Raw genomic sequence first — 55,027 nt, 5'->3', positions numbered from 1 at the left:
TAGACCCTGCCCTCGCCCGCGTAGTCGCGCTGCATTTCGCTGCCCTGGCCGGTGAAGGCCACCGCCGAGAGCGAGGTGGAGCTGCGGCCGTAGCCCCCGGAAAAGCCGTTCGTCGCGGCCATGTGCAGCGACCGGCGACCATAGGCGGCGGCGGCCTCGACCTGGGTGATGCCCTGCGTCGCAAGCGCCGCGGCCTCGACCGCGCGGGCCTGCGCCTCGAGCGTGGCGGCATCCGGTTCCTCGGCCGGGTCGGCAAGGTCCAGCGCGGCAAGATCCCAGCCCTGCGCCAGCTGATCCGGCTCGGCAAGGCCGGAGGTCGGATCCTCGGGCGCCTCGCGCGCCATCGCCACCGCACGTTCCGCCAGCGCCCGGATCGTCGCCGCCGAAGTGTCCGAGGCCGAGACGCAGGCCTGACGCCGCCCGACCAGCACGCGCAGCCCGATCTCGACCCCTTCCGAGCGTTCGGCCTGTTCCAGCGCGCCCTTGCGGATCTCGATCGAGAGCGCGGCACCCGCGACGGCCAGCGCATCGGCGCTTTCGGCGCCCGCCTTGCGCGCGGCGTCCAGAAGCGAATGGCTGAGGTCGGCAAGGCTGGGGGTCATGGTCGGCTCCCGTTGGGTCTCCCGCCATGAGGTAGCCCTGCCCGCCCCCCGCTGCAAGGCCGGGCTGCCCGCGCGGGGGTCAGAGAAGCTGCATCCCGTTGGCGAAGACGCCGCCATCGCGGAATTCGATCTCGGAAACCAGCTCGTCCGGCCCGGCGGGGCGGGCGAACATCGCCAGCCCCAGCCGGAAGCCCGTCGCCTCGTCCTCGTCCAGCAACCCCAGCGCGATCAGGTTGTCGACCAGCTTGTGAACGCCCCTGATCTTCACGTTGAACTTGCCGTCCGGGCGCGGCATGCCGTCGAAGGTCACCAGGTCGGCGTTGTCGAAGGTGACCGCGCCGGTGGCCGACACCTCGGCCCCCGCGCCCCTGGTCAGAAGCTCGGTCAGCTCCAGGGAATGCACTTCGCCCGGCGGGGTCGGCGCGTCCAGATCGACCGCGGGGTCCATGATGTCCCTGGTCCAGAGGCCGGTGCCCTTTGTGTCCAGCACGAAACTGGCCGGCTCGCGCGAGAGACGGGCGCCGGGATCGAACAGGTCCCAGAGTTCCTCCGAGATGGTGAAATCGACCAGGCGGGTGAGGAAGGCAAAGTCCTGCGGACTGTCGGACTTGCTGACCGGCATCACGAGATTGAACCCGCTTTCCGCAAAGGCAATCTCGACCTGCGGGAAGGGAAGGTCGTGCGACGACAGCGTGAACCTGGCCCCGGAAAGCGAGGTGCCATAGTTCATCCGGATCTTGTCCATCGCCAGCACGAAACTGCCGCCGGTGGCGCTGGCGACCAGCCTGGTGGGGCCGGCCGCCTCGGTCAGGTCGAAATCCAGGCTGGCCGCGCCGAAGGACAGGCTGGTGTCGACGCTGAAGCCGCCGTTCAGCGCCGCGGCAAGGTTCGCCATCAGATCGGCGTTCAGCAGATTGCCCTTCGTCGCGCCGCCGATATCGGCCAGCGTGACCACGACCCTGCCGTCCGAGCCGGTTTCGGGATCCTTGCCCGCGATGTTCAGCCCCAGCCCCTTGGCGGCAAAGCTGGCGTCCAGCGCGGTCCGGTCGCCGTCCCGCGTCACCAGATAATGCCCCGTCGCCGTGGTCAGGACCATCTCGGCCGTCGTGTCCAGCACCTTGCCGGTCTCGTCCGTCACCTCGTCCAGCGTCACCGTGACCCTGGGCGCGGTGAAGTCATAGCTGGTCTCGTGCGCGCTGCCGCCCGCGATGATCGCCATGCCCGGCTGGCTGATCGTCAGCTTGAGCGAGCCCGGCCCGTCCACCTGCTCGGGGAAGGCCATGGCCAGCGGATAGCTGTCCGGCAGGGTCACCGTCACCGTGCCGTCGCCGTTGCCCGCGAACACCAGCCTGTCGAAGGTGGCCGAGGCGGTTCCGGCCAGCGGGTCCTTGTGGGTCAGGACAAGGTCGGTCACCTCCAGCCGGTCGCCGTCCTGCGCCGTGCCGCCGACCGTCAGCTCTTGCCCTGCCGCGGTCGCCATCGCCTGCCAGCTTTCCCAGACCTCGGCCGGCGTCACGTCGGCCAGTGCGGCGGCGGGGGACAGCACGAATGCCAGGGCCGTGGAACGGACAGCGCGGGACATGGGACCGGCCTTTCGGGTTGAAATCGCGTCGTTCAACCTTTCAATCTGATCCCGGAGGCGTCAAGGGATTCCGGGCGCGGGTCGGGAAAGCCGGAGGGGTGGATGATCAGGGTGGAACAGGCGGGCGGGTGCTGCACGATCAGGCTGTGCCGCCCGGAGAAGGCCAATGCCCTGACCGGGGCGATGCTGCGCGACATCGCCCATGCCGCGACCGGGGCAGCGGAGACGGCGCGGGTCCTGATCCTGACCGGCGAGGGCAAGGTCTTTTCCGCCGGAGCGGACCTGGAGGAGATGCAGGCCGGCCTTGGCCTCTCGCCGGCATGGGAGGCGGCGTCGGGGGCCATCGCCCGCTTCCCCGGCCTGAGCATCGCCGCGCTGAACGGCACGCTGGCGGGCGGCGCGACGGGGGTGGCGCTGGCCTGCGACCTGCGGATCGCGGTCCCCTCGGCCCAGTTCTTCTACCCGGTCATGCGGCTTGGCTACCGGCCGCAGCCCTCGGACCCGATCCGGCTGGCGGCGCTGGTCGGCCCGGCCCGCGCCAAGATGATCCTGCTGGCCGGGCAAAGGATCGCGGCCGAGGAGGCGCTGGCCTGGGGATTGATCGACCGCATCGCCCCGCCCGAGTCCCTGACCGACGTGGCAATGTCGCTGGCGGATCATGCACTTGCCGCCGATCCGGGGCATGTTGCCGCCCTGAAACGCATGAGCAACGGGGAACCAGCATGAGCAACGGATACGAAAACGGCCGCCTGAATCTGCCCTTCGTGGGGATCTCGACCTTCGGCAAGAATCCCTACCAGCCCGACTGGTCGAAGATCGACGCCGACTTCGCCATCCTCGGCGCGCCCTTCGATTTCGGCACCCAGTTCCGCGCCGGCGCGCGCTTCGGGCCGCGCTCGATCCGCGAGGCTTCGACCCTGTTCTCCTTCGGCCATGGCGGCGCCTATGACCACGAGGACGACGTGACCTACCTGGAGGGTGTCCGCATCCTTGACATCGGCGATGCCGACATCGTCCACACGGATACCGAAACCAGCCACGCCAACATCGAGACCGGCGTCCGCGCCATCCTGGCGGCCGGGGCCGTGCCGGTGGTGCTGGGCGGTGACCATTCGATCAACATCCCCTGCATCCGCGCCTTCACCGGCCGCCCGCTGCACATCGTCCAGATCGACGCGCATCTGGATTTCGTCGACGTGCGCCACGGCGTCCGCCACGGCCACGGCAACCCGATGCGGCGCGCGGCGGAACAGGACCATGTCAAGGGCATCACCGCGCTTGGCATCCGCAACGTCTCCTCCACCGCCAAGGACGGCTATGACGCGGCGCGGAAGATGGGCGACGACATCCTCTCGGTCCGCCAGATGCGCAAGCTGGGGGTCGAGGCGACCCTCGCCCGCATCCCCAAGGGCGTGGACTATTACCTGACGCTGGACATCGACGGCTTCGACCCTTCGATCGCCCCCGGCACAGGGACGCCCTCGCATGGCGGCTTTCTGTATTACGAGGTGCTGGAGCTGATCGACGGGTTGACCAAACAGGGCAACATCATCGGCATCGACCTGGTGGAAGTGGCGCCCGACTACGACCAATCCGGCATGACCGCGATCCTTGCGGCGCAGATCCTGCTGAACACCATCGGGCGCATCGCCCACAACCGGAAATAGGCCGCGCCGGTGGCCCGGGCCCTGGTCATCGGCGCCGGTCCCGCCGGGTTGATGGCGGCCGAGGAACTGGCCCGCGCCGGGATCGGGGTCCTGGTCTGCGAGGCCAGGCCCTCGATCGGGCGCAAGTTCCTGATGGCCGGGAAGTCGGGGCTGAACGTCACCAAGGACGAGCCCTTCGCGAGCTTCGCCACCCGCTACGACGCCCCGCAACTCCGCCCGATCCTGGCGGAGTTCGGCCCCGGCGAAGTGCAGGACTGGTGCCGCGCCCTGGGGCAGGAGGTGTTCACCGGCTCCTCCGGCCGGGTCTTTCCGGTGGCGATGAAGGGCTCTCCGCTGCTGCGCGCCTGGGTGCAGCGCCTTGCCGCGCAGGGCGTCGAGATCCGCACCCGCTGGCGCTGGACCGGGTTCGAGGGTTCCAGCTTCCGCTTCGAGACACCAGAGGGGGCGCAAACCGTCAGTCCCGGCGTGACGGTGCTGGCCCTGGGCGGGGCAAGCTGGCAGCGCCTTGGTTCGGATGGGGCCTGGGTGCCATGGTTGCGGGAGAAGGGGGTGGAAATCGCGCCGTGGAAGCCTGCGAACATGGGCTTCCGGGTCGACTGGTCGGCGAAGATGGCGCCCTTCTTCGGCCAGCCGGTGAAGGGCGTCACCCTCATGGCCTGCTCGTCGAGCACTTCGTGCACTCCTCGCGACGACCGGCGACGAGTGCACGAAGTGCTCGAGGAGCATCGCGGAGAGTTCGTCCTGTCGGCGCGGGGCGTGGAAGGCGGCGGGATCTATGCGCTCAGCCGGACGCTGCGCGAGGGTGCGACGCTGGCGCTCGACCTCTTGCCGGACCTGCCGGAGGGGGAGATCGCGCGCCGCCTTGCGAAGATGCGGCCCGGCGAAAGCACGATGAACCGCCTGCGCAAGCTGGGCCTCGACCGCACGCAGGCCGCGCTGGTGATGGAATTCTCCCGCGCCGAGCCCTTTGCCCATCTCAAGCAGCTGCCGATCCCGTTGCAGGGCCCCCGGCCGCTGGACGAGGCGATCTCGGTCGCGGGGGGCGTGGAATGGGGTTCGGTGACGCAGGATCTGGAGCTGAAGGCCCTGCCCCGCTGCTTCGTCGCCGGCGAGATGCTGGACTGGGAGGCCCCGACGGGCGGCTATCTGCTGACCGCCTGCTGGGCGACCGGGCGCTGGGCCGGGCGGGCGGCCGCGGCGGCGCTCAGTCGTGCAGGCGGTCCAGCCAGGGCAGCGCCTCGAGGGTGAGGATGTCGATCGTGCGCGACAGATGCGCGGGCTTCTCCAGCACGTCCAGAAAGGCCAGCCGTCCCGGATCCTCGCCGCCGCCGCCGCCGAAACGCTCCATCGTCATCTCGGCCTCGTCCCATTCCGCCGGCGGCTCGCCCTCGGGCGTGACGAAGCGCAGGAGGATCTGCACCTCCCAGCCATAGCGGTTGCGTTGCAGATGGACGGCCGACTTTCCCCGCGGGGAAGATCGGCTCCAGGTGCTGCCCTTCAGCGCATAGCCAAAGGGCCGCAGCGCCCCGTCCAGCGCCGCGACGATGCGGGCATGGGCCTCTTCCCGCCGCCCGGGAAACGCCGGGTCATGCGCGGCGTGGTGCTTGCGGGCGGAAAGGTCCTCGTCCTCCATTCAGGCCGAGAGCCCGCCCGCCAGGTCCGGCACGTCCAGCGCGGAAAAGCCGTAGTGCCGCAGCCAGCGCAGGTCGGCCTCGAAGAAGGCGCGCAGGTCGGGGATGCCGTATTTCAGCATCGCGATCCGGTCGATCCCCATGCCGAAGGCGAAGCCCTGCCATTGGTCGGGATCGATCCCGCCCGCCGCCAGCACCTTGGGGTGCATCATCCCCGAGCCGAGGATCTCCATCCACTTGTCGCCCTCGCCGATCTTCAGCTGGCCGCCGACGGATGAATAGCGGATGTCGACCTCGGCCGAGGGTTCGGTGAAGGGGAAATGGCTGGCGCGGAAGCGCAGTTCCACCTTGTCCACCTCGAAGAAGGCGCGGCAGAATTCTTCCAGGGTCCACTTCAGGTTCGCCATCGAGATGTTGCGGTCGATGGCCATGCCCTCGACCTGGTGGAACATCGGGGTATGGGTCTGGTCCATGTCCATCCGGTAGACCCGGCCCGGCGCGATCACCCGGATCGGCGCGCCCTGATCCATCATCGCCCGGATCTGCACGGGCGAGGTATGGGTGCGCAGCACATGTGGCGGGCGGTTGTCGCCCTCGGCCCGGTGCATGAAGAAGGTGTCATGCTCTTGCCGTGCGGGATGTTCCGGCGGGATGTTCAGCGCGTCGAAATTGTACCAGTCGCTTTCCACCTGCGGCCCCTCGGCGACCGAGAAGCCCATGTCGGCGAAGATCGCCGTCAGCTCCTCCATCACCTGGCTGACCGGATGGATCGTCCCGCGCGGGCGCGGCCGGCCCGGCAGGGTCACGTCCAGCCATTCGGTCTTGAGCCGCTCGTCCAGCGCGGCGTCGGCCAGTGCCACCTTGCGGGCGCGGAGCGCGGCGTCGATCTCGTCCTTCAGCGCGTTCAGGCTGGCCCCGGCGGCCTTGCGCGCCTCGGGCTCCATCTTGCCGAGACCGGCCATCAGGCCGGAAATCTCGCCCTTCTTGCCCAGGGCGCCGACGCGGACCTCTTCCAGCCCGGCCTCGTCCGCCGCATTGGCCACGGCGGCAAGGTATCTGGCCTTGAGCGTGTCGATCCCGTCCATCGTCCGTCTCCCGGGTAAAACCGGCCTCTCTGCTAATGGCGAAGCCCCCGCGATGCAAGGCGATCCGCTTGTGTCGCCGGGTGCGGCGATTATGTATCGGTGCGACACGAAGGCTGGCAAGGAGGGGATCGGATGATCACCCGGCGGTTCACCAAGGGCAACGCGGAATCCGAGGCGGTCTATTCCGACTGCGAGAACTATCGCTTCCTGCTGACCCGCACCTGGGGTCCGGGGCCGCGCGCGCTGTTCGTGATGCTGAACCCCTCGACCGCGACCGAGGTGCAGAACGACCCCACCGTCGAACGCTGCGAGCGGCGGGCGCGGACGCTGGGCTTTGGCGCCTTCCGGGTGACCAACATCTTTGCCTGGCGCGCCACCGATCCCAAGGCGATGCGCGCGGTCCCCGATCCGGTGGGCGCGGAAAACGACCGGGCGATCCTGGACAGCCTGGACTGGGCGGATACCGTGATCTGCGCCTGGGGCAATCACGGGCTGCACCTGAACCGGGGCCCAGGGGTCGAGGCGATGCTGCGCGAGGCGGGGGCCGAGTTGCACCACCTGGGCCTGACCGGCCAGGGCCAGCCGACCCATCCGCTGTACATCGCCTACGACCGGCAGCCCCAAAGCTGGCCGCGTTAGGTCGGGAAGGCGACCAGGCGCACGTCATCGGCATCAAGCGCGCTGCCCCGGACCAGCGCGACCGCCTTGCCGTTCAGCAGGATCGTGCTTTGCGTGGCATCCGCAGACGTCGTGATGCCGAGCACAGGGTCCGAGTGCAGGGCGGGGTCATACATCACCACCAGCTGGTCCTGCAGGGCGTTGTAATCCGCGATTTCGGCCAGTTCGCCAGCCGGCCCGGTCTCGGCCAGCAGGAAGACATCCTCGCCCTCGCCCCCCGTGGCATGGTCGCCCGCGCCAAGCAGGATGCTGTCGTTCCCCGCGCCGCCGTTCAGGAAATCCTCGTCCAGGTCATCGGCATCGCCGTCAAGCCCCGAGAGCCAGTCGTTGCCGCTGCCTCCGTCCAGGATGTCCGCGCCGTCGCCGCCGGCCAGCCGGTCGTCGCCATCGTTGCCGGCCAGCCAGTCGTCGCCAGCGCCGCCCGACTGCGTGTCATCGCCCGCCCCGCCCAGGAGGCTGTCGTTCCCGGCATCCCCCGAGAGGGAATCCTCGCCCAGATCGCCCAGGATCGAATCGTCGCCGTCGCCGCCAAGGATCGTGTCATCGCCCGCCTGTCCGGTCAGGCTGTCATGCCCCCCGCCGCCCTGGATCCGGTCGTCACCGCCGCCGCCCCAGCCCGCATCGTCGCCGAAGCCCGCGTCGATCCAGTCGTCGCCGTCGCGCCCGTCGATCAGGTCGGCGCCGTCCCCCGCCTCGATCCGGTCGTCGCCAGTGCCGCCGGAAAGCACCTCTCCGCCCGCGCCGCCGTAAAGCTGGCGCCCCGCCTCCGCCTCGTGGGCCAGGTCGTCCGATTGGGGACCCGTCTCAAGGTCGAAGGCCTGCCCGTCCGGGTCTTCGAGGAGATCGGCGGGATCGCCCTCCTCCTCCTGTTCCGGCGAACGGCCAAAGAAGGCCGCATCGGCGATCACCCCCGCCGTGAGGACACCCAGCACACCCAGTATCGTCAACACCACACCACCCCGACACAGCACCGCCGCGCCCGCGTTAACCAATTTTCCGGCTAACTGTCTGGCGCTACGACAAAAACCCGGGATCATCCATATCACGAATCGCAGCCTGCCGATACGCACCGCCGCCCGGAATCTCTGCAGTCCCTTAACCGGGAGTTACCGACACCCGCCGCGATCGGGCTTTCCTTCCGCAGCGAATCCGCCTATACGCGCGCATCCGCCTGGTGGCGGAGCCTCCAAGGGCCCTGCTGGACGACATCCCGGCTTGCGCCATGACCTTCAGACACAGGAGACCACGATGTCGATCACCGTTGAAGAAAAAGCCCGCCTGATCAAGGAATACGCGACCAAGGAAGGCGACACCGGCTCGCCGGAAGTGCAGGTTGCGATCCTGTCCTCGCGGATTGCCACCCTGACCGAGCATTTCAAGGGCCACAAGAACGACAACCACTCGCGTCGCGGCCTGCTGATGCTGGTTGCCCAGCGCCGCAAGCTGCTGGACTACCTGAAGAAAAACGATGAGTCGCGGTATTCCACGCTTATCACCCGTCTGGGCCTGCGCCGCTGAGGCCAGGGACAGTGTTCCGGAACGCCCGCGCCGCCAAGGCGCGGGCGTTTTGCTTTGCCTGACTTGAGAAGACCCCCCGCCCCGGCCATATAAGGCAAAACGGAGGTCCGGATGGCAGACGACAGATTTCCCGGCTGGCACGGCACCACGATCCTGGCGGTCCGGCGCGGCGGCGAGGTGGTGGTGGCGGGGGACGGCCAGGTCTCGCTTGGCCAGACCGTGATCAAGGGCACCGCGCGCAAGGTGCGCCGCCTGAACCCCGGCGGCCACGCGGTCGTCTGCGGCTTTGCCGGATCCACCGCCGATGCCTTCACCCTGCTGGACCGGCTGGAAAAGAAGCTGGAGGCCGCGCCCGGCCAGCTGGCCCGCGCCTGCGTCGACCTGGCCAAGGACTGGCGGATGGACAAGTACCTGCGCAACCTGGAGGCCATGCTGATCGTCACCGACGGGACCGACCTGTTCGTGATCACCGGCGCCGGCGACGTGCTGGAGCCGGAGCATGACGTCGCCGCCATCGGCTCGGGCGGGAACTTCGCGCTGGCGGCGGCCCGGGGGCTGATGTCCACCGACCTGCCGGCCGAGGCCATCGCCCGCCAGGCCATGGCCATCGCCGCCGACATCTGCGTCTACACCAACGGCAACCTCACCGTGGAGACGATCCGCAAATGACGCCCGAGGACCTCCGCGCCGCCGTCGCCGCCGGGATCCTGACCGAGGCGCAGGCGGCATCGGTGCAGGCCCTGGCGAACGACCGCGCGGGCAAGCGCGCCACGCTGCCGGCCGAGGACGAGCCCTTCGAGTTCTTCCGGGGATTTTCGGAGATCTTCATTTCGATCGGGCTGGTGATCCTGCTGTCGGGCGTGACCGCCCTTTTGACCGTGTTCGGCGGCTTCGCCCTGCTGACGCTGGTGCCTTTGGCCACCGCCGGGATTGCCTGGTGGTGGGCCGGCTATTTCACCCTGAAACGGCGGATGACCCTGCCCTCGATGGTGCTGGCGACGGCCTACGGCACCGGGATCGTGATCTTCGCCTTCAGCCTTCTGGGCCGGTCGGGGTTTGACGACCGCGCCATCGCCATCGCGGGGTTCTCGCTTTCGGCGGCGGCGATGGTACTTTGGTACCGGCATTTCCGGCTGCCCTTCTCGGCCTTCCTGGCCGGGGGTGCGATCCTGGGCGCGGTCTATTCCCTGACCGCCTCGGCCTCGACCCTGGTCGGGCTGGTCGGCGCCGGTGGATATCGCGCGCTGTTCGACCTTGGCGAAAGTCCGGCCTTCGCCACGGCGACGCTGGTCTTCGGGATCGGAGCCTTTCTGGTGGGCATGTGGTTCGACACCCGCGACCCGCACCGCCTGGGCCGCCATTCGGCGACGGCCTTCTGGTGCCACCTTCTCGCGGCCCCGGCGCTGGTGAACACGGTCGCCATGACCCTGCTGAACGGCGGCGGGATCGGGTTTCTGGCGATCGCGCTGGCGCTGGTCACGCTGCTGGCGCTGGTGATCGACCGCCGCAGCTTCCTGACCGCCGCCATCGCCTATATCGCCATCGTGATCGGCTGGTTCATCGGCGAAGGCGGCGGCGCCAGCTGGATCTTCGTCCTCCTCACCCTCGGCGCCTTCATCACCGCCATCGGCACCTGGTGGGTGCAACTGCGCGCCGTGGTGATGCGCGCCCTGCCCGACTTCCCCGGCAAGTCCAGCCTTCCCCCATATGGATCGACCGAATGACCGACCTGACCCCGCGCGAGATCGTCTCCGAGCTTGACCGCTTCATCATCGGCCAGCGCGATGCCAAGCGCGCCGTGGCCGTGGCCCTGCGCAACCGCTGGCGCCGCAAGCGGCTTGCCGACGACCTGCGGGACGAGGTCTATCCGAAGAACATCCTGATGATCGGCCCGACCGGCGTCGGCAAGACCGAGATCAGCCGCCGCCTTGCCAAGCTGGCGAAAGCACCCTTCCTGAAGGTCGAGGCGACCAAGTTCACCGAGGTCGGCTATGTCGGCCGCGACGTCGATTCAATCGTCCGCGATCTTGTTGATGTGGCGATCAACGATACCCGCGCCGCGATGCGCGAGGAGGTGAAGGCCCGCGCCCACAAGGCGGCCGAGGACCGGGTGATCGAGGCCCTGGCCGGCAAGGACGCCCGCGAGCAGACGCGCGAGATGTTCCGGGCGAAGCTGAAGCGCGGCGAGCTGGACGGCACGATGATCGAGATCGACGTCGCCGACGCCGCACCGATGCCGATGGGCTTTGGCATGCCGGGGATGGAACAGCAGATGCAGGGGTTGCAGGACCTGTTCAAGGCCTTCGGCGGCCGGACCTCGCGCAAGCGGATGACGGTGGCGCAAAGCTATGACGTGCTGATCGGACAAGAGGCCGACAAGCTTCTGGACGACGAAGCGGTACGCACGGCGGCGCTGGAGGCGGTGCAGGAGAACGGGATCGTCTTTCTGGACGAGATCGACAAGATCTGCGCCCGCTCGGATGCGCGGGGGGCGGATGTTTCCCGTGAAGGCGTGCAGCGCGACCTGCTGCCGCTGATCGAGGGGACGACGGTCTCTACCAAGCATGGGCCGGTCAAGACCGACCATATCCTGTTCATCGCCTCAGGCGCGTTCCACATCGCAAAACCCTCGGACCTGTTGCCCGAGTTGCAGGGCCGGCTGCCGATCCGGGTGGAACTCGCGCCTTTGACCGAGGAGGACTTCGTCCGCATCCTGACCGAGACCGACAATGCCCTGACCCGGCAATATACCGCGCTGATGCAGACCGAGGAGGTCACGGTGACCTTTACCCCGGACGGCATCGCCGCCCTGGCCCGGATCGCGGCGGAAGTGAACCGTTCGGTGGAAAACATCGGCGCGCGGCGGCTTTACACGGTGATGGAGCGGGTGTTCGAGGAACTGTCCTTCCACGCCCCCGACCGTTCCGGCCAGTCCGTCACCGTGGATGCCGGGTTTGTCGAGACCAATATCGGCGCGCTGGCCCGGTCGGCCGACATCTCGCGCTATGTGCTTTGATCGGCCAGCCGCTTGAGGTCGTAGACCAGCCGCAGCGCCTCGATGGGCGTCAGTTCATCGGGGTGGACCGCTTTCAGCCGGTCCTCGACCTCTGACGCCTTCACCACCTTCGGCGGCGGGGCCACCGGCGTGGCGCGGAACAGCGGCAGGTCGTCGATCAGCGTGGCCTGCTTGCCCCCCTCGCGGTCGCCCTTTTCCAGCGTGTCCAGCACGACCTTGGCCCGCTCGATCACGCTGTGCGGCAGGCCGGCCAGCCGGGCGACCTGCACGCCATAGCTGCGGTCGGCCGCGCCCTCGCGGACCTCGTGCAGGAAGATCACCTCGCCTTCCCATTCCTTGACCGTGACCGTGGCGTTCTTCACCCCCGGCAACTTGCCCGCCAGCGCCGTCATCTCGTGGTAATGCGTGGCGAAGAGGGCGCGGCAGCGGTTGACCTGGTGCAGATGCTCCAGCGTCGCCCAGGCGATGGAGAGGCCGTCATAGGTCGCCGTGCCGCGCCCGATCTCGTCCAGGATCACCAGCGCGCGGTCGTCGGCCTGGTTCAGGATCGCGGCGGTCTCGACCATCTCGACCATGAAGGTCGACCGGCCGCGCGCCAGATCGTCCGAGGCCCCGACCCGGCTGAACAGTTGTGAAACCAGCCCGATCCGCGCCGAACCCGCCGGGACATGGCTGCCCGCCTGCGCCAGCAGGGCGATCAGCGCGTTCTGCCGCAGGAAGGTGGATTTCCCCGCCATGTTCGGCCCGGTCAGCAGCCAGATCGCCGGCGTCCCCCGGTCGGTCAGCGCGCAGTCGTTGGCGACAAAGGGCGTCCCGCCATGCTTCAGCGCCCGCTCCACCACCGGATGCCGCCCGCCGCTGATCTGGAAGGCGCGGGAATCGTCCACCACCGGCTCGCACCAGTTCTCCTCGGCCGAGAGATCGGCGAAACCGGCGGCGAGGTCGATCTCGGCCAGCGCCCGCGCGGCCTGGGCGATGGCGGCCGAAACGTCGAGGATCGCCGCCTTCAGCGCCGCGTAATGCCGCCTCTCGATCTCCAGCGCGTGATTGCCGGCGTTCAGGATCCGGGTCTCGATCTCGGAAAGCGCCAGGGTGGTGAAGCGCACCTGCCCCGCCGTGGTCTGGCGGTGGATGAAAAGCTCGGGCATCGCCCGCATCCGGTCTTCGTGGGTCGTCGTGGTCTCGATGAAATAGCCCAGCACGTTGTTGTGCTTGATCTTCAGGCTGGCGACGCCGGTCCTCTCGACGTAATCCGCCTGCATCCGGCCGATCACGCCGCGCCCCTCGTCCCGCAGGGCGCGGGTCTCGTCCAGCTCGGGGTCATGGCCCGGGGCGATATAGCCGCCGTCCCGCGTCAGAAGCGGCGGTTCGGCCACCAGCGCGCGGGTAAGAAGGTCCACCAGCGCGTCATGCCCGACCAGTGCCCCCGCCGCATCGGCAAGCAGCGGCGGCGCGTCGGTGAGCAGCCCCGCAATCGCGCCGGCCTGTTCCAGCCCCGCGCGGATCGCGGCCATGTCGCGCGGGCCGTCGCGGTCCAGCGCCAGCCGGGACAGGGCGCGATCCATGTCCGGCACCCGCCGCAGGCTTTCCCGCAGGCGGCCGCGCAGGGAGGGCGCCTCCAGCAGGAACCCCAGCGCCGCCTGCCGGGCGTGGATCACGCCCAGGTCCAGCGCGGGCGAGGAGAGCCGCCGCTCCAGCAGCCGCGCGCCGCCGGCGGTGACCGTCCGGTCGATCGCCGACAGCAGCGAACCCTCGCGCCCGCCCGACAGCGCCTGCGTCACCTCGAGATTGCGGCGGGTCGCGGCGTCGATCTGCATCGCGCCGCCCAAAGCCTCGCGCACCGGGGGGCGGAGGAGCGGCATCCGGCCGCGCTGGGTCAGGTGCAGATAGTCCACCAGCGCGCCCATGGCCGAGACCTCGGCCCGGTCGAAGCCGCCGAAGGCATCCAGCGAGGCGACGCCGAACATCTCGCACAACCGCTTGTCGGCATTGGTGGAATCGAAACTGCCGCGCGACAGGGGCGTGATGGCGACGCCGGTGTCAGCCACGACCTCGGCCGTCTCGCGCTCGCGCGCTTCGCTCAGCAGCAGCTCACGCGGGGCGATGCGCGCCAGATCGGGGCCAAGCCGCGCGAGGCTGGACGGCATCACCCGGAACTCGCCGGTGGAAATGTCGGCCCAGGCCAGCGCGCCGGTCTCGCGCACCTCGGCGAAGGCGGCAAGGAAATTGTGCCGCCGCGCCTCGAGCAGGGAATCCTCGGTCAGGGTCCCGGGCGTGACCAGCCGCACCACATCGCGCTTGACCACCGATTTCGAGCCGCGCTTCTTCGCCTCGGCCGGGTCCTCCAGCTGTTCGGCGATGGCGACGCGGAAACCCTTGCGGATCAGGGTCAAGAGGTAGCCCTCGGCGGCATGGACCGGAACGCCGCACATGGCGATCGGCTCGCCCAGATGGAAGCCGCGCCTGGTCAGGGCGATGTCCAGCGCGGCGGCCGCAGCCACCGCGTCGTCGAAGAACATCTCGTAGAAATCGCCCATCCGGTAGAACAGCAGCGCGCCGGGATTCTGCGCCCTGATCTCCAGATATTGCGCCATCATCGGCGTGACGGTGTCGTCGCTCACTTCGGTCCCCCAAGATCCGGGCGAGCCTACAAAAGTGCCGCCAGAGGGGAAAGCCCGCCCGTCAACCCGGAGTCGAGGAAACCCCCACCTGCGCCGGACGCAGCAGCCGGTCGTGCAGCAGGAAGCCCTCGGCCATCACCTGGATGATCTGGCCCGCCTTGGTGCCGGGCAGCGGCGCCTCGAACATCGCCTCGTGCAACTGGGGATCGAACTGGTCGCCCGCCGCCGGAGAAATCTTGGTGATGCCGTGCTTGGACATTACATTGGCCAGCTCGCGCAGGGTCAGCTCCACCCCCTCGATCAGCGCGGCGGAAGCCTGGCGGCTGTCGTCGGGGATCGCCTGCAGCGCGCGGTTCAGGTTGTCGTAGACCGGCAGCAGGTCGCGGGCCAGCCGCGTGCCGCCATACATCTCGGCTTCCTTGCGGTCACGCTCGGCCCGCTTGCGCGAATTCTCGGCATCCGCGAGGACGCGCATGAACTTGTCGCGCAATTCGTCGCGCTCGGCCCGCAGGGCCTCCACCTCGCCGGCGTCCCGGGTTTCAAACTCTTCCAACTCCACCTGCGACGAGGCGGTTTCTTCCTGCGACATCCGTCACACCCTTCTGTCAGCCCTTGCCGCGGTCCGAGACCAGGCGGCCCACCAGCTGGGCGGTGTAATCGACGATCGGGACGATCCGGCCATAGTTCAGCCGGGTCGGACCGATGACGCCCACCGCGCCGATGATCTTTCGATCAGCGTTCATATAGGGAGAAACAACCAGACTTGAACCGGAAAGTGAGAAAAGCTTGTTCTCCGATCCGATAAAAATGCGCACACCTTCGCCCGCCTCGGTCAGGTTCAGGAATTCGGCAATGTCCCGCTTGCGCTCCAGATCGTCGAACAGCACCCGGATGCGCTCGATCTCGGTCTGGTCCGAGACGCTGTCGATCAGGTTCGACCGGCCGCGCACGATCAGCCGCTCCGAGGCTTCGCCGGCATTCTCCCAAAGCGCCAGCCCGCTTTCCACCAGATCGCGGGCAAGCGAGTCGATCTCTTGCCGCCGACGGGCGATCTCGCGGGCCATGTTGGCCCGCAGTTCCGAGAGCGTCCGCCCCTCGGCCAGCGCGTTCAGGAAATTCGCCGCCTCGCGCATCGAGGATGGCGTCTGCCCCGGCGGCGGCACGAAGACCCGGTTCTCGACCTGGCCATCGGCGAAGACCAGCACCACCAGCGCCCGGTCGGCGGCCAGGCTGACGAATTCGATATGCCGGATCGCCGCCTCGCGCTTCGGGGCCAGCACCACGCTTGCCCCCCGGGTGATCACCGACAGGGCCGCGCCCACCTCGTCCAGCAGGCTGGCGACGTCCTGGTCGTTCGTCCCCAGGGTGGCGTCGATCCGCTCCTGATCCTCATGCGCGACGGTGCCCACCTCCAAGAGGCTGTCGACGAACATCCGCAGCCCCATCTGCGTCGGGATCCGCCCGGCCGAGACATGCGGGCTGTCCAGAAGGCCCAGATATTCCAGATCCTGCATCACATTCCGCACCGTCGCGGCCGAGACCTTCTCGGACAGGCTGCGCGTCAGCGTGCGCGACCCCACCGGCTCGCCCGAGGTGAGATAGCCTTCGACCACCCGGCGAAACACCTCGCGCGTGCGGTCGTTCATGTCGGAAAGGATGGCTTTCGGCGTGCTCATCGTCCTGGCAATCGGGGTTGCATCCCTGGCCTCTGGTTGCGTATGTGGCCGCATCCCAGTGAAAGGTCCGGCAATGCGTCCGTCAGGCAGGAAACTAAGCGATCTTCGGGCGGTTTCAATCGAAACCGGCGTGATGAAACATGCCGAGGGCTCGTGCCTGATCCGCATGGGCGAAACCCATGTCCTGTGCTCGGCCACGATCGAGGACAAGGCGCCGCCCTTCCTGAAGAATACCGGCCAGGGCTGGGTGACGGCGGAATACGGAATGCTGCCCCGCGCCACCAATTCGCGCACCCGGCGTGAGGCGGCGGCGGGCAAGCAATCTGGAAGAACACAAGAAATTCAACGCCTTATCGGTAGGTCGCTGCGGGCAGGCGTGGACCGTCAGGCCCTTGGCGAACGGCAGATCGTCGTGGACTGCGACGTGATCCAGGCCGATGGGGGCACCCGCTGCGCCTCGATCACCGGCGGCTGGGTCGCGCTGCGGCTGGCGGTGAACAGGCTTCTCGCCTCGGGTGTGATCGCCAGCGACCCGATCATGGATCACGTTTCCGCCGTGTCCTGCGGCATCTATGCCGGCCAGCCGGTGCTGGACCTTGACTATATCGAGGATTCGGCCGCCGGGACCGACGGCAATTTCGTGATGACCGGCGCGGGCAAGCTGGTCGAGGTGCAGATGTCAGCCGAAGGCTCGGCCTTCAGCCAGGAGGAGCTTCTGGGCCTTCTCGACCTTGCCCGGCAGGGCAATGCCGCGCTGGTGGCGGCGCAGCGGGCGGCGCTGGGGGTCTGATGCTGAAGCGCGGGGATCGCCTGCTGGTCGCCACGCACAATCGTGGCAAGCTGGAAGAGATCGCCGATCTTCTGGCCCCCTACGGCGTGACCGTCGTCGGTGCCGGAGAGCTTGGCCTGCCCGAGCCCGAGGAGACCGAGACCACATTCGTCGGCAATGCGCGCCTCAAGGCCCATGCGGCGGCGAAAGCCTCGGGCCTGGTGGCGCTGGCCGACGATTCGGGCCTTGCCGTGGATGCGCTTGGCGGCGCGCCGGGGGTCTTTACCGCCGACTGGGCCACCACGTCGAAAGGCCGCGACTTCCGGATCGGGATGGAGCGTGTCTGGCGCGAGTTGGAGGCGATCCACGCCCCCGAACCCCGCCGCGCGCAATTCTGCTGCACGCTGGTCCTCGCCGCCCCCGATGGCCGGGACCTTGTCTTTGAAGGCAAATCCCCCGGCCGCCTGGTCTGGCCCGGCCGCGGCGAGCAGGGCCACGGCTTCGACCCGATCTTCCTGCCCGACGGCCATGCCCAGACCTTTGGCGAGATGGACCGCTGGGAGAAGAACCGCCTCTCCCACCGCGCCGACGCCTTCGCCAGGCTGGTCGCGGCGCTGTTCCCCTGATGGCGGCCCCGATCTACGAGGATTGGCGTCACGCCGGCTTCGGTCTCTATCTGCACTGGCCGTTCTGCCAGTCGAAATGTCCCTACTGCGACTTCAACAGCCATGTCGCGGCGCGGGTGGACCAATCGCGCTGGCTGACCGCGTTCGAGGCCGAGATCGACCGCATCGGCGCCCTGACCCAGGGCCGCATCCTGAACAGCGTCTTCTTCGGCGGCGGCACCCCGTCGCTGATGGAGGCCGCCACCGTCCAGGGCATCCTGGACCGCGTCCGCGCCACCTGGACCCTGGCGAACGATGTCGAGATCACACTGGAGGCCAATCCCGGCTCGGTCGAGGCCGCCCGCTTCGAGGGCTACGCCAAGGCTGGCGTCAACCGGGTTTCCCTTGGGATTCAGTCGCTTGATCCCGATGACTTGCGCCGACTGGGCCGGGCGCATTCGGTCGACGAGGCGAGAGCCGCCATCGCGATTGCGCAGTCCACCTTCCAGCGCGTCTCGATCGACCTGATCTATGCCCGGCAGAACCAGACCCTTGCCGCCTGGCACGACGAGTTGAGCCGCGCCCTCGACTTCGAGACCTCGCACCTTTCGCTGTATCAGCTGACCATCGAGGACGGCACCGTCTTCGGCCAGATGCACGCGAAGAACCTCCTCCGCGGCCTGCCCGGCGAAGACCTTTCCGCCGACATGTTCGAACTGACGCAAGAGATCACGTCGCAAGCGGGCCGCCCGGCCTATGAGGTGTCGAATCACGCCCGCCCCGGCGACGAATCGCGTCACAACCTGATCTACTGGCGCATGGGCGACTATGCCGGGATCGGTCCCGGGGCGCATGGCCGGCTCACCCTCGATTCGGCGCGATTCGCCACCGAGGCCGAACGGATGCCGACCGCCTGGCTCGACCGCACCCTCATCCGCCCCGGATCGGCTGAATCACTCGCGCGGCTGGCGTCCGAGGATCGCGCCACCGAATATCTGATGTTCGCCTTGCGTCTGAAGGAAGGTGCCTCCCTGGGCCGCTTCGCCGCGCTTTCGGCCGCGCCCCTGGCCGAGGCCCGGCTGGCCGAGATGCTCGACCTCGGCCTCCTTCACCGCGACGGCGACCTCATCCGCACGACCGAAACCGGGGTAATGATGCTGAACGGCATCCTGCGCGCCCTGCTGGCGGACCGGCAGAGCGCAGGCTGATCAATCCTCATCTGGTAGCTGGGAAAGAATCCGACACAACCTGTCGAGGTCATCCAGCGAGGCATAGCGGATCGTCAGCTCTCCGCTCTCGCCCCCCGCCGCATGGTCGATCTGCACCGGCATCTTGAGATTGGCCGAAAGATCCCCCTCCAGCGCCCGCGTGTCCGCGTCCTTTTCCGGGTTTCTCCTGGCCTTGCCGGCGGCCGATCCGTCATCCCTGGCCTTGACCAGCCGTTCCGTCTCGCGCACCGATAGTCCCTTGGCGACGATCTGCGCGGCAAGCTCCGCCGCCTTGGGATGCCCGATCAGCGCCCGCGCGTGACCCGCCGAAAGCGCCCCGTCGCGCACCATGTCCTGCACCTCCGGCGGCAGGCTCAGCAGGCGCAGAAGGTTCGCCACATGGCTCCGGCTCCGGCTCAGCGCCTCGGCCAGCTTCTCCTGCGTATGGCCGAATCGGGTCATCAACTGGCGGAAGCCGAGCGCCTCCTCGATGGCGTTCAGGTCGGCGCGCTGGATGTTCTCGATGATCGCGACTTCCAGCACTTCGGTATCGCTAAGGTCCCGGACCACAACGGGAACTTCGTGCAGTTGCGCCAGCTGCGCCGCCCGCCAGCGCCGCTCGCCGGCCACGATCTCATAGGCGTCCCGGCCGGGCTTCCGCCGCACGATCAGCGGCTGGATCACGCCCTTCTGCCGGATCGAATCAGCCAGGCTCTCAAGCTCCTCCTGCTTGAAATCCAGGCGCGGCTGCTGCGGATTGGGCTCCAGCTTGTCCACCGGCAGATGCAATTCCGCCTTCCGCGGCGCCTGGATCTGATCCGGCCCCGCCAGGTGCACATCCGCCATCAGCGCCGACAACCCGCGCCCAAGCCCGCGCTTTTCAGTCTTCGTCATGGTCAGGCCTCTGCTGTTGCGGGAGTCTTGCGGCGATCGGCGATTTCCCTGGCCAGGGCCCTGTAGGCCTCGGCACCCTTGGAGGCCGGGTCGTAGCTCAGCACGGGCAAGGCATGGGACGGCGCCTCGCTGATTCGCACATTGCGCGGGATCGTGGTCCGCATGACCAGCTCCCCCATGTTCGCGCGCGCATCCGCCTCGACCTGCGCGGTCAACCTGTTGCGGCGGTCATGCATGGTCAACACAATACCTTCGATCCGCAGGTCCGGATTCGCCGAGCGGCGCACGTCGCGAATCGTCAGCATCAACTGCGACAACCCCTCAAGCGCGAAGAACTCGCATTGCAGGGGGACAAGGACCGAATCGCTTGCGACCAAGGCGTTGATGGTCAGCAGGCTGAGGGCCGGGGGGCAATCGATCAGGATGTAGTCGAAGCCATAGCCGTCGATTTCCGGCCGGTGCAGCGCATCGTGCAACAGGTAGCTGCGCCGTTCGTTGGACACGATTTCCAGGTCCGCCGAGGACAGATCCGCATTCGCCGGAATGATGGAGATCTGGTCCATCGACGTCGGCATGACCACATCTTGTAGGGTTGCGCCATCGACTATCAAGTCGTAGCTCGTTTGCTTCCGATCATCGGGGCGAATCCCCATGCCGGTGGAAGAGTTTCCTTGCGGATCTATGTCCACCAGAAGCACGCGCTTTCCCAGTTCCGCAAGGCCTGCGGCCAGATTGATCGCAGTCGTCGTCTTGCCGACTCCGCCCTTCTGATTGGCTAGGGCAAGGATATGCGGTTTCGCTTCAGGCTTGGGCGGCACGATGTATGTTCCTGATCACGAGAATCGCCGCACCTGGATCGGAGCAGCTCGGCTTGATTTCGACGTTGAAGGCCCAGATGGACCGGGCCTCTGCCAATTCCTCATTGTAACGCGCGCCTTTGGGGAAAATAGCGACGCCCTCGGGCCGAAGATGCGTGCTGGCGTGGGACAGCAGGTCAGAAAGCGGCGACAGAGCGCGCGCCGACAGGACATCTGCCGCCTGTGGCGGAATCGATTCGATTCGCTTGTCGAGAACCGTGAAATCCAGTCCGAACTGTTGTGCGGCCTGCCGAAGAAACGTCGCCTTGCGCTTGTCGGATTCGACAAGCGTCACTCGCAACTCCGGCGCCAGTTCGCGCGCCAGAATCGCGATAACGATTCCCGGAAAACCGCCGCCCGACCCGAGGTCCAGCCAGTTTTTCGTCCCGGTTGGCAAATGCTGGAAGATTTGGGCCGAATCGCAAATATGGCGCTGCCAGATCTCGGAAACTGTCGACTTGCTCACGAGATTGATCGCTGTCGTCCACTTTCGGACGAGCATTTCGAAATCCAGAAGGCTCTGGACTGTTTCACGTGAAACATCGATCCCGGGAAGGCCCACAGCTGTCATGCCCGAACAGGCTCCGCCTTCGGTTTGCGCAGATGGGCGAGAATCAGGACGAGAGCCGCGGGCGTGACGCCTTCGATTCGCGAGGCCTGCAGAATCGTTTCCGGGCGAACGCGCATCAGTTTCAGCCGAAGTTCAGTCGAAAGTCCCGAAATGACGCTGTAATCGAAGGACTCGGGGATCACCTGCGTTTCCTGCCGGCGCAAGTCCGAGACTTCCCGCGCCTGCCGATCCGCATATTGATCGTACATCGAATCAATCTGAAGCTGTTCCAGGATCTCCGCCGGCACAGTTCCGAACACATCCGCTACCCCAGCCAACGCACCGAGATCCGCGCCGGGCAAAGCCAGCGCCTCATAGGCATTCCGCTTGTTCCCATCGCGGCTGATGTTCACCCCCGCCTCTGCAAGCACTTTCGCACCGACCATCACGGCGGAAAGCGCATCGCGACTTGTTTCAAGAGCTTCCCGCTTCGACAGGAAAGCGGCGCGGCGGGCGTCGCCTACGCAGCCCGCCGCGATGCCTAGGGGAGTCAGCCGGCGATCCGCATTGTCCGCCCGGACAGTCAGCCGGAATTCGGCCCGAGAGGTGAACATCCGATACGGTTCGGTAACGCCGCGGGAGATGAGATCGTCAAGCATCACCCCGATATAGCTGTCGGTGCGGCTGAATTCGATCGGGTCCATACCCCTTGATGCTGCGGCGGCATTCAGGCCCGCCACAAGACCTTGTGCCCCTGCCTCCTCGTAGCCCGTTGTCCCGTTGATCTGGCCGGCGAAGTACAGGCCCTTCACCGCACGGGTTTCCAGGGTACGGTACAGCCCGCGCGGATCGAAGTAATCGTACTCGATCGCATAGCCCGGTTGCAGGATCTCGGTCCGCTCAAGGCCGGGAATGGTCCGGATATAGGCAGACTGCACCTCCTCGGGCAGAGAGGTCGACAGGCCGTTCGGATAGACGGTGTGGTCGTCCAGACCCTCGGGTTCCAGGAAGACCTGATGCGAGGTCTTCTCGGCAAAGCGCACGACCTTGTCCTCGATCGAGGGGCAATAGCGCGGACCCACGCCTTCGATATGCCCCCCATACATTGCGGATCGGGAGAGGTTGTCCCGCACGATCTGGTGAGTCGCCTCGGAAGTATGCGTGATGCCGCAGGAAATCTGCGGCGCTTCCGGCACCCGGTTCAGGAAGGAAAACACCGCCGGAACCTCGTCCCCGGCCTGGCGTTCAAGCCGCGACCATTCGATCGTGCGACCGTCCAGCCGCGGCGGGGTGCCGGTCTTCAGCCGCCCGACCGGCAAGGCCAGTTCGGCCAGTTGCGCTGCCAGCAGGCGCGAGGGCGAATCCCCCATCCGTCCGCCCGACATCCGCCGGTCGCCGATATGGATCACCCCGTTCAGGAACGTCCCGGCCGTCAGCACGATCCGGTTCGAGGCCAACTCCAGGCCGGACGCCAGCACGACTCCGGCAACAGCGTCGCCGGCCAGACGGAAGCCCGCCACTTCGCCCTCGATCACCTCCAGCCCCGGCGTCGCCAGCAGTTCGGCCCGCATCGCATCCCGATAGAGGCGCCGGTCGATCTGCGCGCGCGGCCCCTGCACGGCCGGGCCTTTCCGCCGGTTCAGCAAGCGGAACTGGATGCCTGCCCGGTCCGCCATCCGTCCCATCAGACCGTCCAGCGCATCGATCTCGCGCACCAGGTGCCCCTTGCCCAGGCCTCCGATCGCCGGATTGCAGGACATCGCGCCCAAAGTCTCGATCCGCAGCGTCACTAGTGCCGTGGACACGCCCATCCGGGCCGCTACTGCTGCCGCTTCGGCGCCTGCATGGCCGCCGCCGATCACGATGACATCGTAGTGTTTCACGTGGAACAATCCCTACTTGCCGATGCAGAAGCTGGCGAAGATCTCGCCGAGGAGGTCGTCGACATCCACGCGCCCGACCAGCGCGTCCAGCGCGCGGACAGCCTGCCGCAGATGCTCCGCCGCCAATTCGACGCGCGAGTCATCTCTTACCACTTCCGCCCGTGACTCGGCCAGAGCGGCAATCGCGGTAGTAACAGCCACGCGATGCCGCTCGCGCACCAAAGCGCCGGCGGAACCGACGCGTTGGCCCAGGATTTTGCCGATCCGGGCCATCAGTTCCGGCACTCCGGCCCCCGTCTTTCCCGAAACAGACAGTTCAGTCCCACCGGATCTTGTGTCGGATTTTCCCAGAACCACAAGATCATCGCCAGACGGCTCCAGCCCCGGCAGGCCGGATCCGTCCGTCAGAAACAGGCGCAAATCCGCCGCTTCCGCCCTTGCAAGTGCCCGGTCGATCCCCGCCTGCTCCAGCCGATCCTCGGTTTCCCGCAGGCCCGCAGTGTCGAGGAAGGTCACCGGCAATCCGGCGATCTCCATCCGGACCTCGATCACATCCCGCGTCGTCCCGGCGATTTCGGAGGTGATCGCCGCCTCGCGCCCCGCAAGCTGGTTCAACAGCGTCGACTTGCCCGCATTGGGCGCGCCGACAATCGCCACCTCGAACCCGTCGCGGATGCGTTCGGCGGCAGCAACCCCCGCCGCCTCGCGCCCCAGGTCCGCCATCAGCCGGTCGATCAGCGCCAGCACTTCGGGCGAGACATCCACCGGCACGTCCTCATCGGCAAAGTCGATGGTCGCCTCCAAGAGCGCCCCCGCCCGGATCAGGTCACGCCGCCAGCCCTCGACCTTCTGGCCCACCGACCCCGACAGCACTCGCACCGCTTGCCGCCGCTGCGCCTCGGTCTCGGCATCGATCAGATCGGCGAGGCCCTCGACCTGCGCCAGGTCCAGGACGCCATTTTCCAGCGCGCGGCGGGTGAACTCGCCCGGTTCGGCCAGCCGCAGCCCCGGTTGCTCGGCCAGGGCCCGCAGCACCGCGCCAACGACCGCCGGGCCGCCGTGACAGTGCAGCTCCACCACCGCCTCGCCGGTAAAGCTTGCCCCTTCGGCAAAGGACAGCACCAAAGCCTCGTCCAGCAGCTCGCCGCCCCAGGTCAGCCGTCGCAAGCCAGCCATACGCGGCTCTGGCAAACGACCGCACAGGGTCGCCCCGGCCGCGAAGGCCAGAGGGCCCGAGATCCGCACGACGGCGAGGCCCGACCGACCCCGCGCCGTGGCGAGGGCATAGATCGTGTCCATCGCCGCCCCGCCGTCAGGTGTTCATCGAATCGAAGAATTCGGCGTTGGTCTTGGTCTGCTTCAGCTTCGAGATCAGGAACTCGATCGCATCCGTGGTGCCCATCGGGTTCAGGATGCGGCGCAGCACATAGGTCTTCTGCAGGTCGGTCTTGTCGACCAGCAGGTCCTCTTTCCTTGTGCCGGACTTGAGGATGTCCATCGCCGGGAATACCCGCTTGTCGGCCACTTTCCGGTCCAGCACGATCTCGCTGTTACCCGTGCCCTTGAATTCCTCGAAGATCACCTCGTCCATCCGGCTGCCGGTGTCGATCAGCGCGGTCGCGATGATGGTCAGCGACCCGCCCTCCTCGATGTTCCGGGCCGCGCCGAAGAAGCGTTTCGGGCGTTGCAGGGCGTTCGCGTCCACGCCGCCGGTCAGAACCTTGCCACTGGACGGGACCACGGTATTGAACGCCCGCCCCAGCCGGGTGATCGAGTCGAGCAGGATCACCACGTCACGCTTGTGTTCGACCAGACGCTTGGCCTTCTCAATCACCATCTCGGCCACCGCGACGTGCCGCGTCGCCGGTTCGTCGAAGGTCGAGGACACGACCTCGCCCTTCACCGACCGCTGCATGTCGGTCACTTCCTCGGGGCGTTCGTCGATCAGCAGGACGATCAGATAGCATTCCGGGTGGTTGGTCGCGATGGAATGCGCGATGTTCTGGAGGAGAACCGTCTTGCCGGTGCGCGGCGGCGCCACGATCAGCCCGCGCTGGCCCTTGCCGATCGGCGAGACCAGGTCGATGATCCGCGCCGAGCGGTCCTTGATCGTCGGATCCTCGACCTCCATCTTCAGCCGCTCGTCGGGATAAAGCGGCGTGAGGTTGTCGAAGTGAACCTTGTGCTTGGCCTTCTCCGGGTCGTCGAAATTGATCTTCGTCGCCTTCACCAGGCTGAAATAGCGCTCGTTCTCGGACGGGGCCTTGATCACCCCTTCGATGGAATCCCCGGTCCGAAGCGAGAACTGGCGGATCATCTCGGGCGAGACATAGATGTCATCCGGGCCGGGCAGATAGTTGGCCTCGGGCGAGCGCAGGAAGCCGAAGCCGTCCTGCAGCACCTCCAGCACGCCGTCGCCGCCGATCTCCCAGCCTTCCTCGGCATGTTCCTTCAAGAGCGAGAACATCATCTCGCCCTTGCGCATGCTGGGCGCGTTCTCGATCTCCCATTCCTCGGCCATGGCCAGAAGATCGGCCGGGGTCTTGGCCTTGAGTTGCGCGAGGTTCAAGCGTTCGACGGACATGGACAGACCTTTGGCGGATCGGCCCGGAAAGGGGCGGATCGTCGCAAGTTGGGGACGGGAGATGCCTTGGGCCGGACAGCCCTGCGAAGCCGCACCTAATGCGCGGGGCCGCAAAAGTCAATCAATCAGAACCGGCAATCAGAACCGGCAATCAGAACTGGCAATCAGAACCGGGTGATGACCGAGAAGACGATGATGATCATCAGGACGGTCGGCACTTCGTTCATCATCCGGTAGGTTCGCCCGCTGCGGGTGTTGGTTCCCTTGGCAAACTCCCTGCGCCTGGCGGACAGCCAGCCGTGGAACCAGCTCATCGCCAGCACCGCGCCCGCCTTCACCCAGGGCCAGGTGAAGGACCAGTCCACCACGCCGGGGGTGAACACCAGCGCCAGCCCGAAGGTCCAGGTCGCCACCATCGCCGGGTTGATGATCGCGCGCAGCAACCGCCGTTCCATGGTCTGGAACATCCGGTCAGTCGCCGAACCCGGCTCCACCTGCTCCACATGGTAGACGTAGAGCCGGGGCAGGTAGAACATCCCCGCCATCCAGGCGATCACCGAGATGACATGCAGCGACTTCGTGACCAGGTACCAGTCGGCCAGAAAATCCGTGATCCAGTCCATCGCTGCCTTCCCGTTCCTTGCGGCCCTCCTTCTATAAAGAAAAGAGTAAAGAAGGAATGTTGATGATGCAGGGCCTGTGCAGAACGGGATTACCGGACCGATCCCCGGCTTCATCCACAGGGACGAGGTTGGGGACAAGATCGGTGAAAGCCCCGGCTTTCGGGCATAACGGGAAGGAAAACCGTTCAGTCATAACATGTTGCGGAATTTTCAGGGCGTCAGATCATCCACAGGGGCACGGCGCCGAGGCCACAGGCACAACCTGTTTTCCGCAAGCGCGTGGCAATCCCCTGCACAGCGGGATATCTCTGGCCCGGGCGGCCCGGACTGCGACAGAAGCCCACAGGCGGCCCGCCTGCATCCCTTTCACCCCCGTCGAGGGCCCAGGAACAAACCGCGGATATCCACAGGATCCTCCATGCATCTGATCCTCGCCTCCACCTCGCCCACCCGGCTGCAGATGCTTCGCGCCGCCGGGCTTGCGGTCGAAGCCGTCGCCCCCCGCGTCGATGAGACGGCGATCCGCGACGCGCTGGTGGCAGAGGGGGCGCATCCGCGCGACATCGCCGATGCGCTGGCCGAGATGAAGGCGCGCAAGGTGGCCGAGAAACGGCCCGAGGCCGTGGTCCTTGGCTGCGACCAGATCCTCGCGCTGGACCGCGAGACCTTCGCCAAGCCCGAAACGCCGCAGGATGCCCGCAACCAGCTGCTCCGCCTGCGCGGAAGGTCGCACAAGCTCCTCTCCGCCATCGTGGCCTATAAGAAGGGCGAGCCCGTCTGGCGCCACGTGGCCGAGGCGCGGCTGACCATGCATGCCTTCAGCGACGCCTATCTCGACGACTACCTGGCCCGGAACTGGGAGAGCATCCGCCACTCGGTCGGCTGCTACAAGATCGAGGAGGAAGGCGTCCGGCTGTTTTCCGCCATTTCCGGCGACCATTTCACCATTCTCGGCCTGCCGCTGCTGCCCCTGTTGGCTTGGGCGGGAACAAAGGGCATGATCGCCAGATGACAGACCATCCCCGCATCCCGCTTGCCGCCGTCATCGGCCACCCCGTCGCCCACAGCCGCAGCCCAGCCCTGCACAGCTACTGGTTGAAACGCTATGGTCTGCCGGGCCATTACATCCCGATCGACATCGCCCCCACCGACCTGGCCGAGCTGATCCGCACCCTGCCCCGCCTCGGCTTTGTCGGCGCGAACATCACGATCCCGCACAAGGAGGCGATCCTGCATATCGCCGACATCGTGACCGACCGTGCCGCGCTGATCGGGGCGGCGAACACGCTGATCTTCCGCAAGGACGGCAAGATCCAGGCCGACAACACCGATGGATCGGGCTTCATCGCCAACCTGCGGCAGAACGCGCCGAACTGGGCCCCCGCCGCCGGTCCCGCCATGGTGCTGGGCGCGGGCGGTGCCGCGCGCGCCGTCGTCGCCGCGCTGATCGAGGTCGGCGTCCCGGAGATCCGCATCTGCAACCGCACCCGCCCCCGCGCCGATGCGCTGCGCTCGGATTTCGGGGCCAAGGTGCAGGTGCATGAATGGGTGCAGGCCGGGAATCTTCTGGGCGACGTGGCGACACTGGTCAACACCACCTCGCTTGGCATGACCGGCAAGCCGGATTTCCGCGTGCCGCTGGACGGGCTGAACCCCCGCGCGCTGGTCACCGATCTGGTCTATACGCCGCTGCAGACCCAGCTTCTGATCGAGGCCGAGGCGCGCGGCTGCACCACGGTCGACGGGCTGGGGATGCTTCTGCACCAGGCGGTCCCGGCTTTCGAACGCTGGTTCGGCGTCCGCCCCGAGGTCGACGAGGCCACCCGCAAGGCCGTGCTGGCCGCATGAGCTTCAAGCTGGGCCTTACCGGCGGGATCGGCATGGGCAAGTCCACGACCGCGCAGATGTTCGCGGCCGAGGGGATTCCGGTCTGGGATGCCGACGCCGCCGTCCATCGGCTTTACGGCGCCGGGCAGCCGGCCGTGCGGGCCATCGCCGCGCTGTTCCCGCAGGCGATCGAGGCCGGCGCCGTCAACCGTCCCCGCCTGCGCCAGATCATCCAGGCCGACCCTTCCGCGCTGGACCGGATCAACGCCGCCGTGCATCCGCTGGTGGCGCAGGACCGCGCGCGGTTTCTTGAAACCCATCGCGACGCCCCCATCGTCCTGCTGGACGTTCCGTTGCTGTTCGAGATCGGTCTCGACACCGCCTGCGACGGGGTGGCCGTGGTCTCGGTCCCGCCCGAGGTCCAGCGTGAGCGCGTTCTGGCGCGTGGCACCTCCGAGGCGGATTTCCGGCTGATCCTGTCGCGCCAGATGCCCGATGCCGAGAAACGCGCGCGGGCCGACTACATCATTCCCACCACCAGCCTTGCATCCGCCCAAGCGGCGGTGAAAGAGGTGCTGGCAGCCATCCGGGGGGCCAAAGATGCGTGAAATCGTCCTCGACACCGAAACCACCGGGTTTGAACCCTCGGAAGGCCACCGCATCGTCGAAATCGGCGCGGTCGAGCTTTTCAACCACCTGCCCACCGGCCGGACCTGGCACCAGTACATCAACCCCGAACGCGGCATGCCGCGCGAGGCGTTCGAGGTGCATGGCATCGGCCACGACATCCTTGAAATCCCCGGCCAGCCGGTCCCCGGCGGCGTCACCCTGCGCGACAAGCCGGTCTTTGCCCGCATCGGCCGCGCCTTCCTGGATTTCGTCGGCGAGGCGCAGCTGGTGATCCACAACGCCGCCTTCGACATGAAATTCCTGAACTTCGAGCTGGAACGCTGCGGCCTGCCGGGCCTGCCCTTCGCGCGCGCCACCGATACGCTGATGATGGCGCGGACCAAGTTCCCCGGCTCGCCCGCCTCGCTGGATGCGTTGTGCCGCCGCTTCGGGGTGGACAATACCATGCGCGAGAAGCACGGCGCGCTGCTCGACAGCGAGATCCTGGCCGAGGTCTATCTTGAGCTTATCGGCGGCCGCCAGCCCGATCTGGTGCTGGGCAGCGCGATGCCGGCCGTCAACCGGGGTCAGGGCGGCGATACCGGCTGGCGCCCCCGTCCCCGCCCGGTGCCGCTGCCCCCCCGGATCACGCCCGAGGAGATCGCGGCGCATGAGGCGATGGTCGCAAGGCTGGGCGATGCGGCCATCTGGAAGAAACCGGCCTGAAGCCTCAGTTCACCTTGTCCGGCGCCTGGGCCTGGGCACGCCGCGCCAGCTCCTGGCGATACAGGGACAGGAAATCCACCTGGTCCACGTTCAACGCCGGGAAGCCGCCGTCGCGCGTCACGTCCGAGATGATCCGGCGCACGAAGGGGAACAGCATGCGCGGGCATTCGATCAGCAGGAAGGGATGCAGCTGCTCGTCCGCGACGCCCTCGATCAGGAAGGTGCCACCGTATTCCAGTTCAAGCAGGAACAGCGTGTCGCCATTGGCCTTGTTCTTCGAGGTCACCTTGAACTTGGTGATCACCTCGAACTGGTTCGCTGCCGGCCGCTTGCGCGCGTCCAGGCTGACGGCGACCTGAATGTCGGGCTGGACCTCGCCCGCGCTCAGGCCCTTCTGGACGACGACATTCTCGAACGACAGGTCGCGCACATATTGCGCCAGCACCTGCATGCGGACCTGTTGCGGCTGGGCCGGCGCGGCGGCGCCGTTGCCGTTTTCTGCCGGGGTTTCTTCGGCCATTCCTGATACTCCTTCGCGGGACTGCCGCGTTCCTATCAGGTCAGGCCCGCGCCCTCAATGCCGCGTCCATTGCGAGGGCGGGGCCGAGGAATTGCCCTGACCGGGGAGCGGAACCTCATGCCATTCGCCCTCGATCACCGTGGACTGCACCACCATCCCGCGCTTGGCCAGCCTGCGCCCGACCAGTCGGATCACCAGCGTCCGCAGCGGCGGAATCAGCACCAGGATGCCCAGAGCATCGGTGAAGAAGCCCGGCAGCAGCAGAAGACCCCCGGCCATCACCACCATCACCCGATGTGCGATCGGCGACAGCGGATCGGCCAGTTCCTGCATGTCGCGGCCCAGCGTGACCGAGCCCGTGGTCGCGATCCCCTTCAGCACCACCAGCCCCAGCGCGGCCGAGACCAGCGCCCAGGCCAGCGTCGCCCACAGTCCGATCGCCCCGCCCAGGGTCACGAAAAGCCCGATCTCGATCAGCGGAACGGCAAGAATTGCCAGCAGAACCCACATCTCACTCACCCTCTTGCCGATCTGGCCGGTCGCCTGTGGTAGACTTCGCCCATGCCCGCCCCTACATAGGGTCAAGCAGTGCAAAATCCAAACGGAACTAACAAGCCTTCAGAGGTCAACGCATGAACGGGTCCCTGATCCAACTCCTGGTCCTTGCCGGGATCGCGATCTTTCTCATCCTCAAGCTGCGCTCGGTCCTGGGCACCCGTGACGGTTTCGAGAAACCCCCCGTCCCGCTGGAAGACGTGAAACCCCGCGTGCGCCGCGACTTCGAGGTGATCGAGGGCGGCCCCGACCGCGACATCACCGACCACGTCCCCGAAGGCTCGGACAGCGCCCGCGCCCTGGCCGAGATGAAGCGGGCCGAACCCTCCTTCGTCGTGCGTCCCTTCCTGGAAGGCGCGCGCGGGGCCTACGAGATGATCCTGATGGCCTTCGAGAAGGGCGAGCTTGACCGCATTCGCCCCTTCCTCTCGGATGACGTCGAGGCCAGCTTTGCCGAAGCCATCGCCCAGCGTGAGGCCGAGGGCCTGACAGTCGAGGCCAGTTTCGTCGGCATGAAGGAACTGGAACTGCAGGAGGCGACCTTCGACAAGGCCAGCGGCTTCGCCGAAATCTCGGTCCGTTTCGTCGGCGAACAGACCTATGTCGTGCGCAACAAGGCCGGCGAGATCGTCGAGGGCTCTCCGCGCGAGATCAAGAAGTCGCGCGACATCTGGACCTTCGCCCGCAAGATGGGTTCGGACGACCCGAACTGGCAGCTGGTCGCGACCGGCGACTGATGCGATGCGGGCGCGCCTTGGCATCCTTGCGGCGGCCCTGATGGCCGCCCAGCCCGCTCCGGCCGAGATGCTGGATTTCGACGCGCTGGACGGCTGGTATGACGACAACCATGTCGAGGCCCTGGCCAGTTTCCTGCGCACCTGCGACCTGATCGACGATCCCGACTGGACGCCGGTCTGCGCCCTGGCCGCCGATGTGCCGCGGGACGACGCCTCGGCGCGCAGCTTCTTCGAGCTGTTCTTCAAGCCGGTCGTCGTCGGCGATCCCCCCGCCCTCTTTACCGGTTATTTCGAGCCCGAGCTTGACGGCTCGCCGGTGCCGACCGGCCGCTTCCGCTTTCCGCTCTATCGTCGTCCGCCCGAATTGCAGGACGGCATGGCCTATCACACCCGCGCCGCGATCGAGGGCGGGGCCATCGCCGGGCGCGGGCTGGAGCTTGCCTGGCTGGACGACGCGGTGGACGTCTATTTCCTGCAGGTCCAGGGCTCGGGCCGGATCCGGATGACCGACGGCACGGTGATGCGCGTGGGCTATGCCGGGTCGAACGGCCATTCCTACCGCTCGGTCGGGCAGGAAATGGTCCGGCGCGGCACGCATACGCTGGACCAGGTCTCGGCGCAGGAGATCGCGGCCCATGTCCGCGCGGAACCGACTGCGGGGCGCGCCTTGCTGGACACCAATCCGTCCTACGTCTTCTTCCGCAAGATCGGCACGCTTGATCCGAAGGACGGCCCGATCGGCGCGATGGGCCGGTCGATCACCACGCTCCGCTCCATCGCCATCGACCCGCGCTATACCCCCCTCGGCGCGCCGGTCTGGATCGAGAAGGACGGCCGCAACCCGATCCGCAGCCTGATGGTCGCGCAGGATACCGGCGGCGCGATCAAGGGGATGCAGCGCGCCGACATCTTCTACGGCACCGGGGCCGGGGCCGGGAATGCGGCCGGAACGATCCGGGACGGCGGACGGATGGTCCTCCTTCTTCCCATCGACCGCGCCTTCGCCATGCTGGACCAGTGACATGGCCCGCCGCCGCCACCTGACGCCCGAGGAGGCCGACCTCTGGCGCAGCGTCGCCAGCACCGCGCGCCCGATGCATGCTGCCCCCCGGCTTTTGCCCGAACCGGCCGAGCCGCCGCCCGCGCCCGAACCCCTGCAGCACGCGCGGCCCTGCCTTTCGCCCTTCGCGCTGGGCGAAAAGACCCGCCTGCCCGAGCGCCGCGACCTTGCGCCCACCCTGCCCCAGCTTCTCGCGCCGCTGCAGATGGACGCCCGCACCCATGGCAGGATGACCCGCGGCAAGCTTGCCCCCGAGGCGCGGATCGACCTGCATGGCCTGACGCTCTCCGAGGCGCACCCCGAGCTGATCCGCTTCATCCTGAACGCCCAGTCGCAGGGGATGCGGCTGGTCCTCGTCATCACCGGCAAGGGGAAGCAGCGCGAGGATCTGGGCCCGATCCCGCAACGCACGGGCGCGCTGCGCCATCAGGTCCCGCACTGGCTGCGCCTGCCGCCCCTTGGCCCGGCGGTGCTTCAGGTCAGCGAGGCGCATCTGAAACACGGCGGCTCGGGCGCCTATTACGTCTACCTCCGCCGCCGGGGCTGATCGCCGAAGGATCGGCCTCGGGGCTGTTCAACCCTCGCATCTGCCCTATGCTGCATGCAAAGGGGCAAGCCCATGACCTACCAGATCGACGACCCCCGCTTTCGCGACCTGATCATCGGCTCGGCCCGGCTGGACCAGCTCGCCACCGGCTGCCGCTGGGCCGAGGGGCCGGTCTGGTTCGCCGACCAGTCCTGCCTGTTGTTTTCGGACATCCCCAACCAGCGCATCCTGCGCTGGTCGCAGGACGCGGACGGAGGGCCGGGCGCCGTCACCACCTTCCGCCAGCCCTCCGGTTTTGCCAACGGCCAGACCCGCGACCGGCAGGGCCGGCTTGTCACCTGCCAGCACGGCAGCCGCAGCGTGACCCGGACCGAGATCGACGGCAGCGTCACCACCCTTGCCGACAGCTATCAGGGCCGCCGCCTGAACTCGCCCAATGACGTGATCGTGGATTCGCACGGCGCGATCTGGTTCACCGACCCGACCTACGGCGTCCGCTCGGACTACGAGGGCCACCACGCCGAGCCGGAACAACCCGTGCGCGGCCTCTATCGCCTTGGCCCCACCGGCCAGCTTGACTGCGTGGCCGGAGATTTCCTGCAACCGAACGGCCTTTGTCTCTCTCCGGACGAGCGGATCCTCTACGTTGCCGACAGCGGCAGCAGCCCGCAGCACGAGACGCCGCGCCATATCCTCGCCTTCGACCTGGCCGAGGGGAAGCTTTCCAACCAGCGCGTCTTTGCCCGGATCGACGCCGGCGTCCCGGACGGGATCCGGGTCGATGTCCAGGGCAATCTCTGGTCCTCGGCCGCCGACGGGGTGCATTGCTTCGCCCCCGACGGCACCCGCCTTGGCAAGATCCTGGTGCCCGAGACGGTGGCGAACCTTGCCTTCGGCGGCGCGCGGCGGAACCGGCTTTTCCTGACCGCCACCACCTCGCTTTATGCCGTCTACCTGGCCACCAACGGCGCCCAGCGGCCATAGACCTAGCGCCGCGCCTCGCCCAGTTCGCCGATCGGGGCCAGGATCACCTCGGTCGCGTTGCGCACCGTCAGGACCAGCCCCGGAAGCAGGCCGACCCGCGACCGGGCATCGGCCCGGAACGCCTCGTCTATCCCCACCAGACCCGCGAACAGGCTGAGAAGCGCGGCATTCTCGCCCAGGTTCAGATGCCCGTCCCCGGTATTGTAGGCCGCCGTGTCGAGGTAGATGATCTTCTGGTCCGCGATTGCCGAGACATTCTCCAGATTGCCCAGGCGCTCGCCCGTGCCCGAAAGGGTCGCCGAAAGCCCCAGAACCCGGTCGCGGGAATTGCCGAAGACCAGGAAGGGCTCGGGCAACTTGCCGATGTCCTTGGCCTGGCTGCGGAACACGTCCAGATCCAGGTCGGGCGAGATCAGGATCACCCCCGCCACCCGGTCCAGCGCGGTGGAGTGCTTGCGCAGGGCCATCTGCCGCAGCGTCTCCATCGTCAGGGCCGCGCCCATCGAATGTGCGACGATGACGATGTCCTTGACGCCCGCCGCCGCCACCTCGTCCAGCAGGTCCTCGAACCCGCTGCGGGCATACAGCATCGAGTCGCGGTCGTAGACATAGCCCAGCGCCGACCCGCGCGAGGGCCAGGCGTAATGCACCGCCACGCCCGGCACCTTCAGGTCATGGTGCATCTGCGCCACCCGGTAGACGCCCTCGGCCATCCGGGTGTTGAACCCGTGCACATAGACCACGGCGCTGGTCTGCTTGCGCAGGCGCATCGCCTCGCGCAGGCTGTTGCGAAAGGAATCCGATCCGTCGAACAGCAGCGCGTTCTGGGTCAGGAAGTGTTTCGCCACGTCGGGCTTGCCCATCGTGGGCGGCCAGGTCAGTTCTCCCGGATCGCGGTCCACCGGGATCGCGATGTCATAGCGCAGGAAATGCGCATCGTCCGAGCGTTCGCGGCCAAAGCCGCCCGCGTCACCCGCCTTGCGCGTCGTGCCGACGAAGATCGCCTCGGTTCCCTCGACCTTCGCCCCCTCGGGGACCGAGGCAAAATTGCCTCTCGGCGCACAGGCCGCCAGGGCCATGACCACCACCAGGATAATGCGCCGCACGTCGTGCCCCCCGCCGTTGCCCGGGGACGATCCTCGCCCCCGGACGCCAAGGCTTCAACCCCCTGACGGGCCGGTCGGTTCCGCCTTGCCCTTCGGGCGCGGGACGGCCACCCTTGGTTGCACAGCAAGCGGAGGACCCCATGACCCTTTCCGGCAAGACCGCCCTTGTCACCGGCGGCAATCGCGGTATCGGCCTCGCCACCGTCCGCGCCCTGGCCATGGCCGGGGCCAGCGTCCACTTCACCACCCGCAGCGCCGCCAACCTTGCCGCCGCCCGGCGCGAGCTTGGCCCCCTCGCCGCCACCGGCCATGTCGCCAACATGACCGACCGGCTTGCGATGACCACGCTGTTCGAGCAGCCCTTCGATATCCTGGTCAACAACGCCGCCGTGATCGGCCCCATCGGCCGCATCCTGGATGTTCAGGTCGAGGATTGGGCGACGAACATCGACACCAACCTCACCGCCGCCTTCCATGTCGTGCAGCTGGCGCTGCGCCACATGGTCGCCAATGGCGGCGGCACCATCGTCAACCTCTCCTCCGGCGCCGCCCATCGCCCCCAGGAAGGCTGGAGCGCCTATTGCGCCGGCAAGGCGGGCCTCGCCATGCTGACCCGCTCGGTCCATCTGGAATATGGCGCAGAGGGCATCCGCATCTTCGGCTTTGCGCCGGGGGTGGTGGATACCGACATGCAGGGCACGATCCGGGCCTCGGGGATCAACCCGGTCTCGAAACTGCCGCGCGCCAGCCTTGCCCCGGCGGAAGAACCGGCCCGCGCCATCGCCTGGCTCTGCACCCCGGCCGCCGATGCGCTGGCCGGGCAGGAACTCGACGTCCGCTCGCCCGAGCTTCGCGCCGCCGCCGGGCTTCCACCCTTGGCGTAAGGCGGCTAGCATGTCGGCAAAACCAACAGGGATCATCAGATGAAACTTCTCCGCTACGGGCCGCAGGGCCAGGAAAAACCCGGCCTCATCGATGCCGAAGGCGCGATCCGCGACCTTTCGGCCCATGTGCCCGACCTTGCCGGATCCGCGCTGGGCGACCTTGGCCGTCTTGCCGGCATCGACCCCGAAAGCCTGCCCCTCGTCCCCGGCACCCCGCGCATCGGCCCCTGCGTCGCGGGCACCGGCAAGTTCATCTGCATCGGCCTGAACTACGCCGACCACGCCGCCGAAAGCGGCCTCAAGGTCCCGCCCGAGCCGGTGGTCTTCCTCAAGGCCACCTCGGCCATCTGCGGCCCGGACGATCCGATCCTGATCCCCCGCGGATCGGAAAAGACCGACTGGGAGGTCGAGCTTGGCATCGTCATCGGCAAGCCCGGCAAATACCTGACCGAGGCGCAGGCGCTGGATCATGTCGCGGGCTATTGCGTCGTCAACGACGTCTCGGAACGCGCCTTCCAGACCGAACGCTCGGGCCAGTGGACCAAGGGCAAAAGCTGCGACAACTTCGGCCAGACCGGCCCCTGGCTCGTCACCCCCGACGAGGTGCCGGACCCGCAGGCCCTGGACATGTGGCTGAAGGTCAACGGCGAGACGATGCAGAGCGGCTCGACCCGGACCATGGTCTATGGGGTGGCCTTCCTCGTCTCCTACCTCTCGCAGTTCTTCACCCTGCACTCCGGCGACATCATCTCGACCGGCACCCCGCCCGGCGTCGGCATGGGGAAGAAGCCGCCGCGCTACCTCAAGGCCGGGGATGTGGTGGAACTCGGGATCGCGGGGCTGGGCACCCAGCGCCAGACCTGCCTGCAGGACTGACCCGGCCCGTCGGGGTTGTCCGGACCCCGGCACCGCCCCGGCCTGTCGCCCAATGTCCGATCGGAAGCACATGACACCGCAGATCGTCCCCGCCGCCATGCCCCGCGACCGCCGCGCGGCGCTTGCCCGGTGATGCGCACGCTGGCCCTTGCCCTGATCCTTGCCGCCCCCGCCGGGGCGCAGTCGCTGTACGAGGCAAGCTCCAGCCTCGACCTGCACCCTTGCGAGCTTTCCGCCCTCTCCTGCACCACGCTGACCCTGCCGCTCGACCACCGCGCCAACGACCCGTCGCGCACCATCGACATCACCTTCGCCCTCTCCTTCGCCAATGTCGAAAGCCGGGGCATCCTGTTCTATGTCGTCGGCGGGCCGGGGGCCTCGGGCCTCGCCTCGGCCGAGGGCTACCTGTCCTCCTTCGACCGCGAGATGACCGACTACATGGACATCGTCTTTGTCGACCAGCGCGGCACCGGCCCCGACCACGGCCTCGCCTGCCCTGCAGCGCAGGGCCGCTTCGACGCCGCCGACTTCTCGATCCAGGCGCCGGAGGCCGCGAAGGCCGCCGCCCGCGCCTATGTCGCCGATTGCACCGCCGAGATGGACCGGCCCGACCTTCTGCCCTTCGTCGCTTCGGACCAGGCGATCCAGGATACCGAGGCTTTCCGCCAGAAGATCGGCGCGCCGAAGGTCTGGCTTTACGGCGAAAGCTACGGCACCCAGTTCGTCCAGGCCTATGCCACCGCCTTCCCCCAGGCGCTCAAGGGGGTGATCCTTGACGGTGTGGTGGACCTCTCGCTGGACGCGCCCGGCTTCTACGCCAGCTTCACCACCGCAGCCGAGGCGATCCTGGCCCGCACCCTTGCCGCCTGCGCCGAGATCGCGCCTTGCGCCCGCGACACCGGCGGCGATCCCGCCGCGCTTTACGACCGACTCGCCGCGCGTCTTGACCGCGCACCGATCGCGGTGGCCCTCACCCTCTCCGACGGCAGGACCGAGCAGCGCCTGCTGACCCGCGGCCTGTTCGAGGCCAGCACCTTCTTCGCCCTCTACGCGCCCGAGGGCAGGGCCGAGTTCCTGCGCGCCCTTGCCGCCGCCGGCCGCGACAATTTCGTGCCGCTCTTGCAACTGGGCTATGCCAACATGTTCATCGACCCGGAAACCGGCCTGGGGATGGACGATCCCGGCTGGTTCGGCGCCGCCTTCTACGCGATCACCTGCACCGATTACGACAGCGGCCCCGGCACGCCCGACGAACGCGCCGACCGCATCCTGTCCCGCGCGGCCGCCCTTGCGCCACAGGCCCCGCGCCTTCTGCGGGCCTATTTGCCAGAGCAGCTCGCCTGTGCCTACTGGCCGCACCAGGGCCCGCCGACCCGTCCCGCGCCCTATGCCGGTGGCGACTGGCCGACGCTGGTCCTGAACGGAGACGCCGATCCGATCACCCCGGTCGCCATGGCCCAGGACGTGCTGGACCGCGCCGCCAACGCCTTCGGCATCTTCATGCAGGGCGGCCCGCATGTGATCTGGGGCCGGGGCAAGGCCTGCCCCGACGGCATCGTCCGCGCCGCGCTGATGGACGGCATCCTGCCCTCGGCGCGCGAGCAGCACTGCCGCGAGGATCTGGTGCAGGACTACACGCCGCTCACCCTTACCGATCCGGCCCAGCTTCGCGACCCGCTCGCCATCGCCCAGGCCGTGGATACCGAACTCTACCAGAGCATCGCGTTTTCGATCTGGGACGGGGTGCATCCGGCAAGCATCGGCTGCGACCATGGCGGTCTGTTCACCGCCCTGCCCACCGACCGGGGCACCGACTATGAGTTCGACTCCTGCAGCTTCTGGCCCGGACTCGCCGTCACCGGCTCCGGGGTCGAAAGCAACCTGGGCGAGCCTGACGACCGCATCACCCTGGCCCTGACCATCGCCGGCGAAGGAGGCGGCGAAATCCGCTACACCTACCGCCTGGCCGACGAGGCCTGGTCGATCTCGGGCAACTGGAACGGCCAGCCCGTGCACCTGCCGCGCCTGCCCTGACCGGCCTTGCCGCACCCCCGGCGCTGGCGAACGCCCCGATCCAGGCCGAAGCCGCAAAAGCTGAGGGGGCGTGAATCGCCCCCTTCAACCCCTTGATGTTCCTGATGGACGGGACCTGTCCAAGCTGGACGGCTATTTCTTCGCCACCCGTGCGTTCCGGCTTGCGATCAACCGCAGCCGCAGCCCGTTCAGCCGGATGAAGCCTTCCGCATCCTTCTGGTCGTAGGCGCCTGCATCTTCCTCGAAGGTCACATGCTTCTCGCTGTACAGCGAATGCTCCGACCAGCGCGCCACGGTAGCCGCCCGGCCCTTGTAAAGCTTGACCCGCACCGTGCCCGACACATGCTCCTGCGTCTTGTCGATCAGCGCCTGCAGCGCCTCGCGCTCGGGCGAGAACCAGAAGCCGTTGTAGATCAGTTCCGCATAGCGCGGCATGATGCTGTCCTTCAGGTGGCCCGCGCCGGCATCCAGCGTGATCTGCTCGATCCCGCGATGCGCCTCCAGCAGGATCGTGCCGCCGGGGGTCTCGTAGATCCCGCGCGACTTCATGCCGACGAAGCGGTTCTCGACCAGGTCCAGCACGCCGACGCCGTGCCTGCCGCCCAATTCGTTCAGCCTGGTCAGGATCGTGGCCGGGCTCATCGCCTCGCCGTTGATCGCCACCGCATCGCCCTTCTCGAAGGTGATCTCCACCATCTCGGCCTGGTCCGGGGCCTCTTCCACCGGCACGACGCGCTGCAACACGTAGTTCGGGAATTCCTCCGCCGGATCCTCCAGCACGCGGCCCTCCGACGAGGTGTGCAAGAGGTTCGCATCGACCGAGAACGGCGCCTCGCCGCGCTTGTCCTTGGCGATCGGGATCTGGTTCGCCTCGGCGAATTCCAGAAGCTTGGTCCGCGAGGTCAGGTCCCACAGCCGCCAGGGCGCGATCACCTTGATCGCTGGGTCCAGCGCCGCCGCGGACAGCTCGAACCGGACCTGGTCGTTGCCCTTGCCGGTCGCGCCATGCGCCACCGCATCCGCGCCCGTCTCATGCGCGATCCGCACCAGATGCTGGCTGATCAGCGGCCGCGCGATCGAGGTGCCCAGCAGATACAGCCCCTCGTACAGCGCATTGGCCCGGAACATCGGGAACACGAAGTCGCGCACGAATTCCTCGCGCACGTCGACGATATGGATGTTCTCGGGCTTGATCCCCAGCAGGATCGCCTTCTGCCGCGCCGGCTCCAGTTCTTCGCCCTGGCCCAGATCGGCGGTGAAGGTCACCACCTCGCAGCCGTATTCGGTCTGCAGCCACTTCAGGATGATCGAGGTATCGAGACCGCCCGAATAGGCAAGGACGACTTTCTTGGGCTTCAGCATCGGGAAGGCTCCATCGCGGGTTTTGCTGGCGATTAAAGCCAAACCGCCGCCTTAGCAAGGTCACCGGCGGCCCGGACATGGAACAGCCCGCCACCGGGGCGGGCCGTTCCGGATCATGCGTGCCGGATCGTCACTCGACCACGACGATGACCTCACCCTCCGGGACGACCTCGTCCTCGGGAACCACCACCGCCATATCGTCCTTGGCACGGGATTCCGCGATCGCGGCGTCGATGGCCTCCTGGTCGGCCGCCATCCGCTCCCGCAGCTGACCCAGCAGCGTGTCGAGGTCGCCATCCTTGTTCCAGGCGTCGCCGATCGCGGTTTCCGCATCGGTCACACCCTGCTCGGCCTCGAGTGCAGCCGCTTCGGCGGCGGCGAGATCCTCTTCGGTCGGACGGGTCTTGCCGTCGACACCCGCGATCAGATCGTCGAGATCCTGGTTGGCAAGGGTGGGGTCCAGGTCCTTGGCCGCGACGTAATCCTCGACCGTGGCATAGCCGCTTTCCGCAAGCGCGGCGTCAAGCGCGGCGAACCCTGCTTCGGTCTCGGCCATCTCGGTGGCGGCGCCGGCAGCCTCGGCCGCGGCGGAATCGGCGATGGCGAGGCCGGCCAGCAGGCCGACCGGGCCGTTGGTGGTCTGGCCGTTGCGGATATGCGCCAGGACCGCGTTGATGTTGGCGTGCAGCGCCCCGTTCATCTTGCCCAGTTCGTTCGGGGCAAGCTCACCCTCGACCGGGGTCTTCGCCTTGGCCTTGGAGGCCTTCACCTTGGTCGCGGCGGGGTTCGCCTTCTTCTCGGTCTTGGCGGCCTTGCCCTTCGCGTCGGACTTGCCCTTCCCTTCGGACTTGCCGTTGCCACCGCCGTTGCTGCCCCCGTTGCCGCCGCCTTTACCGCCGCCGTTGCCGCCCTTTTCGGCATAGGCCGCACCGCCGTCGCCCAGATCGAAGACCGGCAGGATCGGAGTGAAGGTCAGGGCGGACACCGCCAGCGTGAGAGCCAGAGGTTTCAGGTTCATAGTTTTGTCTCCGTCGCATATGGCTAGGAAATGTCATGGATGGACCACAGGGACACTCGATGGCAAAAATATGACGAGGCCAATAAACCGGGCATAAACCGAGGGTATAGAGCTTTGAGAACCGGCACGATCCTGCCAGCGACTGCGACGACGGAGGCCCTGCGCGAGCTTTTTCCCGCAACGCCCCTGCAGCGCAACGATCACCTCTCGGCGCGCTATGGCGCCGAAATCCTGCTGAAACGCGAGGATCTTACCCCCGTCCGCAGCTACAAGATCCGTGGTGCCTTCAACGCGATGCGCAAGATGCGGCTGCGCGATCCCGGACAGCGGCAGTTCGTCTGCGCCAGCGCGGGCAACCATGCCCAGGGGGTCGCCTTCGCCTGCCGCCACTTCGGCGTCGAAGGGGTGATCTTCATGCCGGTGACCACGCCGCAGCAGAAGATCGACAAGACCCGGATCTTCGGCGGTGACCAGGTGCAGATCCGGCTGACCGGCGACTATTTCGACCAGACTCTCGCCGCCGCCCAGGCCTTCTGCGCCGAGCGCGGGGCGCATTTCCTGTCACCCTTCGACGATCCCGACGTGATCGAGGGCCAGGCCTCGGTCGCGGTCGAGATCCTGGACCAGCTGGGGCGCGCGCCGGACGTGGTGGTCCTGCCGGTGGGCGGCGGAGGTCTTGCTTCGGGGGTGACCGGCTATCTGCGCGAGGTGGCGCCCGGGGTGGAGTTCCGTTTTGTCGAGCCGCTTGGCGGCGCCAGCCTGACCGCCGCGCTGCGCGAGGGCGGGCCGGTGAAGCTCCCGCGCGTGAACAGTTTCGTCGACGGCGCGGCCGTGGCGCGGATGGGCGACCGGACCTTTGCCATGCTCGACTGGGTCAAGCGCGAGCATGTCCACCTTGCGCCCGAGGACCGGATCTGCGTCACCATGCTGGAGATGCTGAACGTCGAGGGCATCGTGCTGGAACCCGCCGGGGCGCTGGCGGTGGATGTGCTGCCCGAGCTGGCCGAGGAGATCGCGGGCAAGACCGTGGTCTGCGTCACTTCGGGCGGCAACTTCGACTTCGAGCGCCTGCCCGAGGTCAAGGAACGCGCCCAAAGGTTCTCGGGGCTGAAGAAATACTTCATCCTGCGGATGCCGCAGCGGCCCGGCGCCCTGCGCGAGTTCCTGAACATGCTGGGTCCCGACGACGACATCACCCGCTTTGAATACCTGAAGAAATCCGCCCGCAACTTCGGCTCGGTCCTGATCGGGATCGAGACCAAGGACGCCGGGCATTTCCGCCAGTTCACCGACCGGATGGACGCCGCGGGCCTGGCGTTCCGCGACATCACCAGCGACGAGGCCCTGTCGGAATTCCTCATCTAGGCTGCCGAATCGGTGGCCAGACGCCGCACCAGCTGGCTTCGCGAGTCGCGGTAGACCGCGGCCAGCTGGCCGACGTCGATCGCCCGGCCATCGCCCGCGGCCGCCCTGCGCTCGCCCTCCTGGCAGATCGCGGCCAGTTCCGAGAGCCCGAGGTTCAGCGCGCTGCCCTTCAGGAAATGCAGTTGCGCCGCGACATCGCTTGCGGCCAGGCCGGACTGCAGCGCCCGCACGGCCTGTTCCGCCTCGTCCAGGAACATGTCGGCGACCTCGGAAAACCCGTCGGCGCCGATCTCTTCCCGCAATTCCTCAACCCTGCGCCAGTCGATCATGGCCCCCTCCGATACTCACCGGCCCAGTCTGGCGGGTTCGGCCTTAACAATTCGTGGCCCGGAACCCGCGAAACAGACGCAATTTTAGCTTTCACCGCACGTTAAGGGGGCGGGCGGCAGGCTGATGCCGATGGATTCGGAGAGGACGACGTGTCAGCCAGCCCCAGCCTTGCGGAAATGCCCGGCCCCCAGACCGCGCCGCGCCATGTCCTGGTGGTCGATGACAGCCGGGCGCAACGCCATGTCGTCTCGATGCAGCTGCGCCGCTGGGGCTATCTGGTGACCGAGGCCGAGTCGGCCGAAGCCGGGCTGGAGATCTGCACCCGCGAGGATGTCGATATCATCATCAGCGACTGGATGATGCCCGGCATGTCCGGCCTCGACTTCTGCCACCGCTTCCGCGACCTCGGGCGCGAGAATTATGGCTATTTCGTCCTGCTCACCTCGAAATCCGAAACGGCCGAGATTGCCGATGGCCTGGAAGCCGGGGCCGACGATTTCCTGACCAAGCCCGTCGCCAGCAACGAACTCCGCGCCCGCCTGCGCGCGGGGGAACGGATGCTGGCCACCCAGGCCGAGCTTCTGGCCAAGAACCGGGTCATCGCCAGCACACTCTCGGAGTTGCAGAAGCTGTACGATTCGCTCGACCGCGACCTGATCGAGGCGCGGAAGCTGCAGCAGACCCTGATCCGCGACCGGGTGCGCGATTACGGCTGGGCGCGGGTCTCGCTGCTTCTGCGCAATTCGGGCCGGGTCGGCGGCGACCTGGTCGGCAGCTTCCGCGTGGATGAGGACCGCGTGGTCGCCTATTCCATCGACGTGTCCGGCCATGGCGTCGCCTCGGCGATGATGACGGCGCGGCTGGCGGGGTTCCTGACCGGCTCCTCCCCGGAGCAGAACCTTGCCTTCCAGACCGGGCCCGAGGGCGACCATATCCTCCTGCCCCCCGCCGCCGTGGTCGACCGCTTCAACCGCCTGATGCTGGACGAGATCCAGGCCGAGCAGTATTTCACCATGGCCTTCGCGGTGATCGACCGCGGCTTGGGCCGGCTCGACCTGGTGCAGGCCGGGCACCCCCATCCGATGCTGATCCGCCGCGACGGCCGGGTGCAGCGGCTTGGCCATGGCGGGATGCCCATCGGCCTGATCGACGGCGCCGATTATGACCAGATCACGGTCGCCATCGACCCCGGCGACCGGCTGGTGCTCGTCTCGGACGGGTTCACCGAATGCCCCCTGCCCGTAGGCACCGACTTTGGCGAGGATGGGCTGGTCGAAAGCCTGCAAGGCTCGGCCCACCTGACCGGCCTCGACCTGCTGGAGGCGATGGTCTGGGATCTGACCGCCAAGGCCGGGACCGATTCGTTCCCCGACGACGTCTCGGGGATCGTGCTGGACGTCCTAGCCTAGAAGCCGCGCCAGCATCGCCCGGTCGCCGGCGTTTCCCAACCGGACCAGCGCCTCCTCGACCGGCAGCCAGACGGCGGTATGCCCCGCCTCGCTGGGCGGACCCAGCCGGCGCACCGGCCGGGCAAGGTAAACCGTGCACAGCTTCTCGGCCCAGAGGTCATAGTCCGGCATGTAGGCAAAGCGCCGGAAGGCGCCCAGATGCCGCCGGATCGCGATCTTCCAGCCGGTTTCCTCGAACACTTCCCGGTGCAGCGCGGCAAGCGGCTGCTCGCCCCGGTCGATCCCCCCGCCGGGCAACTGGAACTCCGGCACCGGGCTTTGCTGATGCGTGGCAAGGATGTGGTCGCCCTGCAGCAGCACCGCATAGACGCCCGGCCGCCGGGTATAGCGTTGCCCCGCCTTCACCGCCTCGCCATAGCGCCGGATCATGGCCTTCCCCCTTGGACCTTCGGTTGCTCTGCCTATATAGGCGCGATATGCCAGCACTGGCACCATCAGGAAATCCCCAATGACCACTGGTTCGCAGATCGCCTGGGACGATACCGTCCTGCCATTCCAACTGGACGCTTCGGGCATCCGTGGCCGCGTCGCGCGGCTGGACGGGGTGCTGGACCAGGTGCTGAAGCAGCACGCCTATCCTTCCGTGATCGAGGCGCTGGTGGCGGAAACCGCGCTTCTCACTGCGCTGATCGGCCAGACCATCAAGCTGCGCTGGAAGCTTTCGCTTCAGGTGCGCGGCAAGGGTCCGGCCCGGCTGATCGCCACCGACTATTACGGCCCGACCGAGGACGGCCAGCCCGCCCGCATCCGCGCCTATGCCAGTTACGACGCGGAGAGGCTGGACCCGCAGGCCGATCCGTTCTCGCAGATCGGCGAGGGCTATTTCGCCGTCATGCTCGACCAGGGCGAGGGGATGCTGCCCTACCAGGGCTTCACCCCGATCGCCGGCGGCAGCCTCGCCGCCTGCGCCGAGACCTATTTCGCCCAGTCCGAGCAGATCCCCACCCGCTTCGCGCTCGCCTATGGCGAAAGCGCCGAGCCGGGCCGTCCGCTGCACTGGCGCGCCGGGGGCATCATGCTGCAACACATGCCTGCCGTGGGTGGCGTGGCCGCCGAGCAGGGCAGCGGCGAGGGCGGGCTTCTGACCCATGCCGACATCCTTGGCGGCGCGGAATCCGACGACTGGAACCGCGCCAACGTGCTGCTCGATACGGTGGAAGAGCTGGAGATGATCGGCCCCTCGGTCCCGCCCACCGACCTTCTGGTCCGCCTCTTCCACGAGGAAAGCCCCCGCGTCTTCGACGCCCAGCCGGTGCGCTTCGGCTGCTCCTGTTCCGAGGGCAAGGTCCGCAGCACCATGTCGATCTACAGCCAGAAGGACATCGCCCGGATGACGACCGAGGCGGGCGTCGTCACCGCCGACTGCCAGTTCTGCGGCGCGCATTACGAGCTGGACCCGGCGACGCTGGGCTTCGAAGGGAAGCCGGCGGAATGATCGAGATCGAGGCAGGCTTGCGCGATGCGCTGGCCCGCCCGGCCGGGCCGTCCTCGGACTTCGACCTGAACCCCGGTATCCGCCCCCTCGCCGGCACGCCGCTGCGCCCGGCCGCCGTGCTGGTGCCGGTCTGGCTGCGGCCCGAGGGGGCAGGGGTGATCCTGACCAAGCGGTCCTCGCATCTCAAGCACCACCCCGGCCAGATCGCCTTTCCCGGCGGCAAGGTCGATGCCTCCGACGCCGGCCCCGAGGCCGCCGCGCTCCGCGAGACGCAGGAGGAGATCGGGCTGGATCCGTCCCGGGTGCAGATCCTCGGCAGCCTGCCGGTCCATGAAACCGTCACCGGCTTTGCCATCACCCCCTTCGTCGGCCTGATCCGGGGGCCCTTCTCCCCGATCCCCGAAGCGGGAGAGGTCGAGGAGGTCTTCACCGTTCCCCTCTCGCACGTCCTTGATCCCGCACGGTTTTCCATCGAGCGGCGGCAGTGGATGGGCGTCTGGCGCCGCTACTATGCCGTCCCGCATGGCCCCTATTACATCTGGGGCGCGACCGCCCGCATCTTGCGCGGCCTTGCGGAACGGATGCAGCCATGAAGGTCGCGGGCGAGAAAGTGGTGGGCGACTGGCTGGATCAGCCCGGCACCCAATCGCTCTGCGCCGCGATCGAGGCTGCGGGCCACCGCGCCCTTTTCGTCGGCGGCTGCGTGCGCAACTCCCTGCTTGGCGTGCCGGTCGGGGATGTGGATCTCGCCACCGACGCCACGCCCGGGACCGTGGCCCGCATCGCCGGGGAGGCGGGTTTCAAGACCGTCCCCACCGGCATCGAGCACGGCACCGTGACCGTGATCGCCGGGGGCGAGCCGCATGAGATCACCACCTTCCGCCGCGATGTCGAGACCGACGGCCGCCGCGCCGTGGTCGCCTTTTCCGACCGGATCGAGGAGGATGCCGCCCGCCGCGACTTCACCATGAACGCGCTTTACGCCGACCGGCGCGGCAACGTGCTGGATCCGCTTGGCGGCCTGCCCGACCTCAAGGCCCGGCGCATCCGCTTTGTCGGCGACCCGGAGACCCGCATCCGCGAGGATTATCTTCGCATCCTGCGCTTCTTCCGCTTTCACGCCGCCTATGGCGACCCCGAGGGTGGCCTTGATCCCGAAGGCCTGGCCGCCTGCGCCGCGCTGGCGGAAGGGCTGGATGCAATCTCCCGCGAACGCATCCGGGCCGAGCTGAAGAAGCTTCTCGCTGCCCGGGACCCCGCCCCCTCCGTCGCCGCCATGGCGCAAGCCGGCATCCTCGCCCGCCTCCTGCCCGGCGCCGATCTCCGTGCGCTCGCACCCCTCGTCCACCTCGACGCCGATCATCCCCCGCGCTGGCTCCGCCGCCTTGCCGTGCTGGGGGGCGACACCAGCGACCTGCGGCTGTCGAAAGCCGAAACGCGCGACCTTTCCGCCCTCCGCACCGCCCTCGGTTCCATGGAGACCCCGGCCGCGCTGGGCTGGCATCTGGGCAGGGCGCTTGCCGCCGACGCCCTTCTTGCCCGCGCCGCCGTTCTGGAAACCCCGCTTCCCCCCGGCTGGCAGGCCGAGGTCGAGCGCGGTGCGGCGGCCCGCTTCCCCGTCACCGCCGCCGATCTCATGCCGCACTATACGGGCGAGGCGCTGGGCGCGCGGATGAAGCAGCTTCAGGCCCGCTGGCTCGCCTCGGACCTGACCGCCAGCCGCGAGGCGCTGCTGAAAGGGCGTGACAAACTGCCGCGCCTGCGCTAGGAAATCGGCACCCAGGATGGAGACCAGCATGGAAAACGGGATTTCGTTCACACTCGCCTGAGTTGACCGTTCCCGTCGTGGCGGTCGCCGACAGGCACCGCTTCACCCCGATGCTGCCACCTTTCCCGGGTCTTCCCAGATGTTCCGTTTCTTCGAAAACCTCGTCGATCCCTATCAGTCCTACGCCCAGACCGATACGCCCCCGCGCCGGCTCTGGCCCTTCCTGCGCGACTATGTCCGCCCCTTCCGCAAGGTCTTTGCCGTCACCGCGCTGTTCTCGGTCGGCAACGCCGTGCTGGACGTCGGGCTGATCTGGTATCTCGGCCGCCTCGTCGACCTGATGTCCGGGCAAGGCCCGCAGGCCTTCCTGGCCAGCCACGGGGTCGAGATCCTGGTCGCCGCCCTGGTCATCCTGATCCTGCGGCCGCTGGTCGCCGGCGGCTCGGTCGGGCTTTTGCACAACACGATCCTCACCAACTTCGGCACGATGATGCGCTGGCGCGCGCACCGGCACGTCCTGCGCCAGCCCGTCGGCTGGTTCGAGGGCGATTTCGCCGGCCGCATCGCCAACCGGATCATGCAGGCCCCCCCGGCGGCGGGCGAGGCGGTGTTCCAGGTCTTCGACATGGCCGCCTTCGCCGCCGCCACCTTCATCGGCGCGCTTTTGATGCTGGCCGAGGCCGACCCCCGCCTGATGCTGCCGCTCCTCGCCTGGGTGGTCGGCTATCTCTGGCTGATGCGCTGGACCATCCGCCGCGCCGGCCCGGCGTCGAAAGCCTCCAGCGATGCGCGGTCGGCGGTGACGGGGCGGGTGGTGGACAGCTACACCAACATCCATTCCGTCAAGCTCTTCGCCCACCAGGACGCCGAACTGGACTACGCCCGCGAGGCGATCGAGACCTCGCGCAGGACCTTCCAGACCGAAATGCGCATCGTCACCAAGATGGACGTGGCGCTGACCTTCCTCAACGGGCTGATGATCCTCGGCGTCGGCGGGCTGGCGCTGTGGTTCTGGGTCCAGGGCACGGCCTCCGTCGGCGTGGTCGCCGCCGCGCTGGCGCTGGTCCTGCGCATCAACTCGATGACCTACTGGATCATGTGGGCCTCGACCAACCTCGTCCAGAACCTCGGCACGCTAGCCGAGGGGATGGAGACCATCGCCCAGCCGATCACCCTGACCGACCGTCCCGAGGCAAAGCCCTTGGAGTTCCGCGCCGGCCTGATCCAGATCCAGGGCGTCTCGCACCACTACGGCCGCGGTTTCGGCGGCCTGCGCGACGTGACCCTGACCCTGCGGCCGGGCGAGAAGATCGGCGTCGTCGGCCGCTCCGGCGCGGGGAAATCCACGCTGGTCAAGCTGATGCTGCGCTTCTACGACAGCGAATCCGGCGCGATCCTGATCGACGGCCAGAACATCGCCGAGGTGACGCAGGAAAGCCTGCGCCGGAACATCGGCGTGGTGCAGCAGGATTCCTCCCTCCTCCACCGTTCCGTCCGCGAGAACATCCTGTATGGCCGCCCCGACGCGACCGAGGCCGAGATGATCGCCGCCGCGCAAAAGGCCGAGGCGCATGACTTCATCCTCACGCTCGAGGATCCGCAGGGCCGCCGCGGCTATGACGCCCATGTCGGGGAACGCGGCGTCAAGCTCTCCGGCGGCCAGCGCCAGCGCGTCGCCATCGCCCGGGTGATCCTGAAGGACGCGCCGATCCTGATCCTGGACGAAGCCACCTCCGCATTGGACAGCGAGGCCGAGGCCGCGATCCAGGGCGCGCTCTATGGCGTGATGCAGGGCAAGACGGTGATCGCCATTGCCCACCGCCTCTCGACCATCGCCGCGATGGACCGGATCGTCGTGCTGGAGGACGGCCAGGTGGTCGAGGACGGAACCCATGCCGGGCTTCTGCGCCAAGGCGGCCTTTATGCCCGCTTCTGGGCCCGGCAATCCGGCGGCTTCATCGGGCTGGAGGAGGACGCGGCGGAATAGCGCGGCTCGTCGACGACTTCGTCATTCCTCGCGGGCCCCCGAGGAGGAGACGAAGTCGAACGACGAGGGGGTCACGTCCATTCGCCCTTGCTTCACCGCGCCCCCCGGCCTACCTCTCCCCCATGAGCGCGCTTCAAAGCCTCGGCTCCCTCATCGACGCCTTCCGTCCCGCCGACGGGCCCCCGCCGACGCGGCTGGGGGCCTTCATGCGCTGGGCGCTTGCCGGAAGCTGGCCGATGCTGGTCGCGGCCGGCCTCCTCTCCTCGCTGGCGGGCGTGACCGAGGTCGTCTCGGCGCTGATCCTCGGCTGGGTGATCGACGCCGCCGTCTCCTCCGGTCCCGGCGATTTCTTCGGCCAGCACGGCAGCCTGATCCTCTGGTTCCTCGTCTTCTACCTGATCCTGCGCCCGCTGGCCTTTGCCGTCTCTGCCGCCTCGAACAGCATCATCATCGGGCCGAACGTCCTGCCGCTGGTCCTGTCGCGCCTGCACCGCTGGACCCTGGGCCAGGCCGTCACCTTCTTCGACAACGACTTCGCCGGCCGCATCGCGCAAAAGCAGATGCAGGCCGCCCGCGCCGTCACCGATGTCGCGACCGAGGTGATCAACACCGTCTGCTTCGCGCTCGCCTCGGTCATCGGCTCGGTCGCCTTCCTTGTCGCTGTCGATGCAAGGGTCGCCGTGGCGCTGATGGTCTGGCTCGTCGCCTATCTGTTCCTGATCCGCTTCTTCCTGCCGGTGGTCCGCAGGAACTCCGCCGCCCGCGCCTCGTCCCGCGCCATGGTCTCGGGCCAGGTCGTGGACACGATCACCAACATCAAGACCGTCAAGCTTTTCGCCCATGCCGCCTTCGAGGATCGTGTCGCCCTCGACGCGATGGAGGTGTTCCGCGAACGCTCCCTTGAATTCGGCGTCATCTCCACCTGGTTCCGTTTCGCGCTGATGCTGCTGGCCGGCGTCCTGCCGGTCCTTCTGATCGGCGGCACGGTGATGCTCTGGCAACAGGGCAGCGCCACCGCCGGGGACATTGCCGCCGCCGGGGCCATCGCGCTGCGGATCGCGCAGATGTCGGGCTGGGTCAGCTTTACCCTGATGTCGATCTATACCTCGGTGGGCGAGGTCGAGGACGGGATGCGCACCCTCTCCGTCCCCCACACCCTTGCCGATGCCCCTGACGCCACGACCCTGCCGCGCATCAAGGGCGAGATCCGCTTTGACCATGTGACCTTTGCCTATGGCCGCCAGCGCGGCGGGGTGCAGGATATCGACCTGACCATCCGCGCCGGGGAAAAGCTGGGGATCGTCGGCGCCTCCGGCGCTGGCAAATCCTCGCTCGTCTCGCTGCTTTTGCGGCTTTACGACCCGGAACAGGGCCGCATCACGCTGGACGGCCATGACCTGCGGGCCGTGACGCAGGAATCGCTCCGCCGCCAGATCGGCATGGTCACGCAGGAAACCGCGATGTTCAATCGCAGCGCGCGCGACAATATCGCCTACGGCCGACCCGAGGCGTCGGAGGCCGAGATCATCGCCGCCGCCAAGGCCGCCGAGGCGGATGAGTTCATCCTGAACATGCTCGATCACCAGAACCGCAAGGGCTACGACGCCTTCCTCGGCGAACGGGGGGTCAAGCTTTCCGGCGGCCAGCGCCAGCGCATCGCGCTCGCCCGCGCCTTCCTGAAGGACGCGCCGATCCTGGTGCTGGACGAGGCGACCTCGGCGCTCGACTCCGAGGTGGAGGCAAGCATCCAGGCCGCGCTGGGCCGGGTGATGCAGGGCAAGACCGTGCTTGCGATCGCGCACCGCCTCTCGACCATCGCCGCAATGGACCGGATCATCGTGATGGATCGGGGCCGGATCGTCGAACAGGGCAGCCATGCCGAACTGCTGGAGCGCGGCGGCCTTTACGCCCGCTACTGGAACCGGCAATCTGGCGGCTTCATCGGAACCGAAGACGAAGCGGAAGCGGCAGAGTGATCGTCACCATCGACCGGCTGGGCCATCTGGGCGACGGGATCGCCCCCGGCCCGATCTTTGTCTCCGGCGTCCTGCCGGGTGAGGTGGTGGAGGGCACGCCCGACGGCGACCATCTGCTGCATCCCAAGATCATCACCCCCTCGCCCGACCGGGTGAAACCGCCCTGCCGCCACGCCCGCGCCTGCGGCGGCTGCCAGCTGCAGCATGCCTCCGATGCCTTCGTGGCCGCCTGGAAGCAGGAGGTCGTGGCCAATGCGCTTGCCGGCCAGGGCCTGACCGCGCCCTTCCAGCCCCTCGTCACCTCGCCGCCCGGATCCCGCCGCCGCGCCACCCTCTCCGCCCGCCGCACCAGGTCCGGCGTGCTGATCGGCTTCCACGCCCGCGCCTCGGACACCCTGGCCGAGATCCCCGATTGCCGGCTCCTCCATCCCGGCATCCTCGCCGCCTTCCCCGGCCTGCAGGCGCTGGTCCAGGCCGGAGGCTCGCGCACGACCGAGCTTTCGCTGCAAGTCACCCTCACCCGCGGCGGACCCGATGTCAGCGTCACCGGCGGCAAGCCCCTCGACTCCGCCCTCCGCCTCGACCTCGCCCGCCTGGTCGAGGCGCATGGCTTCTCCCGCCTGACCTGGGATGGCGAGATCGTGGCGCTGCGCGACCGCCCCGCCCTGACCATGGGCCAGGCCACCGTCATCCCCCCCGCCGGCGCCTTCCTGCAAGCCACGGCCGAGGGCGAGCAGGCCCTCCTCGCCGCCGTCCGCCAGGCCCTCGGCCCGCAGAAGCGCGTGGTCGACCTCTTCTCCGGCACCGGCACCTTCGCCCTTCCCCTTGCCGAGGCGATGGACGTCCATGCCGTCGAAGGCGACGCCGGGATGACGCAGGCCCTCGACCTTGCCGCCCGCAACACCCCCGGCCTCCACCGCGTCACGACCGAAACCCGCGACCTCTTTCGCCGCCCGCTGGAGCCGGACGAGCTGAAACCCTTCTCCGGCGCCGTCATCGACCCGCCCCGCGCCGGGGCCGAGGCGCAGACCGGCCGCCTTGCCGCCAGCGCCATCCCGGTGATCGCCGCCGTCTCCTGCAACCCGGTCACCTTCGCCCGCGACGCCCGCAGCCTGACGGATGCCGGCTACCGCCTGGACTGGGTGCAGGTCGTCGATCAGTTCCGCTGGTCCACCCATGTCGAACTGGTGGCCCGCCTGTCACGCTGACGTTTCCGTGAAGCCTGCGACAGCCTGACCGGCTTTGCAGACGGGCCAGAATCCTGTATCCATGGGATAAAAAAGGGGCAGACGGTCACAGGCATGCGCGGCTTCGGTATTCTGGTTCTCCTGGTGGTCATGCTGGGTCTTGCCGGTTGCGGCAACAGCAAGTTCCGCCGCTACAACGGGCCCGAGGTCACTCAGGTCCAGGTCCACAAGACCGAGCGGAAGATGTATCTCTTCCACCATGACCGCGTGCTGAAATCCTACGACATCGCGCTCGGCTTCGCCCCCCAGGGCCACAAGCAGTTCGAAGGCGACGGCAAGACGCCCGAGGGCACCTATTACATCAGCCACAAGAACCCGAACTCGAACTACCACCTGTCGCTCGGCATCTCCTACCCGAATCCGAACGACATCGCCTTCGCCGAATCGCAGGGCAAGTCGCCGGGCGGAGAGATCTTCATCCATGGCGGGCCCAACGGCCGGATCAGCCAGCGCGACTGGACCTTCGGCTGCGTCGCGCTGACCGACAAGCAGGTGGAAGTCGTCTATTCCATGGTCAAGCCGGGCACGCCGATCGTCATCCTGCCCTGACCGGAAAAGGGCGCCCTCAGGCGCCCGTCACCATCGTCCACCAGATCTTGCCGCCCTGTTCCTGATACCAGGCAAAGCCGATCTGCCGCGCCGAGGGGTCCATGATCACCGCACGGGTGTCCGGCTGCGCCATCCAGGCGGACAGCGTGACCAGTTCGGTCTCGTAGGTCTCCGAGATCAGCTCGCCCACCAGCCGCCCGGTATAGCCCGCGCGCTGCACCCGGACCAGCGGCGACGACCCGTCCGAGCCGAAGTGCCAGGGCCGGTTCTGCACCGACATGTCGCGCGAATGCGTCGCGGCGGCGGCGTTCAGCCGCGAATCGAAGGCCAGCGGCGGCAGCGACTTGGCCGAGCGCAGCGTGTTCACCGCATCCAGCAGGCGGAAGGACACCAGCTGCTCGTCCTGGGGCTTGATCCGATAGACCTGCGGCAGCGGCTTGCCGTCCGCGCCCAGCGTCGGCCCCCGCACCGGAGTGCAGGCAGCAAGCGCCAGGCCCGCGCCTGACAGCAGAAACATGCGTCTTTCCATTGCATCCACCAGATCTCGCCGCGCCGGGGCGGCCTTCCGCCCCTCTCTAGCGAAAGCCCGTGCAAGGATCAAACGGGCTTTCTGCCGATCGGCGAAAGCTGACGGGTCTTTGAATTGCGAGGCGGTCACAAAGCGTTTATAGGACGCGCAAACACCCTATGAAAGCAGGAGAGACACCAGAATGACGAAGGGCATCATCACCCGTCGTTCTCTGCTTGGCGGCGCTGCGGGCATGGCCGGGCTGGCCGCGCTCCCGTCGCTGGCGCAGGACGCCACCACCGAATTCACCGCGCCCGTCTCCAGCACGGTGCGCAACAATGTCTCCAGCTTCCGCATGTTGCAGTGGCAGGACTATTTCGACAACACGCGCAACGGGGCGATCCTCGTCGACATCACCTCGCGCGCGCTGCACTACTGGTCGGATGACCAGTCGATCTATCGCCTCTACCCGACCTCCGTCCCCCTGTCCGAGGATCTGACCCGCCGCGGCCGGACCGAGGTGGTGCAGAAGGTGATGAACCCGACCTGGCGTCCCACGCCGTCGATGCTGGAACGCAATCCCGACTGGCCGACCGTGGTCGAGGGTGGCGCCAAGGACAACCCGCTGGGCACCCGCGCGCTCTACCTGTCCTGGACCTACTACCGGATCCACGGCACCCATGACACCCGCAAGATCGGCCGCAAATCCTCGAACGGCTGCATCGGCCTGTACAACGAACACATCGAGGAACTGTTCGCGATGGCCAATGTCGGAACGCAGGTGCTGCTGATCTGACCCGCGCCGGGCTTCGGCTTGACGGGACCGCAGGCACCCCGCCCGCGGTCCCTTGCTTTTCCGGGCTTACCCCAGCAGGTCGCGCATCACGCGGTCGAAGATCGCCACGCCCTGCGGGATCAGGCTGTCGGGAAAGTCGAAATCCGGGTTGTGCAGCGCGGGCGACGCCTCGCCCGAGCCCAGCAGGAACATCGCCGTCTTCGCCTGCCCGCCGAACAGCCCGAAATCCTCGGATGCGCGCATCGGCAGGCCGGTTTCAGAATGCTTCATTCCCAAGGCCTCCAGCGCGCCAAGGATCGCCCGGGTGCTGTCGGCATGGTTCACGCAGGCGGCAAAGCGGTCGTGGTGGCTGAACTCCACCCCCAGCCCGTGCCGCTTGGCCAGATCGCGCGCCAGGGCCGTCACCTCATCGCGCAACGCCGCCATGTCGGCATCCGCAAGGGTGCGCAGGGTCAGCCACAACTCGCCCTCGCCCGGAGTGATGCCGAAAGCCGGCTCTCCCATCCGGGCATGGCAGATGCTGACCAGTCGGAAACCGGGTTCCAGCCTGCCGCCCGGACCGGCGGCAAGCGCCGCGGGCATCAATGCGGCCAGCGCCAGCGCGGGTGAAACACCCGTCTCCGGCTGCGAGGCATGCGCCGTCCTTCCGCGGAAGATCACCCGCAACCCTTCCGAGGCACAGTTCGCAGGTCCCGGCGCGATG

Annotated in this window: 56 protein-coding genes (2 of these 56 only partly in view); 32 read left to right on the top strand and 24 right to left on the bottom strand. The window is 67.7% G+C overall.

Annotated elements, in window-relative coordinates:
• Positions 1 to 602, bottom strand: the 5' portion of a protein-coding gene (locus tag ACE3UA_RS04685) for a TldD/PmbA family protein (RefSeq protein ID WP_374643023.1). It extends 742 nt beyond the left edge of the window; 602 of the gene's 1,344 nt are visible here — the first part of the coding sequence; the start codon lies at positions 600 to 602; its stop codon lies beyond the left edge, outside the window.
• 79 nt (positions 603 to 681) lie between these two features.
• Positions 682 to 2,184, bottom strand: a complete 1,503-nt coding sequence (locus tag ACE3UA_RS04680) for a DUF2125 domain-containing protein (RefSeq protein ID WP_374643021.1) — start codon at positions 2,182 to 2,184, stop codon at positions 682 to 684.
• Between the two features lie 102 nt (positions 2,185 to 2,286).
• On the opposite strand from ACE3UA_RS04680, the gene ACE3UA_RS04675 reads away from it, so the two are divergent.
• From ACE3UA_RS04675 to ACE3UA_RS04665, 3 genes are read left to right on the top strand one after another with little or no spacing between them, the layout of a single operon-like run.
• Positions 2,287 to 2,910 (top strand): enoyl-CoA hydratase/isomerase family protein, encoded by a 624-nt coding sequence (locus ACE3UA_RS04675; RefSeq protein WP_374643019.1) that lies wholly within the window; start codon positions 2,287 to 2,289, stop codon positions 2,908 to 2,910.
• On the top strand, positions 2,907 to 3,851 hold the full coding sequence (gene speB, locus ACE3UA_RS04670; RefSeq protein ID WP_374643017.1) for an agmatinase: 945 nt from the start codon (positions 2,907 to 2,909) through the stop codon (positions 3,849 to 3,851). Before ACE3UA_RS04675 ends, speB begins: the two co-directional genes overlap by 4 nt.
• A 9-nt stretch (positions 3,852 to 3,860) precedes the next feature.
• Positions 3,861 to 5,099: a TIGR03862 family flavoprotein gene (locus ACE3UA_RS04665; RefSeq protein WP_374643015.1), complete on the top strand. Its 1,239-nt coding sequence runs from the start codon at positions 3,861 to 3,863 to the stop codon at positions 5,097 to 5,099.
• On the opposite strand, the gene ACE3UA_RS04660 is transcribed toward ACE3UA_RS04665, so the two are convergent.
• Positions 5,056 to 5,484, bottom strand: a complete 429-nt coding sequence (locus ACE3UA_RS04660; protein WP_374643013.1) for a hypothetical protein — start codon at positions 5,482 to 5,484, stop codon at positions 5,056 to 5,058. The two genes, ACE3UA_RS04665 and ACE3UA_RS04660, sit on opposite strands and share 44 nt — an antisense overlap.
• The gene (gene pheS / locus ACE3UA_RS04655; RefSeq protein ID WP_374643231.1) at positions 5,485 to 6,558 is read right to left on the bottom strand and encodes a phenylalanine--tRNA ligase subunit alpha; all 1,074 of its coding nucleotides are present in this window, start codon (positions 6,556 to 6,558) and stop codon (positions 5,485 to 5,487) included.
• A 141-nt stretch (positions 6,559 to 6,699) separates the two neighbouring features.
• Here pheS and ACE3UA_RS04650 point away from each other — a divergent pair, with 141 nt between their 5' ends.
• Positions 6,700 to 7,206, top strand: coding sequence for a DUF1643 domain-containing protein (locus ACE3UA_RS04650; RefSeq protein WP_374643011.1), 507 nt, complete (start codon positions 6,700 to 6,702; stop codon positions 7,204 to 7,206).
• Here ACE3UA_RS04650 and ACE3UA_RS04645 read toward each other — a convergent pair.
• Positions 7,203 to 8,195, bottom strand: coding sequence for a calcium-binding protein (locus tag ACE3UA_RS04645; RefSeq protein WP_374643009.1), 993 nt, complete (start codon positions 8,193 to 8,195; stop codon positions 7,203 to 7,205). The genes ACE3UA_RS04650 and ACE3UA_RS04645 overlap by 4 nt on opposite strands.
• 298 nt (positions 8,196 to 8,493) lie before the next feature.
• On the opposite strand from ACE3UA_RS04645, the gene rpsO reads away from it, so the two are divergent.
• From rpsO to hslU, 4 genes are all read left to right on the top strand, one after another.
• Positions 8,494 to 8,763 (top strand): 30S ribosomal protein S15, encoded by a 270-nt coding sequence (rpsO, locus tag ACE3UA_RS04640; protein WP_197643447.1) that lies wholly within the window; start codon positions 8,494 to 8,496, stop codon positions 8,761 to 8,763.
• Positions 8,764 to 8,874: 111 nt separating this feature from the next.
• Positions 8,875 to 9,432 carry an ATP-dependent protease subunit HslV gene (gene hslV, locus ACE3UA_RS04635; RefSeq protein WP_374643006.1) on the top strand — a complete coding sequence of 186 codons (558 nt, stop codon included), beginning with the start codon at positions 8,875 to 8,877 and terminating at the stop codon, positions 9,430 to 9,432.
• Positions 9,429 to 10,487: a hypothetical protein gene (locus ACE3UA_RS04630; RefSeq protein WP_374643004.1), complete on the top strand. Its 1,059-nt coding sequence runs from the start codon at positions 9,429 to 9,431 to the stop codon at positions 10,485 to 10,487. Before hslV ends, ACE3UA_RS04630 begins: the two co-directional genes overlap by 4 nt.
• Entirely contained in the window at positions 10,484 to 11,779 is a 1,296-nt protein-coding gene (gene hslU / locus ACE3UA_RS04625; protein WP_374643002.1) for an ATP-dependent protease ATPase subunit HslU, read from the top strand. The genes ACE3UA_RS04630 and hslU overlap by 4 nt, the downstream gene beginning before the upstream one ends.
• On the opposite strand, the gene mutS is transcribed toward hslU, so the two are convergent.
• From mutS to hrcA, 3 genes are all read right to left on the bottom strand, one after another.
• Entirely contained in the window at positions 11,767 to 14,400 is a 2,634-nt protein-coding gene (gene mutS / locus ACE3UA_RS04620; RefSeq protein ID WP_374643000.1) for a DNA mismatch repair protein MutS, read from the bottom strand. The genes hslU and mutS overlap by 13 nt on opposite strands.
• Positions 14,401 to 14,461: 61 nt before the next feature.
• Positions 14,462 to 14,989 (bottom strand): nucleotide exchange factor GrpE, encoded by a 528-nt coding sequence (locus tag ACE3UA_RS04615; protein ID WP_374642998.1) that lies wholly within the window; start codon positions 14,987 to 14,989, stop codon positions 14,462 to 14,464.
• 16 nt (positions 14,990 to 15,005) lie between these two features.
• Positions 15,006 to 16,076: a heat-inducible transcriptional repressor HrcA gene (gene hrcA, locus ACE3UA_RS04610; RefSeq protein ID WP_374642996.1), complete on the bottom strand. Its 1,071-nt coding sequence runs from the start codon at positions 16,074 to 16,076 to the stop codon at positions 15,006 to 15,008.
• Between the two features lie 73 nt (positions 16,077 to 16,149).
• On the opposite strand from hrcA, the gene rph reads away from it, so the two are divergent.
• Genes rph through hemW form a run of 3 tightly spaced genes read left to right on the top strand, consistent with a single transcriptional unit; the run spans position 16,150 to position 18,658 of the window.
• Entirely contained in the window at positions 16,150 to 16,866 is a 717-nt protein-coding gene (rph, locus tag ACE3UA_RS04605; RefSeq protein WP_374642994.1) for a ribonuclease PH, read from the top strand.
• Entirely contained in the window at positions 16,866 to 17,471 is a 606-nt protein-coding gene (gene rdgB / locus ACE3UA_RS04600; protein WP_374642992.1) for an RdgB/HAM1 family non-canonical purine NTP pyrophosphatase, read from the top strand. Before rph ends, rdgB begins: the two co-directional genes overlap by 1 nt.
• Positions 17,471 to 18,658: a radical SAM family heme chaperone HemW gene (gene hemW, locus ACE3UA_RS04595; protein ID WP_374642990.1), complete on the top strand. Its 1,188-nt coding sequence runs from the start codon at positions 17,471 to 17,473 to the stop codon at positions 18,656 to 18,658. The genes rdgB and hemW overlap by 1 nt, the downstream gene beginning before the upstream one ends.
• On the opposite strand, the gene ACE3UA_RS04590 is transcribed toward hemW, so the two are convergent.
• From ACE3UA_RS04590 to ACE3UA_RS04560, 7 genes are all read right to left on the bottom strand, one after another.
• On the bottom strand, positions 18,659 to 19,558 hold the full coding sequence (locus ACE3UA_RS04590) for a ParB/RepB/Spo0J family partition protein (protein ID WP_374643229.1): 900 nt from the start codon (positions 19,556 to 19,558) through the stop codon (positions 18,659 to 18,661).
• Positions 19,555 to 20,373, bottom strand: coding sequence for a ParA family protein (locus ACE3UA_RS04585; protein ID WP_374643227.1), 819 nt, complete (start codon positions 20,371 to 20,373; stop codon positions 19,555 to 19,557). The genes ACE3UA_RS04590 and ACE3UA_RS04585 overlap by 4 nt, the downstream gene beginning before the upstream one ends.
• A complete protein-coding gene (gene rsmG, locus ACE3UA_RS04580) occupies positions 20,354 to 20,980 on the bottom strand; it encodes a 16S rRNA (guanine(527)-N(7))-methyltransferase RsmG (protein WP_374642988.1) in 627 nt (208 codons plus the stop codon). Before rsmG ends, ACE3UA_RS04585 begins: the two co-directional genes overlap by 20 nt.
• Complete coding sequence (mnmG, locus tag ACE3UA_RS04575) at positions 20,977 to 22,842, bottom strand: tRNA uridine-5-carboxymethylaminomethyl(34) synthesis enzyme MnmG (RefSeq protein WP_374642986.1); 1,866 nt, start codon at positions 22,840 to 22,842, stop codon at positions 20,977 to 20,979. The genes rsmG and mnmG overlap by 4 nt, the downstream gene beginning before the upstream one ends.
• Positions 22,843 to 22,854: 12 nt before the next feature.
• A complete protein-coding gene (mnmE, locus tag ACE3UA_RS04570; RefSeq protein WP_374642984.1) occupies positions 22,855 to 24,141 on the bottom strand; it encodes a tRNA uridine-5-carboxymethylaminomethyl(34) synthesis GTPase MnmE in 1,287 nt (428 codons plus the stop codon).
• A 13-nt stretch (positions 24,142 to 24,154) separates the two neighbouring features.
• Positions 24,155 to 25,426 carry a transcription termination factor Rho gene (rho, locus tag ACE3UA_RS04565; protein ID WP_374642982.1) on the bottom strand — a complete coding sequence of 424 codons (1,272 nt, stop codon included), beginning with the start codon at positions 25,424 to 25,426 and terminating at the stop codon, positions 24,155 to 24,157.
• 164 nt (positions 25,427 to 25,590) lie between these two features.
• A complete protein-coding gene (locus ACE3UA_RS04560) occupies positions 25,591 to 26,049 on the bottom strand; it encodes a CopD family protein (protein ID WP_374642980.1) in 459 nt (152 codons plus the stop codon).
• A 418-nt stretch (positions 26,050 to 26,467) separates the two neighbouring features.
• Here ACE3UA_RS04560 and ACE3UA_RS04555 point away from each other — a divergent pair, with 418 nt between their 5' ends.
• From ACE3UA_RS04555 to dnaQ, 4 genes are read left to right on the top strand one after another with little or no spacing between them, the layout of a single operon-like run.
• Positions 26,468 to 27,061: a nucleoside triphosphate pyrophosphatase gene (locus ACE3UA_RS04555; RefSeq protein WP_374642978.1), complete on the top strand. Its 594-nt coding sequence runs from the start codon at positions 26,468 to 26,470 to the stop codon at positions 27,059 to 27,061.
• Positions 27,058 to 27,897: a shikimate dehydrogenase gene (locus ACE3UA_RS04550; RefSeq protein WP_374642976.1), complete on the top strand. Its 840-nt coding sequence runs from the start codon at positions 27,058 to 27,060 to the stop codon at positions 27,895 to 27,897. The genes ACE3UA_RS04555 and ACE3UA_RS04550 overlap by 4 nt, the downstream gene beginning before the upstream one ends.
• Entirely contained in the window at positions 27,894 to 28,484 is a 591-nt protein-coding gene (coaE, locus tag ACE3UA_RS04545) for a dephospho-CoA kinase (RefSeq protein ID WP_374642974.1), read from the top strand. The genes ACE3UA_RS04550 and coaE overlap by 4 nt, the downstream gene beginning before the upstream one ends.
• Positions 28,477 to 29,211, top strand: a complete 735-nt coding sequence (dnaQ, locus tag ACE3UA_RS04540) for a DNA polymerase III subunit epsilon (protein WP_374642972.1) — start codon at positions 28,477 to 28,479, stop codon at positions 29,209 to 29,211. Before coaE ends, dnaQ begins: the two co-directional genes overlap by 8 nt.
• 4 nt (positions 29,212 to 29,215) lie before the next feature.
• Here the strand turns inward: dnaQ and secB are convergent, their stop codons facing one another.
• Together secB and ACE3UA_RS04530 are read right to left on the bottom strand one after the other, a co-directional pair.
• Complete coding sequence (gene secB / locus ACE3UA_RS04535) at positions 29,216 to 29,731, bottom strand: protein-export chaperone SecB (RefSeq protein ID WP_287866109.1); 516 nt, start codon at positions 29,729 to 29,731, stop codon at positions 29,216 to 29,218.
• 54 nt (positions 29,732 to 29,785) lie between these two features.
• Positions 29,786 to 30,241 carry an FxsA family protein gene (locus ACE3UA_RS04530; RefSeq protein ID WP_374642969.1) on the bottom strand — a complete coding sequence of 152 codons (456 nt, stop codon included), beginning with the start codon at positions 30,239 to 30,241 and terminating at the stop codon, positions 29,786 to 29,788.
• Between the two features lie 122 nt (positions 30,242 to 30,363).
• On the opposite strand from ACE3UA_RS04530, the gene ACE3UA_RS04525 reads away from it, so the two are divergent.
• The 4 genes from ACE3UA_RS04525 (at position 30,364) to ACE3UA_RS04510 (ending at position 33,614) form a co-directional block, all read left to right on the top strand.
• Positions 30,364 to 31,023 (top strand): Tim44/TimA family putative adaptor protein, encoded by a 660-nt coding sequence (locus ACE3UA_RS04525; RefSeq protein WP_374642967.1) that lies wholly within the window; start codon positions 30,364 to 30,366, stop codon positions 31,021 to 31,023.
• 4 nt (positions 31,024 to 31,027) lie between these two features.
• On the top strand, positions 31,028 to 32,044 hold the full coding sequence (locus tag ACE3UA_RS04520) for a murein transglycosylase A (protein ID WP_374642964.1): 1,017 nt from the start codon (positions 31,028 to 31,030) through the stop codon (positions 32,042 to 32,044).
• A gap of 1 nt (position 32,045) precedes the next feature.
• The gene (locus tag ACE3UA_RS04515; RefSeq protein WP_374642962.1) at positions 32,046 to 32,630 is read left to right on the top strand and encodes a Smr/MutS family protein; all 585 of its coding nucleotides are present in this window, start codon (positions 32,046 to 32,048) and stop codon (positions 32,628 to 32,630) included.
• A 72-nt stretch (positions 32,631 to 32,702) separates the two neighbouring features.
• Positions 32,703 to 33,614 carry an SMP-30/gluconolactonase/LRE family protein gene (locus ACE3UA_RS04510; protein ID WP_374642960.1) on the top strand — a complete coding sequence of 304 codons (912 nt, stop codon included), beginning with the start codon at positions 32,703 to 32,705 and terminating at the stop codon, positions 33,612 to 33,614.
• Between the two features lie 2 nt (positions 33,615 to 33,616).
• Here ACE3UA_RS04510 and ACE3UA_RS04505 read toward each other — a convergent pair whose 3' ends face one another.
• The gene (locus ACE3UA_RS04505) at positions 33,617 to 34,720 is read right to left on the bottom strand and encodes an alpha/beta hydrolase (protein ID WP_374642958.1); all 1,104 of its coding nucleotides are present in this window, start codon (positions 34,718 to 34,720) and stop codon (positions 33,617 to 33,619) included.
• A gap of 140 nt (positions 34,721 to 34,860) precedes the next feature.
• On the opposite strand from ACE3UA_RS04505, the gene ACE3UA_RS04500 reads away from it, so the two are divergent.
• The 3 genes from ACE3UA_RS04500 (at position 34,861) to ACE3UA_RS04490 (ending at position 38,514) form a co-directional block, all read left to right on the top strand.
• Positions 34,861 to 35,604 (top strand): SDR family NAD(P)-dependent oxidoreductase, encoded by a 744-nt coding sequence (locus ACE3UA_RS04500; RefSeq protein ID WP_374642956.1) that lies wholly within the window; start codon positions 34,861 to 34,863, stop codon positions 35,602 to 35,604.
• Positions 35,605 to 35,643: 39 nt separating this feature from the next.
• Positions 35,644 to 36,480 (top strand): fumarylacetoacetate hydrolase family protein, encoded by an 837-nt coding sequence (locus tag ACE3UA_RS04495; RefSeq protein WP_374642954.1) that lies wholly within the window; start codon positions 35,644 to 35,646, stop codon positions 36,478 to 36,480.
• 132 nt (positions 36,481 to 36,612) lie between these two features.
• Positions 36,613 to 38,514 (top strand): alpha/beta hydrolase, encoded by a 1,902-nt coding sequence (locus ACE3UA_RS04490; RefSeq protein ID WP_374642952.1) that lies wholly within the window; start codon positions 36,613 to 36,615, stop codon positions 38,512 to 38,514.
• A gap of 132 nt (positions 38,515 to 38,646) precedes the next feature.
• On the opposite strand, the gene ACE3UA_RS04485 is transcribed toward ACE3UA_RS04490, so the two are convergent.
• Together ACE3UA_RS04485 and ACE3UA_RS04480 are read right to left on the bottom strand one after the other, a co-directional pair.
• Positions 38,647 to 39,876 carry an argininosuccinate synthase gene (locus ACE3UA_RS04485; RefSeq protein WP_374642950.1) on the bottom strand — a complete coding sequence of 410 codons (1,230 nt, stop codon included), beginning with the start codon at positions 39,874 to 39,876 and terminating at the stop codon, positions 38,647 to 38,649.
• Between the two features lie 130 nt (positions 39,877 to 40,006).
• Positions 40,007 to 40,894 (bottom strand): hypothetical protein, encoded by an 888-nt coding sequence (locus ACE3UA_RS04480; RefSeq protein WP_374642948.1) that lies wholly within the window; start codon positions 40,892 to 40,894, stop codon positions 40,007 to 40,009.
• 114 nt (positions 40,895 to 41,008) lie between these two features.
• On the opposite strand from ACE3UA_RS04480, the gene ilvA reads away from it, so the two are divergent.
• Complete coding sequence (gene ilvA, locus ACE3UA_RS04475) at positions 41,009 to 42,259, top strand: threonine ammonia-lyase IlvA (RefSeq protein ID WP_374642946.1); 1,251 nt, start codon at positions 41,009 to 41,011, stop codon at positions 42,257 to 42,259.
• Here the strand turns inward: ilvA and ACE3UA_RS04470 are convergent.
• Positions 42,256 to 42,588, bottom strand: coding sequence for an Hpt domain-containing protein (locus tag ACE3UA_RS04470; protein ID WP_374642944.1), 333 nt, complete (start codon positions 42,586 to 42,588; stop codon positions 42,256 to 42,258). The two genes, ilvA and ACE3UA_RS04470, sit on opposite strands and share 4 nt — an antisense overlap.
• A gap of 177 nt (positions 42,589 to 42,765) precedes the next feature.
• On the opposite strand from ACE3UA_RS04470, the gene ACE3UA_RS04465 reads away from it, so the two are divergent.
• Positions 42,766 to 43,998, top strand: a complete 1,233-nt coding sequence (locus ACE3UA_RS04465) for a SpoIIE family protein phosphatase (protein ID WP_374643225.1) — start codon at positions 42,766 to 42,768, stop codon at positions 43,996 to 43,998.
• Here ACE3UA_RS04465 and ACE3UA_RS04460 read toward each other — a convergent pair.
• Positions 43,990 to 44,427, bottom strand: coding sequence for an NUDIX domain-containing protein (locus ACE3UA_RS04460; RefSeq protein ID WP_374642942.1), 438 nt, complete (start codon positions 44,425 to 44,427; stop codon positions 43,990 to 43,992). The two genes, ACE3UA_RS04465 and ACE3UA_RS04460, sit on opposite strands and share 9 nt — an antisense overlap.
• Before the next feature lie 79 nt (positions 44,428 to 44,506).
• On the opposite strand from ACE3UA_RS04460, the gene ACE3UA_RS04455 reads away from it, so the two are divergent.
• From ACE3UA_RS04455 to ACE3UA_RS04425, 7 genes are all read left to right on the top strand, one after another.
• Entirely contained in the window at positions 44,507 to 45,493 is a 987-nt protein-coding gene (locus ACE3UA_RS04455) for an Hsp33 family molecular chaperone HslO (RefSeq protein WP_374642940.1), read from the top strand.
• Positions 45,490 to 46,086 (top strand): CoA pyrophosphatase, encoded by a 597-nt coding sequence (locus tag ACE3UA_RS04450; protein ID WP_374642938.1) that lies wholly within the window; start codon positions 45,490 to 45,492, stop codon positions 46,084 to 46,086. The genes ACE3UA_RS04455 and ACE3UA_RS04450 overlap by 4 nt, the downstream gene beginning before the upstream one ends.
• The gene (locus tag ACE3UA_RS04445; protein WP_374642936.1) at positions 46,083 to 47,261 is read left to right on the top strand and encodes a CCA tRNA nucleotidyltransferase; all 1,179 of its coding nucleotides are present in this window, start codon (positions 46,083 to 46,085) and stop codon (positions 47,259 to 47,261) included. Before ACE3UA_RS04450 ends, ACE3UA_RS04445 begins: the two co-directional genes overlap by 4 nt.
• Before the next feature lie 139 nt (positions 47,262 to 47,400).
• Complete coding sequence (locus tag ACE3UA_RS04440; RefSeq protein WP_374642934.1) at positions 47,401 to 49,248, top strand: ABC transporter ATP-binding protein; 1,848 nt, start codon at positions 47,401 to 47,403, stop codon at positions 49,246 to 49,248.
• 122 nt (positions 49,249 to 49,370) lie between these two features.
• Positions 49,371 to 51,224 carry an ABC transporter ATP-binding protein gene (locus ACE3UA_RS04435; protein ID WP_374642932.1) on the top strand — a complete coding sequence of 618 codons (1,854 nt, stop codon included), beginning with the start codon at positions 49,371 to 49,373 and terminating at the stop codon, positions 51,222 to 51,224.
• A complete protein-coding gene (locus tag ACE3UA_RS04430; protein ID WP_374642929.1) occupies positions 51,221 to 52,432 on the top strand; it encodes a class I SAM-dependent RNA methyltransferase in 1,212 nt (403 codons plus the stop codon). Before ACE3UA_RS04435 ends, ACE3UA_RS04430 begins: the two co-directional genes overlap by 4 nt.
• 93 nt (positions 52,433 to 52,525) lie before the next feature.
• Positions 52,526 to 53,020, top strand: coding sequence for a murein L,D-transpeptidase family protein (locus tag ACE3UA_RS04425; RefSeq protein WP_374642927.1), 495 nt, complete (start codon positions 52,526 to 52,528; stop codon positions 53,018 to 53,020).
• Between the two features lie 16 nt (positions 53,021 to 53,036).
• On the opposite strand, the gene ACE3UA_RS04420 is transcribed toward ACE3UA_RS04425, so the two are convergent.
• The gene (locus tag ACE3UA_RS04420) at positions 53,037 to 53,549 is read right to left on the bottom strand and encodes a CAP domain-containing protein (protein ID WP_374642925.1); all 513 of its coding nucleotides are present in this window, start codon (positions 53,547 to 53,549) and stop codon (positions 53,037 to 53,039) included.
• A gap of 181 nt (positions 53,550 to 53,730) precedes the next feature.
• Between ACE3UA_RS04420 and ACE3UA_RS04415 the strand changes: the two genes are divergently transcribed.
• Entirely contained in the window at positions 53,731 to 54,324 is a 594-nt protein-coding gene (locus ACE3UA_RS04415) for a L,D-transpeptidase (RefSeq protein ID WP_374642923.1), read from the top strand.
• A 66-nt stretch (positions 54,325 to 54,390) separates the two neighbouring features.
• Here ACE3UA_RS04415 and ACE3UA_RS04410 read toward each other — a convergent pair whose 3' ends face one another.
• Positions 54,391 to 55,027, bottom strand: partial view of an amidohydrolase gene (locus ACE3UA_RS04410; protein WP_374642921.1) — the 3' portion only. The gene runs 512 nt beyond the window's last position; only the last 637 of its 1,149 coding nucleotides appear in the window; its start codon lies beyond the right edge, outside the window; it ends in the stop codon at positions 54,391 to 54,393.

Origin of the sequence: Tabrizicola sp. (assembly GCF_041919135.1) — a bacterium.
In the GTDB taxonomy this organism is placed as follows: domain Bacteria; phylum Pseudomonadota; class Alphaproteobacteria; order Rhodobacterales; family Rhodobacteraceae; genus Tabrizicola.
The sequence above is the reverse complement of the archived record's forward strand: the minus strand, read 5'-3'. Positions and strand labels throughout refer to the sequence as shown.

Coding starts and splice junctions, on each gene's coding strand:
- ACE3UA_RS04680 (WP_374643021.1), bottom strand. CDS start 2,184: ATGTCCCGCGCTGTCCGTTCCACGGCCCTGGCATTCGTGCTGTCCCCC.
- ACE3UA_RS04675 (WP_374643019.1), top strand. CDS start 2,287: ATGATCAGGGTGGAACAGGCGGGCGGGTGCTGCACGATCAGGCTGTGC.
- speB (WP_374643017.1), top strand. CDS start 2,907: ATGAGCAACGGATACGAAAACGGCCGCCTGAATCTGCCCTTCGTGGGG.
- ACE3UA_RS04660 (WP_374643013.1), bottom strand. CDS start 5,484: ATGGAGGACGAGGACCTTTCCGCCCGCAAGCACCACGCCGCGCATGAC.
- ACE3UA_RS04650 (WP_374643011.1), top strand. CDS start 6,700: ATGATCACCCGGCGGTTCACCAAGGGCAACGCGGAATCCGAGGCGGTC.
- rpsO (WP_197643447.1), top strand. CDS start 8,494: ATGTCGATCACCGTTGAAGAAAAAGCCCGCCTGATCAAGGAATACGCG.
- hslV (WP_374643006.1), top strand. CDS start 8,875: ATGGCAGACGACAGATTTCCCGGCTGGCACGGCACCACGATCCTGGCG.
- ACE3UA_RS04630 (WP_374643004.1), top strand. CDS start 9,429: ATGACGCCCGAGGACCTCCGCGCCGCCGTCGCCGCCGGGATCCTGACC.
- hslU (WP_374643002.1), top strand. CDS start 10,484: ATGACCGACCTGACCCCGCGCGAGATCGTCTCCGAGCTTGACCGCTTC.
- ACE3UA_RS04615 (WP_374642998.1), bottom strand. CDS start 14,989: ATGTCGCAGGAAGAAACCGCCTCGTCGCAGGTGGAGTTGGAAGAGTTT.
- hrcA (WP_374642996.1), bottom strand. CDS start 16,076: ATGAGCACGCCGAAAGCCATCCTTTCCGACATGAACGACCGCACGCGC.
- rph (WP_374642994.1), top strand. CDS start 16,150: ATGCGTCCGTCAGGCAGGAAACTAAGCGATCTTCGGGCGGTTTCAATC.
- rdgB (WP_374642992.1), top strand. CDS start 16,866: ATGCTGAAGCGCGGGGATCGCCTGCTGGTCGCCACGCACAATCGTGGC.
- hemW (WP_374642990.1), top strand. CDS start 17,471: ATGGCGGCCCCGATCTACGAGGATTGGCGTCACGCCGGCTTCGGTCTC.
- rsmG (WP_374642988.1), bottom strand. CDS start 20,980: ATGACAGCTGTGGGCCTTCCCGGGATCGATGTTTCACGTGAAACAGTC.
- mnmE (WP_374642984.1), bottom strand. CDS start 24,141: ATGGACACGATCTATGCCCTCGCCACGGCGCGGGGTCGGTCGGGCCTC.
- rho (WP_374642982.1), bottom strand. CDS start 25,426: ATGTCCGTCGAACGCTTGAACCTCGCGCAACTCAAGGCCAAGACCCCG.
- ACE3UA_RS04560 (WP_374642980.1), bottom strand. CDS start 26,049: ATGGACTGGATCACGGATTTTCTGGCCGACTGGTACCTGGTCACGAAG.
- ACE3UA_RS04555 (WP_374642978.1), top strand. CDS start 26,468: ATGCATCTGATCCTCGCCTCCACCTCGCCCACCCGGCTGCAGATGCTT.
- ACE3UA_RS04550 (WP_374642976.1), top strand. CDS start 27,058: ATGACAGACCATCCCCGCATCCCGCTTGCCGCCGTCATCGGCCACCCC.
- coaE (WP_374642974.1), top strand. CDS start 27,894: ATGAGCTTCAAGCTGGGCCTTACCGGCGGGATCGGCATGGGCAAGTCC.
- dnaQ (WP_374642972.1), top strand. CDS start 28,477: ATGCGTGAAATCGTCCTCGACACCGAAACCACCGGGTTTGAACCCTCG.
- secB (WP_287866109.1), bottom strand. CDS start 29,731: ATGGCCGAAGAAACCCCGGCAGAAAACGGCAACGGCGCCGCCGCGCCG.
- ACE3UA_RS04530 (WP_374642969.1), bottom strand. CDS start 30,241: ATGTGGGTTCTGCTGGCAATTCTTGCCGTTCCGCTGATCGAGATCGGG.
- ACE3UA_RS04525 (WP_374642967.1), top strand. CDS start 30,364: ATGAACGGGTCCCTGATCCAACTCCTGGTCCTTGCCGGGATCGCGATC.
- ACE3UA_RS04520 (WP_374642964.1), top strand. CDS start 31,028: ATGCGGGCGCGCCTTGGCATCCTTGCGGCGGCCCTGATGGCCGCCCAG.
- ACE3UA_RS04515 (WP_374642962.1), top strand. CDS start 32,046: ATGGCCCGCCGCCGCCACCTGACGCCCGAGGAGGCCGACCTCTGGCGC.
- ACE3UA_RS04510 (WP_374642960.1), top strand. CDS start 32,703: ATGACCTACCAGATCGACGACCCCCGCTTTCGCGACCTGATCATCGGC.
- ACE3UA_RS04500 (WP_374642956.1), top strand. CDS start 34,861: ATGACCCTTTCCGGCAAGACCGCCCTTGTCACCGGCGGCAATCGCGGT.
- ACE3UA_RS04495 (WP_374642954.1), top strand. CDS start 35,644: ATGAAACTTCTCCGCTACGGGCCGCAGGGCCAGGAAAAACCCGGCCTC.
- ACE3UA_RS04490 (WP_374642952.1), top strand. CDS start 36,613: ATGCGCACGCTGGCCCTTGCCCTGATCCTTGCCGCCCCCGCCGGGGCG.
- ACE3UA_RS04485 (WP_374642950.1), bottom strand. CDS start 39,876: ATGCTGAAGCCCAAGAAAGTCGTCCTTGCCTATTCGGGCGGTCTCGAT.
- ACE3UA_RS04480 (WP_374642948.1), bottom strand. CDS start 40,894: ATGAACCTGAAACCTCTGGCTCTCACGCTGGCGGTGTCCGCCCTGACC.
- ACE3UA_RS04470 (WP_374642944.1), bottom strand. CDS start 42,588: ATGATCGACTGGCGCAGGGTTGAGGAATTGCGGGAAGAGATCGGCGCC.
- ACE3UA_RS04465 (WP_374643225.1), top strand. CDS start 42,766: ATGCCCGGCCCCCAGACCGCGCCGCGCCATGTCCTGGTGGTCGATGAC.
- ACE3UA_RS04460 (WP_374642942.1), bottom strand. CDS start 44,427: ATGATCCGGCGCTATGGCGAGGCGGTGAAGGCGGGGCAACGCTATACC.
- ACE3UA_RS04455 (WP_374642940.1), top strand. CDS start 44,507: ATGACCACTGGTTCGCAGATCGCCTGGGACGATACCGTCCTGCCATTC.
- ACE3UA_RS04450 (WP_374642938.1), top strand. CDS start 45,490: ATGATCGAGATCGAGGCAGGCTTGCGCGATGCGCTGGCCCGCCCGGCC.
- ACE3UA_RS04445 (WP_374642936.1), top strand. CDS start 46,083: ATGAAGGTCGCGGGCGAGAAAGTGGTGGGCGACTGGCTGGATCAGCCC.
- ACE3UA_RS04440 (WP_374642934.1), top strand. CDS start 47,401: ATGTTCCGTTTCTTCGAAAACCTCGTCGATCCCTATCAGTCCTACGCC.
- ACE3UA_RS04435 (WP_374642932.1), top strand. CDS start 49,371: ATGAGCGCGCTTCAAAGCCTCGGCTCCCTCATCGACGCCTTCCGTCCC.
- ACE3UA_RS04425 (WP_374642927.1), top strand. CDS start 52,526: ATGCGCGGCTTCGGTATTCTGGTTCTCCTGGTGGTCATGCTGGGTCTT.
- ACE3UA_RS04420 (WP_374642925.1), bottom strand. CDS start 53,549: ATGGAAAGACGCATGTTTCTGCTGTCAGGCGCGGGCCTGGCGCTTGCT.
- ACE3UA_RS04415 (WP_374642923.1), top strand. CDS start 53,731: ATGACGAAGGGCATCATCACCCGTCGTTCTCTGCTTGGCGGCGCTGCG.